The organism is Cohnella kolymensis, from assembly GCF_000829465.1.
Taxonomy (GTDB): Bacteria; Bacillota; Bacilli; order Paenibacillales; family Paenibacillaceae; genus Cohnella; species Cohnella kolymensis.
This window is the reverse complement of record NZ_JXAL01000006.1, coordinates 57672-115342: the sequence shown is the minus strand read 5'-3', so window position 1 is coordinate 115342 and position 57671 is coordinate 57672. Positions and strand designations below refer to the sequence as shown.

Below are 57671 nucleotides of genomic sequence, written 5' to 3'. Positions count from 1 at the left end.
AAGCTCCTCTTTCGTCACTTCATCCACATTGGGATCGTTAAGCCAAGATTCATAAACTTCGTTCGGAGTTTTCACCATACTCATTCATCCCTTCTCGATATCCTATGACCTCTTTCCTTGTAATCTTGAATATATCGTGTAGATGGAAAGGCGTTACTCAAATTTGCCGGCTTGCTTGCCTGAGGTGTAATGACCTATTACCCTTTGGAAGGGTCGGATAACGCAAACATAAGCTCACCTTCGGCGACAACAGTGTCCCCGACCCGGGCAACGGCGCGCCCTTTGCCGATGGGGCCTTTAAGCCGCGTAATCTCTACTTCTAGCGTGAGGGTGTCGCCCGGCTTCACTTGCCCGCGGAAACGGAACTCGTCTATCCCGGCGAAAAAGCCTAATTTACCGCGGTTTTCTTCTACCACGAGCATAGCGACGGAGCCGACCTGCGCCAGCGCCTCGACAATCAATACGCCCGGCATGACCGGATAACCCGGAAAATGCCCGACAAAAAAAGGTTCGTTCATCGTCACGTTTTTAAGCCCCACCGCGCGTTTGCCGGGTTCAACTTCCAATATCTTATCTACCAGCAGGAACGGCGGCCGATGGGGGATGATTTCCTGAATTTGCACAATGTCCAACATGATTTGGGGGATCCTCCTCTAATCAGCGCATAAGCCGCTTGGAAGCGGCCGATAATACAATTATCCCTTTGTCGAAACTGCAGTCGCAAAGGTTCGATATAAGAGCTTGCCGCATAGCCGTCACGGCTGGCTGCAGGCTCTTTGGTCAGGCATCGGGACTGTTTAATCTGCGAAATTTCGAAAGGTATATAGCCGACGCAATGAAGGATAAAGCAATGCCGCTCCAGAGCACCGCCACACCGCCCGGCTGTTCCAGAAACAAGAGCACAACCGCCAGATAGTAGACGACCGTGGTTGCTTTGCCCAACAGGTTGGCCGGTACGGTTTTGTAGCCGCGGAAATGAAAAAATGCCGAGAAGGCAATCATGCCGACCTCTCTGAACGCCATGACCGCAACAGCCGACCAAGGCAGCATATGCCCGAGCAGCAGCGCGATTACGACGGAAAGCATCATCAGCTTGTCCGCCAGCGGGTCGAGCATGATGCCGGTCATCGTGATCTGCCCGCGCCGGCGGGCGATGTAGCCGTCAAGAAAGTCCGTCAATCCCGCAAGCAATACGACCAAAAGAGCCGTGATGCGATAGTCGTTGAAGTATAATGCCAAAAAGATGGGGATTAAAATAAATCGGGACACAGTAAGCATGTTGGGCACGTTCATCCCCGGATTTTTCCCTCATTTCTCTCAACTTCTCCATCATTATACCGCTGACCTTTATAAATGAAAACTCCCCGGAACGTTCCGGGGAGTCCGATCTCTCTATTGTCACAAGCCTCTGCAGGGCTTTAGCCGCCGTCCGCGAACACCAGATCATACATATGCTTCCATGTGTTCATATCGAACACACCCGACATGGGCTGATCGCCCAGCACCACATACCCTATCGCTAAGCCTACCAGCAATGCCGCAATGCAAAGAACAGGAATAATGAGAAGCTTAAAGCTTACCCACAAAATACGACCGATTATCCGCCCGGCAGAACGCCCGCTCTTGTCCGGCGTACGAGGGGTTTCTGTCATGGCTCCGTAATCTCCTCAACCGCGTAAGTTATTGGCCATACCCATCATATCGTTGCTCGAGGAAAGGGCACGTGCACTCAATTGATAGGCGCGCTGCACCATCATTAAATCCGTCATCTCGGCCGTCATGTCTACATTCGATTGCTCGAGATAGCCTTGCCGAATGGCAAACTCCGTTTCCGGATCTCTCACCACCGGTGGTTGTGAGGTAAGCAGATCACTTGGAATCACGTAAAGATTGTCCTCAGACAATTGCAGCAGTTCCGGTCTGACCACTTCTGCCATCTTCAGTTTTCCCAAGTTAAGCGGGGTGGAACCCGCCGGGCCGGTTGCCGTGAGCGTGCCGTCTGCGGCAATGCTTAGATCGTAAACGTCCGGGACGGTGACAAAGTCCGGCGTTCCGTTGTTATCCGCCACCACAGGATGTCCCGTGTTGGTGACCAGTTCCCTGCCGCCCCCTTGAAGCGGTATTAACTGAAATGCCCCGTGACGCGTATATGCAGGCGGTCCGCCGATTTTCCCATCGGGCCTGACCTCAAACATCACATTGCCTTCAATCGCCGCATCAGTCATACTGCCTGTCTCTTGAAGTGAGCCTTGGGATAAGTCCAGCTGCATCGACGTGATCTTCGCGCCCCACCCGTTCGTAAAACCAAGAGGTGTGCGGCGTCCATCCTGTTCAAAATCCTTCAGGTGAGAATTCACGTTAGTCAGAATATCTTCAAACACCGCCGTCTTGCGCTTATAACCGACGGTGTTGGCATTGGCAATATTATCAGCGAGCAGATCCAGCTTCTGCTGGAGCGCGCCCATCGATACGGATGCGCTGATCATCGAGCTGTTCACTTAGCTGTCCCTCCTTTCGTCATCCGTTAAACGCGGCCGATTTCGTTAACGGCCTTATCCAAGCTGCGATCATAGAATTGTACCACTTTCTGATTCGCTTCATAAGCCCTAAGTGCCGACATGATATCTACCGCCGACTGGGCGGAGTCTACATTGGAGCGTTCGAGGTAGCCTTGGCGGACCTGAACTCTCTCCGTGGGATCGGCCAGGTTCAGCTGACGTATACCAGCGGGATCTCCTGTATATTCATATCGGCCGTCACCTTTGCGGATCAGGAGATTGGGATTTTCAACACTGACAATGTTTAGTTGAGGCGAATTTGCAAGCGCCTGCCCTGTTGTTGAATCCACCAGCCTGCCGTCGCCTGTGACTGTCACTTGCTCCCAAGCAATATCATCGATCTTGATGGAACCGCCGTTCTTGTCGACCACCTCAAAGCCATCCGACGTCACCAGCGTGCCATCCGGGAGCGTCTTGAAGCTGCCGTCCCTGGTATACCTTTCACCTTCAGGTGTCCGTATGGTAAAGAAAGCTTCCGGTTTATATGTCACTTCCCCGGTATCGGGATCCACATATTTGCCGGAGGCGTCGAACTGTATGCCGGCAACTGTGATATCCGACATCAGCGCCATATCCTGTCTGCGATCGGTTTGCTGCAGGTCGCCCTGGCCCATCCGCATTAAATTTTCTTCCGCGAATACGCCGAGATTCAGCTTGCCCAGCTTGCCGTCGGAAGGATCAGGGCCGCCTAATGCGGAAATCAGCATATCGGGAAAAGCGCGGTTAACCGCGTTCATCTCCTTGAAGCCGGGAGTGTTGAGGTTCGCGATGTTGTTCGTGACCGTATCGTGGCGCCGCTGCTGCGAAAGCATCCCCGAAGCTGCTGTATATAAACCTCTTAACATGGAGATTCCTCCTTAATTCTTGGCGAGATCCTCGCCCTTCGCTAACTTAATTTATGAGTGATCTTGTCGAGATGATCGAGCATGATTCCGGTCCCTTTGACTACGCAGTGAATGGGATTTTCGGCAATCAAGACGGGAACTTTAAGCTCCTCCGACAAGACCGCGTCCAAGCCGTCCAAAAGCGCGCCGCCTCCGGTAAGTATTACGCCGCGGTCGATGATATCCGCGGACAGCTCCGGGGGCGTCCGTTCCAGCACGGATTTGGCTGCCGCAATAATGGAGCTGATCGGATCCGATAACGCTTCCCGAACTTCTTCGGAAGTGATGTTTATCGTTTGAGGAAGTCCGCTCACCATGTCGCGTCCGCGAATATCCAATTGCTCGCGCCGCCCGCCGATGTATACCGTGCCGATCTTCATCTTGATATCTTCACTGGTGCGTTCGCCGATCAGAAGCTTATATTTGTTCTTTATGTATCTCATTATCGCCTCATCGAACTTGTCCCCTGCGACTTTAAGAGAAGAGGCGGTTACGACGTCGCCCATGGAAAGGACGGCTACATCCGTCGTGCCTCCGCCTATATCGATGACCATATTCCCGCTCGGCTGGAAAATATCCATGCCGGCGCCGATTGCCGCAACTTTCGGTTCCTCTTCCAGGAACACTTCTTTGGCACCGCTTCGCTCCGCCGCTTCACGGATCGCTTTCTGCTCGATCGACGTAATGTTCGTCGGTGCGCATATCAGAATGCGGGGACGCCCGTACCAGCTGCTTCCCCCGACACGTTGGATGAATGCCTTGAGCATCATCTCCGTCACTTCAAAATCTGCAATGACACCATCTCTCAGTGGTCGGATGGCCACAATGTTACCCGGAGTCCTGCCCACCATTCGACGGGCCTCTTCTCCTACCGCCAATACTTTTCTGGTTTCGCTCTCGATGGCGACAACCGACGGTTCGTCAAGGACCACTCCCTTGCCTTTAACATGTATGGATACGTTCGCCGTACCAAGATCGATGCCAATGTCTTTGTTGAACATGACGTGTATGATCCCTCACCGTTATGGAATGACTGCTGCAATGTTTAAATGTAGCTTAGATGGGTATATTATTCGCCACAAGTATAATAATTCCTTTTTTATCGACAATATTATGGATATTATGCTTTCCCTGCTGTCAAAACTTCACGTTTTTTGATGGTTGTTTTCTTATATTTGATCTTGGTCGCTTCTCCTCCCCTCAGGTGCCGGATCGATTTATGGTACTCAAGAATGTGCTTGACCTGGTCGGCCAAATCGGGGTTGATTTCCGGCAGCCGCTCAGTCAGATCTTTATGCACCGTGCTTTTGGAGACACCGAATTCTTTGGCTATCGTTCGCACCGTATGGCGCGTCTCCACAATGCAACGGCCGATCTTGATCGTGCGTTCCTTGATGTAATCGTGCACGCTCCCGCCTCCCTGCTGAAATAGATTGGTACATTATATGAGGGGCGCGGTCACTTATTCTTTGTAGCCAAGCCTGACAAGCCTAGAAAGTCCCGATTCCGACGAGAACTATGGGTACAAACGTTCATCCCATGCATCTTTAGTCCCACGCAAAAAGACAGAGAAGCTTGCGCCGTCTGCCTTTCTGCTTGCTTTCCCAGCCGATTTAATGGTGATGACCTTATCCCTAATCAAAAATAATCTCCACTACCGGCATCAATGGGGGCATTTTTATGGCCGCTTAGGCCAAGCTTCTTTCAATTAGGAGTTGTTACTTAATAGGTCTTTTATATCAAAAAGAAAGAGGGCGCTCGTCCCGCATCTTGTACGGGAAAAGCGCCCTGCTTCTTGTAGCTTGCGACAAATTACTCTTTTGTTTTGATCAAGGTAGCCGGATTAACAGACTTGCCGTTGTTGTGAACCTCGAAATGTACGTGGATCCCTTCAGCCGGTTCAAACTCGCTTTCACCTGCTGTTGCGATCAGATCGCCTTGCTCCACTTCATCGCCGACTTGAACCTTCAAGTCTTTCAAGCTTTGGTAGATCGTCACCAAACCGTTCGGATGCTCGATTTGCACCTCATAGCCGTTGACCGTATTCTGCTCGGCCACCGATACCTTCCCGCTCATTGCAGCCAGGACTTCGAATTCTTTGGCGTCCTTACGGGCCAAATCTACGGCCATATGCGGGATGAACTGCTGGTTGTACTCTACCAATGCGGCTTGGCGCTCTTCTTCCGATGCTTTTTCATCATAGAAAGCCATCTTGGTGTCCATGTCTTCCAGCTTTGCTACCGGCCACTGGAGTGTTTCTCCGTTGGCGGCAGCTTCCAGGGCGTCAGCGCTTGATTGACCGGCGGTATCGCTCTTGTCGACATCTGTGAGTCCAGGAACGGCTTGCTGTGGATCTTTCTCTACCGCTCCCGAATTCAGCCAGAGAATCGTTACGATAATTGCTGCCGCGGCCATGTAAGCTGCAGGGAATACCCAGCGCTTGGAAAGCAGCCTCTTCCATCCGGAAGGCTTGACAGCGGAAGACGATTCCGCAACCGACTTGGTAGACTCTTCGATCTTGCGTGGAGTTTTGTTACCTTCATTCATTATTATCATCACCTCAGTAAGCCATTCTTACCAGGTGACGGGGTTTTATACCTGTTTTAGTTGAAAGATTACAATTTTTGTAGCGAAAAGATATTTAGAGACGTTTTCCGGACCGATTCAGAAGCTTCGAAACTTTCTCTATGAGGGTGCCCGTATAGTAATGTTGCACGATTTGGCGGGCGGACATACCTGCTTGTGCCATGCCTTGCGCCCCCCACTGGCTCATGCCGACACCATGTCCGCTTCCGAAGACTGTCATGACCACTTTGTCCTTGCGAACAACCCACTCGAAAGATGCCGAACGCAGGCCCAGCTTATTACGCACCTGCTCGCCGGTTAAAATTGTTCCGCCGGCTGAAAGTAGTTTCACTCGATGACCTGCCGTTCGTTCGACAATGCGGATCGTTGGCTGACGGATCACACCGGCGCCGGCCGAGAGGGAGCGCACTCCGAGCTTTTGATAGAAATCGGTCAAGGGCATCTCCACCGTTTCCGCCGCTCGTGGTGAGCCCTCTTTATCCCAAGGACTTGCAACCGATCTGAGGTACGGGAGTTTAGCCGGAAATACTTCTTCCGAATTTTCCGTATATCCGTTGCTGGTAGAAAAGAAAAGCGCCTCAATCGGCTCGCCTCGATAAGAGATAACTTGTCCGGCGGTATCCTTTACCGCCTTTTGAACCTTTCGCCATCCCGCTTGGTCAATTGCTGCCAGCCGTTTCATTTCGGAAGACGATCGGTATACTTGATGAGTTTGCGTATCGGTCACATCCGCTCCCGGCACCGGCACACCTGATTTGTCATTCAGCCAAAGTTTCCGAACAATATAAGTTCTTGCGGCCAGCGCCTGAGCTTCAAGAGCTGCCGGCTCAAAATCGACCGGCATCTCGGCTGCCACCACTCCAGCGACATAGGTTTCGAGCTGCACCGATTCTACTCTTTTATCCTCCATTAAATATACTCGTATGTTGATCCTCGGCTCAGAATCAGCTTCGTCTGCACCCTTAGCGCCCAAGGTTGGTGCACCGTCTGCATCCAGGGGGCCGGCTACATTGTCGACTGTTTCGATATTCTTCGTACCTTGCGAGCCTTCGTTGTCCTCAAAAACACCCTGCGAAACTAAATCAGCCTGCGCCCCATTATCCGAATGGAGATGCAGCCACGATAATACCGCGAATGCGACACCCATGGAAAATGCCAGCCATAAATTCAAAGTCGCTTTGGAACTCGTACCGGTCAGCCATTTTTCATTTTGCTTGCGATCCATGGGAATGGCTCACCTGCCAAACATTATTTTCAGCAATCTATCGCAGACTCTCTATTTAAGATTCACAGCTTGTCTGCGTTCGCCGATGCTTTCAAAATATGCAGGCAATCCGATAGGTAGAACAACAATGCTAGACAGTGTGCTTCCTCCTGTACAGTTTGCTCGTGCACATCAGATGTCCCTGCAACTTCACTTATGGCCACTATCCCCTTCATGCAGGAGGCTTTGTGTGTTGGATCCCTTATGTCCACTATCCCGCTCGTGCAGGACGTTCTCTCAATTGACTCCTTTTGGCCTCTATCCCGCTCGTGCAGGACCATTTCAGTTTTTTTGCTTTTAACCGTTATCACTTTCTTGAAGGAACCCTGAAAAAGCAAATAAAACTTCCAGTTGCGAAAAAATTTTGATTGCTAGACGATTGATTTTTTGGTAAATTATATATAGAACACATGTTCTTATTTTGGAGGAATAATAGTGGTGGAATCTCTGGGCTTTGAGGAGTTTTGTGAGCGCTTTGAGCAGGAGGATGTTTGCAGGGCTGCTTTGTATGAAGCGAGATGGCCGGACGGATTCCGCTGCCCGCGGTGTGACGATCAGCATGCATACGTCATCCGCAGTCGTAAGCTGCCGCTGTATGAATGCAGTTCATGCAGACACCAGACATCGCATATTGCCGGTACGATTTTCGAGGGTAGCCGTACCCCGTTGAGATTGTGGTTTCAAGCTCTGTATCTCCACGCTCAGCCTGGCGGTATCAGTGCGCTGCGGTTAGCTTCCATTATCGACACAACTTACAAAACAGCCTGGCTCATCTGTCATAAAATCCGCCATGCCATGAGAGAAGCTGACAAAAGTGAATTGCTCACCGGCCTGGTTCGAATCAATTGGGGGCAATATGGCGGACCATATAACCCCACCGTCTATCTACATCCGCAAGAACACATTCTTCTTATGGCCGCCTCCATCGAGGAGACTGGGGAATTGGCTCAAGTCAAAATCAAGCAAGTGCCCCAGGATCATCTTAATGAAGGCTACATCGTCAGCTTCGGAAAACGACAATTTATTAAAGAACATGTGGCTCCTGATGCCTATGAAGTGATCGTTGAAACACGCAAATTCCGTGCTAATAAATTTCAACCTTTGTTTCAGATGTGCAAGAAGCTTAACTGTTGGCTGAACTTTACATTTCATGGGATCGGCGGAAAACATCTGCAAGCTTATTTGGATCAGTACTGCTTTGGAATGAACATGCAGCTGCGTCGACAGCCGATTCTTACTAAACTATTAGAACTTTCTGCTAGTACCCCTACTTTGACCTATCCTGTGTTGATCCGTGACAAAACAGCAAGGAGAAAGTCCAGACCCTTGTCCTTTTTCCGCGTAAGAGCAGCAGCAAGTTAAGATTTTTTCAATATTCGTTTGCGCAACATTTTGGATGAATGACGAGTCTAATATGTAAACGGTATCATTTTAATGAAGTTACAATTTTGCTGATCCGGTTCCTGAGCAATCTCTATATCGATTTGAGTATCACCTGAGTGACGGGGATAGTGCCCATAAGGACTTGAAAGGGAGTAATGCAGCGCCGGCACCAATCCGAAAAATGAAAAATCCCTCAAACCCGCGAAGGCTTGAGGGACTTGTATAAGTATGCGATGAGTGCGGTGAATTTCGGGAAAAAAGCAGCTTATGCCAGTGTGGCTTGAACGTTCAGCACACCGACATCCGCTTTTGCGGCTGGGCGCTGTGGTTGCTGCTGCTGTTGTTCCAGATGCTGAAGCAGATTCGCAGGTTGCAGTTGTGCTTGCTCGGCCTCTTCCAAAAGCTCTTCCGGAGAAGGCGCACGCAATATGTCGGCTCCGAGTACGGCCAATTTGCTGACAATATCCACATAGCCGCGTTCGATATGGTGAAGTCCGGTTACTTCCGTGCTTCCCTCAGCTGCAAGGGCTGCACAGATGAGTGCGGCGCCTGCACGCAGATCAGTTGCGCATACGCTGGCACCGGAGATCTTGGCATTACCGGTCACAATTGCTGTGCGGCCATCCACCTTGATCTCGGCACCCATTTTTATCAATTCATCGACATGCATGAAACGATTTTCAAAAACGGTCTCAGTAACAATGCTTGTTCCATCCGCGACCAAGAGCAGTGTCATCATCTGAGCCTGCATATCGGTCGGGAATCCGGGGTACGGCAATGTCTTGACGTCAACGGCACGAAGAGGATGGCTCGCTCTGACACGAATGCCGTTCTCGTCGCAGTCGATGACTGCACCCATTTCCTCGAGCTTTGCAACGACAGGACCGAGATGGTCGCGAATAGCGCCTTCAACATATACATCTCCGCCGGTAATGGCAGCTGCGATCATATAAGTGCCCGCTTCGACGCGGTCGGGAATGACATGATGCTCCACGCCATGCAAACGCTCAACACCCTCAATGCGAATGACACCTGTACCCGCACCGCGGACTATGGCGCCCATGGCATTGAGATAGTTCGCCAGGTCGACGATTTCCGGTTCTTTGGCGGCATTTTCGATGGTCGTTGTGCCGTCTGCCGTTGCAGCAGCCATCATGATATTCTCTGTGGCTCCAACGCTGGCAACGTCTAAGTAAATTCTGGCTCCGCGCAATTTCCCGTTAACAGTGGCTTCAATGGCGCCTTGGCCGAAGCCGATCTCTGCTCCCATTGCTTCGAAACCCTTCAGATGTTGATCGATGGGACGCGTTCCGATCGCACAACCCCCGGGAAGCGAAATTTTCACTTTACCCAGTCGTGCCAACAGTGGTCCCATAACCAAGAACGATGCACGCATTTTTCTTACTAACTCGTAAGGTGCTTCATGTGAAGTCAGCGATTCAGCTTGCAGACGGACACTTCCGTCACTTTGCTGTGCGTGAACCCCCAAAGCCGCCAGCACTTGCAGGATGTTCTTTACATCGTCAAGGGCGGGAACGTCATGAATGACGCTGGATCCTTCTTCTGCTAACAGTGCAGCCGCCAGGATCGGGAGGACTGAATTTTTGGCGCCGTGTACGCGAACTGTTCCCTTCAGGGTACGTCCGCCGCGGACGATGATTTTGCTCATGGGTGGTTCCCTCCGCGAATAATAGATTTTTTCCGGGCTGCAGGCGATCGCCTTACCCTGAAAAACCCAAATTTCATAATACCACCGAGCCCAACTTTGGCACAAGCGGCAACTTTTGGCGTTTTTCGATCGTTTCTCGACATTTTTCTTTCGTTATTTCCCTGTCCCATCCCGTTGCACACTTATTACCCATTGTTTTCATTCCGACACACCCTTATGCGGCCGGCCGTTATCCGGAACGGAACAGCCAATTGATCGCACGAGTCCATGTCCAATAGTCCAAGACGAACCGGGCGACCAGGTGTCCCAGGGCAATTGCCGTCAGCAATTGCAGCAATCGGGCACGTGCACTTCGGGGATTCCGGACGAGTTTATCGAAATTGAGCTCTTGAAGTATTACCCAAGAAAAGGCGATACAGCCAAGCGTCACGATTATGGCAAGTAATCCTTCCCAGCCGGCCAACGCGAGCACTGATCCATCCATCTTCAAGCATTCCTCCCGCGCAAGTTCAATGTTGTGACGGTTGATGGTGTTCGGTCATTGCCAGGAATTTGGGAAAGCCATTGTAACGCATAGGACCACATCGTAACATCTGTTGCTTTCAGGAACAATAGGGCGTTTTTACCCCCTGCCGACAAAAACGATTCATATGCCCACAATTGTGGTGATATATCTGTGTGCCGTAATTTCTGAATAGACCGCTGTTCGAGGCCGGTCCAAAGCGCGGAAAAACCGGCAAAGGCCATGTTAACCGACTCCGTACGCATTTCCAGTAAATAACTTCGATTCCCCGCAATGGGATCCGCCGTTAGTGTTAAGTAATAAGTGCCCGGCGGCAGCAGCGCTTCGGCTTGAATCGAAGTGCGGCCATGGGATTTACTCCATTTTTTTAAGGTTTGCAGCTTTCTATCCCTTAATACAAGAGATGTGCCCGCTGAGCCGGGCAAACGGGTTAGCTGCAGCTTTACTTTCTGTTTGCCATTAATGGTCAGATGGAACCAATCCTGGTCCTTCCCCGTAGGCAAAAGCCCAGTATAAACGTTATCGGACGACAATGGGGTGGCCGTTAACGGTCCCTCATTAGGTTCATTCGGATCTACGTATTGGGTAATATATTCCAAAGAGACTGTATACGTCCCGATTACAGGTTCAGGTCTTGGTGAGGAAGCGTTTCTGACCTTGATATAAAATTTGCCGGCTTTCACTTGTTGTAAAGTCAGGTGTTCGCTGTCCCCGTCTCCCCGTTCGTCTGCAACAGTCGCGGTGCCACCCGCAGGCTGGACCAGAAGCTCCGGGTCTATGCGTGTGGTGTCAGTAGTTACCGAAATTTTGACCATTCCGTCTTTCGGCAAACTGATGACCGCCCAATCCTCATCTCCAGCCTGATGAAACGATCCCGTCCATTGCTGGCTGCGAGAAGGAATGGTCATCGCCGACGCAGGAGTGTCATTCGGCTCGCTGGCGTCGGGGCGCATCTCGAAGTGCGAGGTAAAGTGATAATCCCGGGATCCATTCGAGTTGTTTCGCGGCTTCACCGCTTTAAGCCAATAAAGGCCTTTTGCAACGCGCCACTTCCCGATTACCCCAGGTGAGTCATCCTGCTCCGATTCCACCAGCGCGTTCTCGTCATACAACGACAGCTGCGCTTGATCTCCCAGAACGGAATAATATCCGTCATAAGGGATTTCAATGGAATACCAATCGTTATCGCTCTTACTTCCCCATGCAGCGGTCACTTCTTTGCCCACAGGAAATGGAGCTGCCTCAGCCTTGGAGTTATTCGGTTCACGCCAATCCTCACGCGCATCCGCCGCAACTGCTTTGTCCACAGACAAAAAACCGTAGCCGGTGTTTGAATTCCAGCCCTTCGGATTTTTCTTCAAGGCTGTCATTCTTAACGCTTCCCGCAGACGTGATGGCGCCCAGTCGGGATGTACCGCCTTCAGCATCGCCGCAGCTGCTGCGACCTGAGGCGCTCCCATAGAAGTTCCTTCCATCTGGGTGATGCCGCCGCCGACAGCCAATGTCTGCACACGCCAAGCAGCGCTCAAATCGACTTCAGGACCGGATGTGGATTTCAGCACAGGTTGTAAGCCTTCGGACCCTGACACGCCGAGTACAGTCGGATATGCGGCCGGATATTGGACGGCTGCTTTCGCACCGTGGAGAACCGCATCATTACCGCTGGCGGCGATGAGGAGCACTCCTTTGCTCTCGGCCCAGGCTACCGCTTCCCGTAAATCCGGGGCGTCACGCCTTAGTCCAAGCGAGAGCACGACAATATCGGCACCCTGTTCCACCGCATAACGAAGACCGTTCGTCAACCTCTCTTCGGTGCCGGAACCCTGATCATCGAGTGCCTTGACGGGTAACAGCTTTCCTTTCCAACGGGGCTTACCTGAGCTTTGCCCCGCCTTCGCCGCTTCAGCGATAATTCCGGCCACGGCAGTACCATGTCCGTTGTCATCCTGAGGCGGCTTGCGTTCGTCGATCAAGTTCTTCCCCTTAAGCAGGAAAGGCCTCAGTTCAGGGTGATTGAAATCGACACCTGTATCCACAATCGCAATGGTTGATGTTACATCTTCTGTTAATGCAGCCCAAGCACGCGGAATCCCGATGCTGTTCAAAAAAGCTGGGGACGACGAAATACCCGGTTGTGCAGCAACCCGAGCTTGCGACGATGCGGCAATCCTCACCTCATCCGAGGAGAGGCGGTACTCTCGCGGGGATAGGAAAGACGTCAGCAGCGGCGCCGCACAAATGAGGGAAATGGCGGCTATGGAAAGGATTATTCGCAATCGGCGAGTAACCTTTCTTCTTCTGTTAACGATATCTCTTATCCGAACCACGCCTTTATGAACTTCTTTATTCTAAAGATATCTTTTCGAGTTTCGACAGCGATTTCCTTCTTTCGTGCAAAAAATACTTCTTTGGTCGCAATCTGTCGAATGCTTCAGGTGTCTGCAGACATGCTTTAACCTTGTTTACTCAACAAAAAACCGTTCAAAACAGATGGGATCTGTTTTGAACGGCTGCGATATGTCAGTTGGACAACTCTACCCTTGCATCAGTAAATCGACCGGTACGGAGAAGATCTGATCTATCCAATCCAATATCGGCATCGGCAGGAAGCCGAGCAGCAAAGTTGCCGCCGTGCAGAGCCAAACGGTGACTGCAGCCGGTACCGGCAGCCGAAGCTCGGAGTCCGAAGAACCGCTTCTCATATACATTTGCCGGATAAACGCGAAATACACGGCATAAGAGATGACCGTTGTCACCAGCAGGATGGCCGCCAGCCAGTACTGCTTCGTCTCGATCGTACCGAAAAGGATAAACAGCTTCCCGAAAAATCCTCCGGTTACCGGAAGCCCCGCTAATGAACAAAGAAGTACGGTCATTGCGCCTGCGGTCCACGGAGCCCGGTAATACAGCCCGGCGAAGCTGCTAACGAATGGTTATCCGAGTCTCTTGTGAGCATCGTAAGCACTGAAAATGCGCCGACATTCATGAACGCATACGCGATTAAATAATAAATGAATTCAGAGAACAGCGACGTATGCACGTTAGTGATGTCGAGTGTCAACGGGATCAAAAGGATCCCCGCGTTCGCGACGCCGGATAATGCCAGGAGCCGTTTCACATTTTTTTGGCGCAATGCGCCGACTGTACCTATGATCATCGCAGCCGCCGCCAGCACGGCCAGGGCGAGGAAGATATCTTTATGCATGGTGCCGTCTTCACCGAACGTGAAAAACGCCGAATTCATAAAGACGCGGTACAACATCGCAAATGCCGCACCTTTGGCGACAACGGCTAAAAATGCAGTGACCGGCGTGGGCGCTCCTTGATACACATCGGCTGCCCAGGCGTGAAACGGAGCTAAAGCCAGCTTAACGGCAAATCCCGCGATCATCAGGAAAAAACTGATGTACAGCAGCTCGGTAAGGGGCTCCATTGCAGGCTCCACGCCTTTTACAATCTGCACCAGCTGCGTGCTGCCCGTCACTCCGTACAGGAAGGACATGCCATATAGAACAAATGCGGAGGCCACTCCTCCGGTAATGACATACTTGAAAGCCGCCTCGCTTGAAAGCCGGTCTCTTTTGCGCGCGCCAACCAAGATATATGTGGTTATGCTGAGCAGCTCCAGACCGACAAACAACGTGAGCAAATCTCCGGATGAGGCCATCACCATGGCACCCAATACTGCCGGAAGGATCAAGTAATAGAACTCGCCTTTTATCGCCATATCTTTATCGCGTATCGTTCCCAGGGAGGATAATACGATGAACGCCGACGCGGCAAGGAACACGAGCTTCAACAAATTGCCGAAGTCATCGACACGATAGCTTCCGCCTAGCAGGTTATAGACCTGAGGCGAACTGCCCGTCGGTGTAGCTCCTTGCAGCATGATAATATGCAGGACAACAAATACGCCTGCGGTCACCAAACCGGCAAGAGTGAGCCAGCCGATCAGGTCGCGGTTTGTGCGCTTGGGCAGCAAAAGGTCCAGAACGGCAAGCACAACGGTGAACACCGACACAACGAGTTCGGGGGCTAGAAGCCAAGCGTCGCTCCATTGTAATGTCAATGGTTCCATGTTATCCCCCCATCCTCGTCTGTAGTTGTTCCAGCAAGCCGTCAAATCCATGCTGCATAAGGTCCGTCAAGATCGACGGGTAAACACCGAGCAGCACAATCAGCGCCGCCAGCGTGACCATCGGCAGCGCCTCGATGAATCTCGCATCCTTCATGCCCGTAAAGCGCTCAGGCATCGGTCCGTACGTGATATTCAGTACACTGCGAAGCACATATACGGCTGCGAACAACATGCCGAGCACCCCGATCGCGGTCAGCCACTTCATCGAACCGAACAATCCGAGGAAGGACAGGAACTCTCCGACGAATCCCGACAGTCCCGGCAAACCGAGAGAAGCAAGACCCGCGAGCAGCAGAATTCCCGACATAAAAGGAACCGCCCTCGCCAACCCGCCGAGTTCATCCAGCTGCGTCGTATTTGTCCGCTCATATAAGCTTCCTACGATGAGGAAGAGTAAAGCGGAGATGAGCCCATGGGAAACGGACTGATAAATGGCTCCCTGCAGTCCCGCTTCTTCAAGCGAAGCAATACCGAGAAGCACGATGCCCATATGGCTGATGCTGGAGTAAGCGAGAACGAGCTTGAACTCTTTTTGCACACACGCCAGAATGGCTCCGTACAGAATGTTGATCACCCCGAGCACCGCCAACACCGTCGACCACGAGCTGAGCTGCTGCGGAAACAGGAACGCTCCGAATCGAATGAGACCATATACGCCCATTTTGAGCAAAATCCCTGAATGGATCATAACGATGGACGGAGGTGCTTCCGTATGTACCTTCAGCATCCACGTATGGAACGGGAATATCGGAATCTTGATGCCGAACGCCACAAGCAGCAAGATAAACGCCGTCCATTTCATTTCATCCGTAAAAAACACATGAAGACTGAACTGGCTCTCTGCAATATTGGCCGCAGCGCCCGGGTCCGTCAAATTCTGCAGCAGAACATCATAGTTACCGGTGAAAATCCAAGGACCTGCGGCACCGGGTTCAGCCACACTGAGACCTAAAGTAGCGATAAGGATCAGAAAAGCGAACAGCATGGCGGCGGACCCAAGCCCGTTGTAGATCAGAAACTTGACAGCCGCTTTTTCGCGTCCGAAATATCCCCATATGCCAATGAGGAAAAACATCGGAATGAGCGTGATTTCAAAGAAAATGAAGAATAAGACCAAATCCCGCGCCAGAAACACGCCGTACATCCCGGTCAACAGAAGCAAAAACAGGAAGTAGTAGGTCTTCCATCTTTTGCGGATGAAGACGGAAGCCAGTGCGGCCATCGTCGATACGATGCCGGTCAGCAGCAGCAGCGGCAAAGAGATGCCGTCTACGGCCAGATGGTAATCAAAAACGAGTGACAATGTAGAGGCTCTGGCCTCGTACTCATTGTTCAGCGGAATGGATAGCCAAGTATATTGTTCCGTGAAGCCGCCCGCGTTCATTGAAGTTTGATAGGATATGAACAGCCACACGGCAAGAAGCAGCGGAATCACGGTAAATACGATTCCGGTTATACGGAGCCACTGGCTTTGCTCTTTCGGGAGCAGCAGCACGATTATAGCCCCGAGCAAAGGCATTAACGTTATGAGCGACAAAAACGGTATGTTCTCAGGCATTACCAGAACCTCCTTCCCGCGATAGCCAGCAGCAGAATGACGATTCCGATCAATGCGGTAAGCGCGTAAGACTGAACTTGCCCGTTCTGAAGCCTGGTGTTCAACCGGCCGAGAGCGTTAGCGGCTCGCCCCGTCAGGCGGACGGCACCGTCTACGACGTATTCGTCAAAAGCTTCAAGCAGCTTGCCTGCCGCGTAGAGAGGCTTGACAAAGATCAGATGGTAGAGCTCGTCGATATAGTACTTGCGCTCCAATACCATGACTAAGCCCGGCATCCGGGAGGAAACGATATCGCGGCTGATTGTGCCTTTGACATATATCAACCAGCCCAGATAGACGCCCAGCAGCCCTACGGCAACCGATACGACCATGACCAGACCGCTTCCGTGATGATCCGCGGTCTCGCCTGTGAGCCATTCCCCGAACCAGCCGTTGAACGGCGTCTCCACGAATCCGGCAAATAAAGACAGCACCGCAAGCACAATGAGCGGAATCGTCATCACCGGAGGCGACTCGTGCGCATGGCCGTCTTGGCGGGGCTTGCCCGCAAATACGAGAAAGTACAGCCGCGCCATGTACAATGCTGTGAAAAACGCGGCAACAACACCGACAATGAATAAGATCGGAGACTTATTGAGTGCCTCAGTCAATACGGCATCTTTGGACCAGAACCCGGCGAACGGCGGGATCCCGGACAGCGCCAAGGCGCCGATGCCGAATGTCCATGCCGTGATTTTCATCCGGCTGCCGAGCCCGCCCATTTCGCGGATGTCCTGCGTATGTACGCTGTGAATGACGCTGCCCGCGCCAAGGAACAGCAGCGCTTTGAAAAATGCATGAGTGAACAGATGGAACATCGCGGCCGTTACGGAGCCGACGCCGAGCGCCAGCATCATGTAACCCAGTTGACTGATCGTCGAGTACGCAAGTATCCGCTTGATGTCGTTCTGCGCAATGCCGATCGTCGCTGCGAAGATGGCGGTGAAAGCGCCGACGATCGCGACCGTGGTCATCGCCGCCGGTGAAGCTTCAAAAACCGGGAACGTTCTCGCAACCAGGAAGACGCCGGCAGCAACCATCGTTGCGGCATGGATTAAAGCGCTGATCGGCGTAGGGCCTTCCATCGCATCCGGCAGCCACACATGAAGCGGGAACTGACCGGATTTACCTACCGCTCCGACGAAGATGAGCAGAGCAATCAATGTGGTGATTCCTGTCGCAATCACACCGCCCTGGGTACCGAAGACATTATGGATACTGGAGAAGTCGAGCGCATTCCCCGGCATATACCAGAACAGCAGGAGAAGAGCGATGAACAGCCCCAGATCCCCGATTCTCGTCACGATGAATGCTTTCTTCGCGGCTGCTTTGGCCTCCGGCTTCTGATACCAGAATCCGACGAGCAGGAACGAACAAACGCCTACGAGCTCCCAGAAAATATAGAAAGTCAGCAGATTGTCGGACAGCACCAGTCCAAGCATCGAACTGGTAAACAGCGCGACATAAGCAAAAAACGTCGAGATTCTGTCATCCTCGCGCATGTAACCTTGAGAATATAGATTGACGAGAAAGCTGACCAATGTGACCACGACCAGCATGAGCGAGGTCAAGTTCGTCACCTCAAAGCCCGCCGTCAAAGTCATTTCGCCGACCTGAAGCCAGTCGATCTGACGGATGTAGTCCGTTGATGTGCCGGACAGCCGCTCGACCGCGATACATATCGACAAAACCAAAGACAAGAACGTGGCAGCCGTGCCGATCCAGGCTCCGGCCCGCTTCGCGCCTCTGCCCGTCGCCGTCAGTATCGCAAACGCAATCAGAGGGAAAAGCGGGACGAGCCAAGCGTATTCCGCAAAGAAGGTGCTCATAGATGTTACCTCCTCAACTCGTCGAATTCATCCACGTTCACCGTTGCGCGGCTGCGGTACAACACAACCAATATCGCGACGCCGACCGCGGCTTCCGCAGCTGCGACCGTGATGGTGAACAGGGTGAAGATTTGCCCGGCCAGCGACGGGTTGACCCCGTATTTGGAAAAGGCGATAAGATTCAGGTTGACCGCGTTCAGCATCAGCTCAACGGACAGAAGTACGATTATGGCGTTGCGTTTGGTCAATACTCCGTACAGCCCGACACAGAACAGGACGGCCGCCAAGGTTAAGTATGAGGACAGGATCGTCATTGCGGGTCCTCCTCTCGCTTGGCCAGCGCCACTGCGCCGATGAAGGCTACGGTCAGCAGCACCGAAACGAGCTCAAACGGGATCGCGTACTGCGTGAACAGGAGCTTACCGATTTCCAGCGTGTTGTCCGCCGGTAACGAGGCTGCCTCGGCAGGAAATTCTGCGCTTCGTATTCCGTAGAATAGAATGCCGAACAGGCAAAGGCAGCCGATCGCCGCCAGTGTCTCAAGGAGCGGGCGCGCCGGCTCTTGGCCTTCGCCATCGTGTTTGGTCATCATAATGCCGAAGATCATAAGAATCGTAATGGCGCCTACATAGAGCAGCACCTGTACGAACGCTACGAACTCTGCGCCAAGCAGTACATAGAGCCCGGCGAGTGAAATGAACGTGAAAGCAAGCGATAAGGCCATATGGACCACTTTCGTGAAGTTAATGGCCAGCACGGCTCCAACGATCGCACATACGGCCAGCAGGAAAAAGGCCACAAACTCGCCGGTAAATTCGATGTTGAAATTAAACACGGCTTATTTGGCGCCTCCTTTCGGGGAACCGATGTTGTTGTTATCTTCGCGAACGTTGGTGTTGTTTCCGAACAGCCAGTCCTTATCCTTGAACAGTTCATCCCGGCTGTAGGACGCCAGTTCGAAATTATTCGTCATCACAACGGCTTCCGTGGGACAAACTTCGGTACATAGATCGCATAAAATACAAATCTCGAAGTTGATATCATAAGTATCGATCACTTTCCCTTTTTTCTCGGGATCCGGATTGGCTTTGCCGGTAAGTGTGATACATTCGGTCGGGCAAATTCGTACGCATTGGTTGCACACGATACATTTGTCCGGATCGAAATATTGAATTCCGCGAAAACGGTCGGGCATGTCAATCGGAACGTCCGGATATGCCAGCGTTACCTTTTTCGAGCCCAGTGTTTTCATTGTTACGCCCAGCCCTTTGAGCATTCCTTTCATGGCGTCAGCCCCCCGATCATCTCATCAATTCGATGCCTATTGCCGTCAAGAAAATATTGAGAATCGCCAGCGGCAGCAGCACCTTCCAAGCCAAACCCATCAATTGGTCGACCCGAAGCCGCGGGAAAGTGGCCCGAATCCAGAATAGGCTGAACACAATGAACGCAAACTTAACAAAAAACCATAGAATTCCGGGGATGAAATCCAGCTGCGGCGCAGGCGCATTCCATCCTCCCAGGAACAGCAGCGTGGTGAGCGCGGCGATGGCATAGACGTAAACGTATTCAGTCAGCATGAAGAAGGCGAACCGGAAACCGCTGTACTCGACGTGATAACCGGCGACCAGTTCGGATTCAGCTTCCGGCAAGTCGAACGGTGTGCGGTTCAACTCCGATACGGCGGCGACGAGGAATACGGCGAAGCCGATGATCTGCGGAATGAAGTTCCATTGCCAGAAATAGCCCGCCTGCGACTCGACGATCTCCCGCAAATTCAAGCTGCCCGACAGCATGACGCAGCCGACTACAGAGATAACCAGCGGAACTTCATAGCTGATCATCTGCGCGGCGGAGCGCATGCCTCCGAGCAAGGCGTATTTGTTATTGGACGCCCAACCGCCGACGACAATGGCGATTGTGGTTATGCCCGATAATGCGATGTAATACAGAAAACCGACGTTCAGGTCGGCAAACTGTAAATTCATGCTGTACGGAATCATTGCCAGTACGGCAAAAGAAGGAACAAACGCAAGTACAGGCGCCAGCACGAACAGCCCTTTGTCGGCTTTTTTCGGAATTGTATCTTCCTTCAGCAGCAGCTTGGCTACGTCGGCCACCGACTGGAGCAATCCCAACGGTCCCGTCCGGTTAGGTCCTTTGCGGTATTGCATCCATCCGATGACTTTGCGTTCGAAGTAAATGGCATAGGTCACGAAAAAGAGTACAAAAGCCAGTACGCCCACCGCCCCTGCTGCGAAGATGGCCGCCGTTCCCCAGCTCAAAGGCTGATCCCAGAAATGCTGCATCAGCAGTCGACCTCCCCGAGCACGATGTCAATGCCGCCCAAGATCGTAACCAAGTTCGTCATGCTTTCTCCGACCAGCAGCTTGGGCAGAATCTGGAGGTTAACAAAGGACGGCCGGCGGAATTTCAACCGATAGGGCTCGGCTTTTCCTTTGGACACGATGTGACAGCCGATTTCGCCGCGAGGCGACTCGATGCGCACATAGATCTCCCCTGCCGGAGGACGTATGGCGCGCGGTACCTTGCCCATCGTATCGCCTTCTCCGGGGAACTGTTCCAACGCTTGATCCAGAATCCGCAAGCTCTGCGTTATCTCTTCCATGCGGCAGAGATAACGGTCATAGCAATCGCCGTTCTTGCCCACCGGCACATCGAACTCAAAGCGGTCATACAAGCTGTACGGCTCGGTTTTGCGCAAGTCCCACTGCACGCCTGTGCTGCGCAGGTTCGCGCCGGACAACCCGTAATCAATGGCCGTCTGCGCGTCATATTGGCCTACGCCTTTGATCCGGGAGAGGAATATCTCGTTGCCGCTCACAAGATTGTGATATTCGTCGAGACGGAAGTGCATATCCTTCACGAACGTCTTCACACGGTCGATCCAACCGTCCGGCGCGTCCCATTTGACGCCTCCGACCCTCATATAGTTGTAGGTCAGCCGGGCCCCGCACAGCTCGTTAAACAGCTGCAGAATGCGTTCCCGGTCGCTGAAGGCGTACAAGAACGGGCTCATGGCGCCGATGTCGAGCAAATATGTACCCCACCAGACGAGATGGCTGGCCACCCGCTGCATCTCCATCACGATCAGACGAAGAAATTCAGCGCGTTCCGGAATCTCGAGGCCCATCATTTTCTCGACCGAATGGCAGAGAACGTAGTTGTTCGTCATGGCCGATACGTAATCCATACGATCGGTATAAGGTATGATTTGAGTAAAATTCAGGTTTTCAGCCAGCTTCTCGGTTCCCCGATGCAGGTAGCCCATGACGGGAGTCGCTTCCGTTATGATCTCTCCGTCCAATTTCACCACGATCCGGAACACGCCATGGGTACTGGGGTGTTGCGGACCGACGTTGAGCAGCAGTTCTTCTGTACGAATCACGCGTGCTTTACACCTCCGGGTCGAGCGGAACGTAGTCTTTGCGGAGCGGGTGACCGACCCAGTCGTCCGGCATCATGATGCGCCGAAGGTCGGGATGGCCGGGAAAATCTATACCTAGCAAGTCATAAATTTCGCGCTCGTTCCAGTTGGCGGTCTCCCATATGGGAGTGACGGACGCCACGGAAGCATTCTCGCGGTCGGCTTTAACCTTCACGCAGTAAACGTGCCGGCTCTCCAAGCTGAGCGGATAATACACAACTTCCATGTGGGTTTCGTAGTCCACGCCGGACACGTTGCGCAAGTAATTGCAGCCGAGCTCGGCATGATTGCGGAACAGTCCAGCCGCTTGAAGCCAGCGGTCGTTCTTCACAACCAATGTAGGAAGGTGATCGTTCGGTTCGTTAATATAAGCTTCCTCGACGGCGTCTTCCGCTACAAGTTCACGCAGCAGAGCGACAACACGATCCAGGCGAGGCTGATTAGGCGATGGCGGCTTGGGCGGGTCTTGCGGCTCGGAGCCTTCGGCGGAATCGCCGGCGGCGCCTGCAGTCTGAGCGGTTTGAGCCGCCTGCGCCGCCGCTTGAGCCGCTGCCGCTTTGGCGGCTTCACGGGCTTCTAGCGCCGCTTTGCGGCGGGCTGCCTTCTCTTCGTCCGTCTCTTTTCTTTTGGGCGGTGCCGCATCGCCTTCAGCGGCTGGGGCCGGTGCGGCCGGTGTGTCGCCGGCTGCCGGTGCGGGAGCGGCGCTATCTTCCTCGCGCTTGTTGTCGTCGCTCATGCTTCGGTCACCTGCTTCCCGGTCTTCGCCTCATACCGGATCTTCTCCTGAAGCTTGTTGATTCCATAGATAAGCGCCGCCGGATTAGGCGGGCAGCCCGGAATATAGACATCCACCGGAACGATCTGATCCACGCCTTTGATGACTGAATAGGACTTGATATAAGGTCCTCCCGCAGTTGCGCAGGAGCCCATGGCGATGACCCATTTCGGCTCGGGCATCTGGTCGTACAGCCGCTTAAGCAGCGGTCCCATCTTCTTGGTCACGGTTCCGGATACGATCATCACATCCGCTTGCCGCGGCGAAGTGCGGAACATAACGCCGAAACGGTCAAGGTCGTAATGCGCGCCGCCGGCCGCCATCATCTCGATTGCGCAGCATGCGAGACCGAAAGTGAGCGGCCATAATGAGTTGCTGCGGGCCCAGCCTTTGAGCTGATCGATTGTACCGAAGAAAACGTTCTTTTCGATTTCCTGCCGCTCTTCCGGCGACACTTTCGCTAAATCGAGTTCCATTGCAGCACCTTCTTCTTCCAGGCATAGATGAGTCCTATCAACAATAATCCCGCAAAAATGACCATCTCCATCAACGCAAACAGCCCGAGCTGCTTATACGCCACGGCCCAGGGATAGAGGAAGACGGTTTCCACATCGAAAACTACAAACATAAGCGCGTACAAATAATAGCGAACGTTAAAGCGGATCTGGCTGTCTCCCACGGGGTCGTTCCCGCTCTCGTACGTCGTCTCCTTGGCTGTCGTCGGCTTGTGCGGGCGCAGTATTCTTCCGAGGCTGAGCACCAATATCGGAAAAGCGATGCCCAGAACCAGGAAGATGGTTACAATGACGTATGAATTGATGTAGTTCTCCACATCTTCGCCTCCGCGATCTCTATGATGAAAACAGCGCTGTGCGGAAGCCCCGCAGCAGGCAAATTTCCCCCACAATTATAGCAAATGCTCCCAGCCAAGTCCACGAAAAAAGCGGTTTCAGAGTTACTTACTTGATTTCGGCCGCCGCAGCAGCTAGTACGCACTCGGAATGAAAACAATTGCGAAACTAGCGGAAACAAAACAGCAGTGCCTCAAAAGAGGCACCGCCGTTGTATCGCGCCACATCAGCGTCAGTTCAGCCCAATGTCGCTTTCAGCATCCAGATTTGTTTCTGGAGCTCTTCGACTTGTCCGGTAATCAGATCTGCTGTTGCGGCGTCTTCCGCCTCTTCCTCGGCTATTTTTGCGGTCTGCTGCAGACCTTCGACCAAAGCGCTCAAGTCCTTGATCGTTGCGGAAAGCATATCTTCTTCCGTCGGGTTCTTGCTGCCTTCTTTGATCGTGCTTAGATCAAGATATTCTTTCATCGTTGAGGCCGGGCGCCCGCCAATGGCCAGAAGCCGTTCCGCGAGTTCGTCCAGCTTTAACGCGCACATATCATACAGCTCTTCGAATTTCGCATGTAGTACAGGAAAATGCGGGCCTTTCACATACCAGTGGAAGTGATGCAGCTTCACATACATAACCGTCCAGTTCGATAGCTGCACGTTCATCGCGTCATGCAATTTTTTCATATGAGATCCCTCCTACGACTTGTCTTTCTCCGTCATACTTTACCCTGAACAGCCGCTGTTAAATCAAAAGCGATTCGTCTAGCTGCAAGCTCCCAGCTTACTGTGAGCCCGCTGAACCGCCTGAATTTATCGGCTCGGCCGGCGAGCTGTAAGGCGGAAAAACCGTCTTACAGAGAGAAATCAGCTCGACCGGCGAGCTGTAAGGCGGAAAAATCGTCTTACAGTGAGGAATCGGCTCGGCCGGCGAGTTGTAAGTCTGGCCACCGAACTTGCACGCACAAACTGAGCCCGCGAAGTATGCTCTAAGTCCGATAACCGGCCTTACACGGGCCAAACTGCTTGACGCAACGCCTGTAAGTCCGCCAACCGGCCTTACAGCGACAATCGATTGATCCAAAGCCGCGGAACAGGATGCAAAACAAAAAAAACACCCTTGCCGGATCGCATAGGATCCAACAAGGGTGTAATGACAGCTGTTATTCTCCGGCAATGTCCAAACGGTTCATCGCGCGCTGCAGCGCCAATTCAGCGCGTTCAGCGTCATAATCGGATTGTTTCTGTGCCAGACGTCGCTCTGCGCGTTCCTTCGCCAACCGTGCACGGGATACATCGATATCCGAGCCCAGCTCGGCGGCTTCCGCGAGGATGACGACTTTGTCTTTACGCACTTCCATGAAACCGCCGTGAACGGCGATAAACTCATCGTTATTGCCGATCTTGGCTTTAACCGGAGCGATCTTCAATGGAGTAACAAGTGGTATGTGATTAGGTAAAATCCCCAGTTCACCAGCTACACCTTTGACGACGACCATGTTTACGTCTTTCTCGTAAACCTTGCGCTCAGGAGTGACGATTTCCAATCGTAAGGTGCTCATTTCGATACCTCCAAACCGGCGGCTGATTAAACCGCAGCAGCGAGTTTCTTCGCTTTCTCGACGGCCTCTTCAATTGTGCCGACATTGTGGAATGCCGGTTCCGGAAGATCGTCATGTTTCCCATCAAGAATCTCTTTGAAGCTGCGTACCGTTTCTTTAACCGGCACATAGACGCCCGGAATCCCGTTGAACGCCTCTGCAACGTGAAGGGGCTGAGATAGGAACAATTGCACCCGGCGAGCGCGATGCACGATCAATTTGTCTTCCTCGGACAACTCGTCCATACCCAGGATCGCGATGATGTCCAGAAGCTCTTTGTAACGCTGAAGCAATTTCTTAACGCCTTGAGCGACTTGGTAATGCTCTTCTCCAAGCGTCTCAGGGGTCAGGATACGAGAAGAGGACGCCAGTGGATCAACCGCTGGGAAAATCCCCATTGCCGCGATGTTCCGGTCCAAGTTGGTCGTCGCGTCAAGATGCGCGAAAGCCGTGGCAGGAGCCGGGTCGGTATAGTCATCCGCAGGCACGTAGATCGCCTGGATGGAAGTTACGGAACCTTTTTTCGTTGAAGTAATACGCTCTTGAAGCTGACCCATCTCCGTTGCCAATGTCGGCTGGTAACCAACCGCAGAAGGCATACGGCCCAGCAAGGCGGAAACCTCGGAGCCCGCTTGTGTAAAGCGGAAAATGTTGTCGACGAACAGAAGCACGTCGCGGCCTTCTTCATCGCGGAAATATTCGGCCATCGTCAAGCCGGTCAAGGCAACGCGCAGACGCGCGCCCGGTGGTTCATTCATCTGTCCGAACACCATCGCCAGCTTGGCGATAACGCCGGTTTCGCTCATTTCATGATAAAGGTCGTTACCTTCGCGAGTACGTTCACCCACACCGGCAAAGACGGAGATTCCGCCGTGTTCCGAAGCGATGTTGTGGATAAGCTCTTGCATCAGAACGGTTTTGCCTACGCCGCTCCGCCGAACAGGCCGATTTTACCGCCTTTTGTATAAGGAGCGATGAGATCGACGACCTTGATGCCCGTCTCCAGCATGTCCGTGCTAGTCGCCAGATCTTCGAATAATGGGGCTGCACGGTGAATCGGATAGGCCAGCGAACGATCTGCAGGACCCTTGTTGTCGATCGGTTCACCCAGCACGTTATATACCCGTCCCAATGTCGCCGGTCCGACAGGAACCGTAATCGGCGCGCCGCTATCGATGGCATCCGCGCCTCTTACGAGGCCGTCTGTTGAAGACATAGCAACTGCGCGAACCAAGTTGTCGCCCATGTGTTGAGCAACCTCAACCGTAAGGCTGATATCGCGGCCGTTTGCGTTCTCTGCTTTGCTTACAATTGTAATCGCATTGTGAATGTCAGGCAGGTGGCCATGGTCGAATTCGATATCGACGACCGGTCCCAGTACCTGGACAACGCGTCCCTTGCTCATGGACTGTTACCTCCTATAAGTGCGGCCGACAGCGAGATCCTTCAGATCCCGCCCGCCGTCACTAAGTTTATTGCTGTGCACTTGCTCCGCCGACGATCTCTGCAATTTCCTGTGTGATGGCTGCTTGACGCGCACGGTTATAGGTAAGCGTCAGATCCGCAATCATTTTGGTAGCATTCTTCGTAGCGTTACCCATAGCGGTCATCCGTGCGCCGAACTCACTCGCTTTGCCTTCCAACAGCGCGCTGAATACAAGAGTCTCAGCGTATCTGGGCAGAAGCACGCTGAGTACGTCTTCCGGAGACGGCTCGTACTCGTAATCCGATTTTGCCCCTGACATTTGCTCCTGATTCAAAGGAAGCAGGCGCTTCAGTACAGGCACTTGCGTGATCGCATTGTGGAATTCGTTATAAGCGAGATAAAGTTCGTCGTACACGCCGTCTTCATAGCCTTTAACAGCTGCTGAGGCGATTTGTTTGACATCGGAAAACTTCGGAGAATCGGACAAACCCGTAATCTCATCAGCCAAGGCGATATTCCGTCTCTTGAAGAAGTCACGGCCTTTGCGCCCGATCACCAGCACTGCGTATTCATCTGCAGATTGATGATTCTCACGAATCGTCATTAGAACCTTACGAAGGATGTTGGCGTTATAACCGCCGGCCAAGCCGCGGTCAGATGTGATTACCAGGTAAGCCGTTCTCTTAACAGAGCGGCTCTGAAGCATAGGATGCTTGCTGTTTCCAGATCCGGAAGCGATACTGGCTACCACTTCTCTCAGCTTATCCGTATAGGGACGGGAGGCCACCGCCGCTTCCTGGGCTCTTCTAAGCTTAGAAGCTGCGACCATTTCCATCGCCTTCGTAATCTGCTTCGTATTCTGTTTACTCTTAATTGAGCGCTTGATTTCGCGCATCCCTTTAGCCAATCATTGTCACCACCTTATCGCCGGACTTCCTCTCGGAAAGCCCGGCTCAAGCTTTATGGTAAGGTTCGTTCACCACAAACCTATTTAGATTGCTTTTATTACGCGTTCGTTGTTGCAAAGCCTTTTTTGAAGGCACCCACTGCATCTACCAATGCTTTGTCGGTATCGGCAGTCAGATCCTTCGTATCGCGGATGGATGCGAAGATTTCCGGACGGTTCGCGTCCACATAGGACAGGAATTCCTGTTCAAAGCGGCGGATGTCCTGAACCGGAATATCGTCCACATGGCCTCTTGTTACGACGTACAAGGAAACAACTTGACGCTCTACAGACAGAGGCTGGTTAACGCCTTGCTTCAGAACTTCCAACGTACGCACACCGCGGTTCAGACGGGATTGCGTTACTTTATCAAGGTCGGAACCGAATTGCGCAAACGCAGCGAGCTCACGGTATTGAGCAAGGTCAAGCTTGAGCGTGCCCGCTACTTTCTTCATCGCTTTGATTTGCGCGGAGCTTCCTACACGGGATACGGAAATACCTACGTTAACCGCAGGACGCTGGCCGGAATAGAACAAGTCGGACTCCAGGAAGATCTGTCCGTCCGTGATGGAGATCACGTTCGTAGGGATATATGCGGATACGTCGCCCGCTTGCGTCTCGATGAACGGCAATGCGGTCATGGAACCGCCGCCCAGCTCCTCGTTCAGCTTCGCTGCGCGCTCCAGCAGACGGGAGTGCAGATAGAATACGTCACCCGGATACGCTTCGCGGCCCGGAGGACGGCGGAGCAGCAAGGAAAGCTCGCGGTATGCGGCAGCTTGCTTGGTGAGATCGTCATAGATTATCAGTACGTGTTTGCCGTTATACATGAACTCTTCGCCCATTGCGCAGCCGGCATAAGGCGCGATATACAGCAGCGGAGCCGGCTCGGATGCGCTGGCGCTGACGACGATGGTGTAATCCAAAGCGCCATGCTTACGCAGGGTTTCAACAACGCCTCGAACGGTCGATTGTTTTTGCCCGATCGCAACGTAGATACAAATAACGCCGTTGCCTTTTTGGTTCACGATCGCATCGATCGCGATCGCTGTTTTACCCGTTTGGCGGTCGCCGATGATCAATTCCCGCTGGCCGCGGCCGATCGGAATCATCGAGTCGATCGCTTTGATCCCGGTCTGCATCGGTTCATGAACCGATTTACGGGCCATGACGCCCGGTGCCGCAGATTCGATCGGACGGAATTTCGTCGTGTTGACCGGGCCGTTGCCGTCAACCGGCTGACCGAGCGCATTCACGACGCGGCCGAGCAATGCTTCTCCGACCGGAACTTCCATAATGCGACCGGTTCTCTTCACTTGGTCGCCTTCGCGGATTCCTGTATACGGACCCATGATAACGACACCGACGTTCGCTTCCTCTAGGTTGAGGGCCATGCCCATGACTCCGTTGGAGAACTCGAGCAGCTCGCCGGCCATACATTTCTCCAAACCGTGTACGCGGGCAATTCCGTCACCGATCTGGATAACGGTGCCTACGTCGACGACTTGAATATCGGATTGATATTGTTGAATCTGCTGCTTAAGCAGCGTACTGATTTCCTCAGGTCGGATACTCAATTCGTTTCACCCCTGTCTTATTGCTTTAACTAGATTGCCGCTGTTTGCAGCTCTTTTTCCAAACGTTCGAGTTTTCCCCGCAGCTGCCGTCATACAGCGTATCGCCGATCCGAACGGTTACGCCGCCAAGAAGCTCGGGATTCACGGTGTTGGTAACGCGCACTGTCTTGCCGAGCAAAGTGCCGAACTTGTCCGCCAATTTCGTAATCTCTTGCTCCGTTAGAGGCTTCGCAGAGGTCACGTGCGCATCCGCGCGGCGCAGTACTCCGCCGGCTACTTGCAGATAAGCTTCCAATACTGCAGGCAGCTCACCTTCGCGTCCGCGTTCCAGCAGCAGGCTGACCGTATTGAGCACGATGGCCGAAGCCTTGTCGTTAAAAGCGGTGTTCAGCACCTTGAGCTTCGTGTCCAACGTGATGTTAGGCGCGGTCAGGAATGCGCGAACTTCCGCATCCGACTCGACGATATCGGCGATCAGCTTTAATTGGTTTTCCGTTTCAGTGACAAGCCCTTGCTCCAGCGCCAATTCGAACAGCGCCTTGGCATATCGCTTAGCTGCTCCTGTGCCGCGGCTCATGACTTGTTCCCTACCTCTTGCAGGTATTCATCAACCAATTGCTTCTGTGTTTGTTCGTCGACTTGTTTCTCGATGATCTTCGAAGCGATCAGGACGGACAATCCGCTGACCTGAGCTTTCAGTGAAGCCACCGCTTTGTTCTTCTCGGTCTCGATATCGCGAACCGCATCTTCTTTCAGGCGGTTGGACTCGTTACGAGCCGCGATAACAATGTCTTCCGCTTGCTTCGAGCCGGTAGATTTCGCCTGCTCGATAATATCGTAAGCCTCTTTGCGCGCTTGCTGCAGCGCTTGCTTCTGTTCTTCGATCAGACGCTCCGCGTCCGAACGGTTATTCGATGCGCTGTCCAATTGCTCTTGGATCGCCTGGCGGCGTTTCTCCATAATGCCGAGCAGAGGTCCGAACGCTTTTCTTTGAAGAAACCAGAACAGAAGGCCGAAGGATACCAATTGAATGACAAATGTCGTCCAGTTAAAGCTCACCGATCTTCACTCCTTTCACCCTACTGCGGTAAGTGCCTTTTACCCGTTGCATAACGAAGGCGAGGAGGCTGTTCTCTCCGCGCCTGACATAATAATGTACTCTCTTAGCGATTCATAAAGATGAAGGCGAGTACGAGGGAAATGATCGGAAGCGCCTCAACGAGACCAACCCCGATGAATGCCGTCGTCGTAAGCGTACCGCGAAGTTCGGGCTGACGGGAAATACCTTCTACCGTTTTGCTGAAGATCAGACCGTTACCGATACCTGCGCCGAGTGCGCCTAAACCGAATACAATTGCTGCTGCTACAAGTCCTGTCATTTGTGAAAATCCTCCTCGAAAATTTAAGTTGATTGAGTTAATGATCTTCTTCATGAATGCTGGCCTGGCCGATATAAACCATAGTCAGCATAGTGAATACGAATGCCTGGATGGCTCCTACGAACGTGCTGAACCCTTGCCATATGACCAAAGCTGGAATACCGTAGAAACCCATGTTCAAGATGACCCCGATCATGACTTCACCGGCAAAGATATTACCGTAGAGCCGCAATCCGAGAGTCAAAGGCTTGGCCGCAGTCTCGATCAGGTTGATCGGAAGGAATACCGGCCACGGTTGGAGATAGTGTTTCAGATAGTGCTTGCGGTTCTGGCGGAATCCTTGAATATGAGAGAGCGCGATTACCGTCAAGGCGAGTGCCATTGTGACCGCGGCATCGGCTGTCGGGGATTTCCACCATGAAAAATGAGCTTCCTCATGGCCGTCCATATCCAGCGGCAAACCGAGGAAATGAACCTGGCCGTGGGCTTCCGTAATAATACCAAATGGAAGACCGAGCAAGTTCCCAATAAAAATATAGATAATGAGGGTCAATCCAAGGCCGATATAAACCTTGCCCCGCTTGAAATCCGTAGCCATACCGATAATGCTGCTGACGAATTCGACAACCCACTCCATGAAATTCTGCAATTTACCCGGCTTATCGACGGATAGATTACGAGTTGCCATCGAAGCGAGTATCATTACAATGGCAGTCGTGATAACGATCATGAGAATGGCGGCTAAATCAAACGTAATTCCACCGATGTGTACTTTTGGCGCTAAATGATCCATTTAAGTGCTTTTCACCCCTTTCTTATACGGGATGGCCGTCGTCAAGAACGGCGTCTGGCAAATAAACTCAGTAGGAGTGTTGCCAACGGGGCTACAATTAAACCTGTCACCGTAGCCGCCAGATTAAACTCCATGTAACGAACCGATACAACCACGGCAAGCAGCGCAAGGGCAGCGCGGGTCAGGAAACCGAAACCCGAACGCGCTTTCCGTCCGGTTGTAATCACATCCCCTAGCCGCGAGGTCTTCCATGCGAGATGCCATGATCCCATAAGGCTTCCGATCGCCCCAAGCATAAAGCCGCCGAAAAAAGCTTTGTAATCCGGCCAAACGGCCCAGCCCAGGCAACCCATGGACAAAAAAAAAGAACGTGAAAGCGAGAAACGCCTCGAAGCAGAGCCGGCAATTGATCCATCACTTTCGTCCTGCCCCCGTATACTTGCGGATCAGCGCGATAACCGTCCCGATGCCCGCCGCCAATCCGACAAGCAATCCCACCAGGTAACCGTATCGGGTGCCTTGATGCTGGTCATAGTAACTGCCGATCCACCAACCCAAACCGAGCGTTATGCCTAAATCTACGCCGATGGCGCTGATGAGGCCTGCGGCCCGCCACGGATTGTCATCCGGCGGAAGCGGTGGGCGGTCTGGGGACTCTGACATGGATTTGACGCTCCTTCGACACGCGAATGGGATTTTCGAAGCCTCCTTATGAAAAGTAAGCCCTTTCTTTCCCCATTGTCACGTTTAATTGTATCGTTCAGTAACAACGTTTGTCAATTGATTGAAAATCAAACTTTGTGTGAACACGAAAGTGAAAAATCCTTGTCAGATCAACAATTCCGAGACTTTCCAACCATACAGTTAAACTGTATGCTGTATGTTCCGTCTGCCTGTCTGACAATGTCCGTTCCAACATAAAGCAGCTCGGTCTTGCCGTGCTAAAAATGACGGATTTCGGCGCATCGAAAAAATGCGGCAAATCCTTCCACTCTCTAAATATAAAACCGCTCGGCTAACGCCGAAACGGTTCCATTCGTTCCGCCTTACCGAAATGATGCAGAATCGCTCCGACAATCCTCTCCGAAGCTTTCCCGTCACCGTAAGGATTCGCGGACTGACTCATTTTGTCGTACAGCTGGGAATCCGTCAGCAGGGCGCGGGTACGGCTGTAGACCTGTTCCTCATCGGTTCCGACGAGCTCCAGCGTTCCCGCCTCGATTCCTTCCGGCCGTTCCGTCGTATCCCGAAGAACGAGTACCGGCACGCCGAACGAAGGCGCTTCTTCCTGCAGCCCGCCTGAATCCGTCAGAATCAGATGTGTGTGCGGATAGAAGTTGTGCAGCTCCACGACGTCAAGCGGGTCGATCAGCTTGATGCGCGGATGATCCCCAAGAATCGCTTGCGCAGGCTCCCTCACCGCAGGGCTCGGATGCACGGGATAGACGATCGCAATATCTTCGAATTCGTCGGCAATGCGCTTGACCGCTTGGAAGATCCGCCGATGCGGCTCGCCCTGCGCTTCGCGGCGGTGAGCCGTCATCAGAATGAGCCGTTTGCCGGCCGCCCATTCCAATACGGGATGGCGGAAGTCCTGCTTCACCGTGTATTGAAACACATCCGTTACCGTATTGCCGGTGATATAGATGTGATCCTCATTCTTGTTTTCTTTGCGGAGATTATTGGCGGACATATCGGTCGGGGCAAAATGCAAATCCGCCAGCACCCCGGTAAGCTGCCGGTTCATCTCCTCCGGGTACGGAGAAAGCTTGTTCCAGGTACGCAGCCCCGCTTCTACGTGGCCGACCTGAATTTGCTGCATGAATGAGGCGTAGCTTGCGAGGAAAGTCGTCAGCGTATCGCCATGCACGAGCACCAGGTCCGGCTTGGCCTCTTTAAGAACGGGTTCCAAACCTTGCAAGACGCGGATCGATATATCATTCAAAGTCTGCTGCTGCTGCATGATATCCAGATCGTAATCGGGCTTGATCCCGAACACTTCCAGCACCTGATCCAACATTTGGCGGTGCTGGGCCGTGACGCAGACAATCGGTTCGATCTGATCCGGATATTTCTGAAGCTCGAGAATGAGCGGAGCCATCTTGATGGCTTCCGGCCGCACTCCGAAAACGGTCATTACTTTAATCTTGCTCACGTAATTCGTCTCCTTATCATCCCGCTACTTCGTGCCGTACAGACGGTCGCCCGCGTCACCCAGACCCGGTACGATGTAGCCGTGTTCGTTCAGCTTCTCATCCAGCGCGGCCAAATAGATTTCGACGTCGGGATGCTTTTCCTGAACGGCCTTCACGCCTTCCGGAGCTGCAATAAGACACATCAGCTTCGTAGGGCGGCAGCCTTTCTTCTTGAGCAAATCCAAAGCTGCGTTCGCCGAGCCTCCGGTAGCCAGCATAGGGTCGATCACGATTAACTCGCGCTCCGTCACATCGGAAGGAAGACTGCAATAATATTCAACGGGCTGCAGCGTCTCATGGTCGCGATATAAACCGATATGGCCTACTTTTGCCGAAGGCATTATTTTTAATACACCGTCCACCATGCCGAGCCCTGCCCGAAGAATCGGGATCAAGCCCACCATTCTGCCGGCTATGATCTTCCCTTCCGCCGTGTCGACCGGTGTCTGTACCCGGACCGTGGACAGCGGCATGTCCCTCGTAATTTCGTAAGCCATCAGCATGGCCACTTCATCCACTAACTCGCGGAATTGCTTCGTATCTGTCATTTTGTCACGTATAAAAGTTACTTTGTGCTGGATCAGCGGATGATCGCAAATCACGAGTTTCCCCATGATTTTCCTCCCTTTCGTGCGACCGGCAAAAGCGCTGAGGCCAGCGGCCCGGTCGTCAACCTGTTTTCTTGCCCGATTCATTATATCATTGTCTCCGAGCACCTGCACAATCCCTGCTGCAACAACATGCTTTATGTCGAAAACAGGCCGAGTGCACCGGGGAACGGAACACGGACAAATGCATACTATACAGCAAGAAAAGAGGGAGGAATGCCTATGCTGACCGATGCTGCGCGGGACCCGAACGCGATCTACAAGGCGGATTCCCACTGGTGCGAGCAGGTGCGAAAAACCCGTCAGAAGCTTGCCGGAGCGTGCTCACACTGCTTACACCGCCGGGTACGGGTAGAAACGATAGACGGCAAATCCTACGAGGGAGTTATCGTCGGCCATGACAATACCTATCTGCATCTTGCGACCGGCCAGAACAGATTCTACGGGTACGGACCTTACTCTGCCGGATTCATCCTGCCTTTGGTGTTGTTCGATCTTCTAGCCATTACACTTCTTATTTAATTGCATGCGCAAAAAAAGACTGTCAGGGCTCCATTCACGGTGCCCCGACAGTCTTCTTTCCGTTACTTCGTGACTATAAGCGTAGAGGCGCTTGTCGCGGTTGCGCCGGCATTCGGCGTATGATCCGACATCGGCGTCACTTCGAATTTCAAGAATTTGCCTAAATCTTTCTCCGTTGGTGTGTAAGTGCGGGAGGAAGCATCCTTGATCTGTTTAAACTTACCGTGCTTCTCATCCGCTCTGTACCAGCGATAAATGCTGCCTTGCTCCTGATCGCCGTTGGCGTCGTAGAAATCATAGCTGCCATATACCGGCGAACCGACCACAGGCGGCTGTTCCTTCGTCAGGTCAATCTGCGACATTTTCAACACCTTGAAATTATCGATGTAAACCGTACCGGTCAGGTGCTTGTAAGCCGGTTCGATAAACAGCAGAATGCGCTGCACATCTCCAAGTTCATTTTTCAATGCGGAAATGTCCCAGGTGAGCGTCTCCCATTTGCCGTTCGTATCGCCCTGGAAGGAGTGTTCATGCTGGCCGCTGACCTCTTCAAACTTCAGAATAAAGTTGTATTTTCCGTTAACGTCAAAGGACAAAGTGTCTCCTGCAAAATAAGGCTGGGCGGGATCTACGGTACCTTTCAGGAATGCCCAGTCGTATAGGTCTTTATTATAATCGATCTTAAGAGCGTTGCTGCCGTCCGTTGTCACCGTGTTATCCAACGACAGTGTATATACCGAGTCGCCGGAATCCTTCCAGTCGGGATTGATTCCTTGGCCGTCGAAATTATCGATGATCGTTGCTGTTGTGCCTGGAACTGTAGTAATCGTTACGTTCCTGGCCGTCGGTTCCGCAACCTCCACCGCTTTGGTCGGATCGCTCGACAAGGCCTTTCCTGTTAATGACTCACCCGTATTCGGATCCGGTACCGACACCGGAGTGACTTCGAATTTCAGGTAGCTGCCGACATCCGAGCTCTGTACCGTGTACGTCTTGGATACGGCTCCGGCAATCGGCTCGAACGCGCCGTTCGGCTCTTGAGATTTCAGCCAGCGGTATCGGGAATCGCCTTCATTCAAGCCCTCAGGAGAAAAGTAATTGTAACTCGCCGTTAACGTTTCTCCGACGACCGGTTTCCCTTCAATCAGCAGATTGGATGCGGCAGGGCCTTTACCATTCACCTGCAGATCGTCCAAGTAAAAAGTGCCGCTCGCTTGATCGGTGCCCGGCGCCGCGAAAATGAGCAGCCTTTTGGCAGCTTGCAGCTTTTCTTTCTCCGCCGCGGTGAATATCCATTCGATCTCGTTCCAATGATCTCCGGTGACGGTAAACGTTTTTTCAATCGGCTGCGACGAGGTTTCGAATTTCAGCAGCAGAGTTGCGTTACCGTACACGGAAGCTTTGAATGAATCCGCCGAAGAGAAATTGTGGTCGCCGTCGAATGCTGCTGAGAAAGCAGCCCACGGATTACCGTTTTTATTGTAATCGATCTTTAGCGCGCCTGTTCCGGTGTGAGAGAGGCTGCTGTCCGGAGTAAGCGCATATACCCCGTCCCCGTTATCTTTCCAGCCGGTATGAATATGGTTTCCTTCGAAATCATCGATCACCGTGGAGCCCAGATTCACAAGACCCACCTTCTTCATGCCTGCTTGTACATACTTGTTCTTGTTCATCAGGTTCCACAGCAAGCCGGTCCGATAGTTCTCGATCATGACAAGCGTAATGCCTTTGTCGATGCCGATCACATCTTCTCCGTACCAACCTTCCGCGCTGACGTCCAGATTGTAGGCGTCCTTCAATCCATATTCGCCGATCAGGTTCGGATACGAATAGTAGTGGCGAAGAGCCGATATCACTTCATTAGGCGTGAAGACTATGGAACCCAGTGTGCCCGCAGGAGCCATGGTGCCGTCGATCCGGTGCTGGTCGTTGCCGAAACCGGATGGAGCGGAGCCGTATCTTCCCTCGTATCCGTACGGTCCATCCGAGGCGGTCAGTCCCCAGGAATCCGGACCGAACGTCTTGTACTTAGCGCTGTTGTCTATCGCAAATTGTCTGCTTGATTTGGTTGCGACAACGGAGTTGTTCCACCAGTTAACCCCTTCACGATCCACCATGTTCCTCATATCGAACCACGCGAATGAGAACTGGTGGGTGAAGATGGAGCCGAACCAGGAATGGATAAATTCCGGATAGCCGCCGTAAGAAGCCGGGCGCCTCATAAAGTCATAGAACATATCCGAGTTGACCGGATGCGTAGGAGACGCCGCACCTAGGAAATAGAGCATGAACTGCTCGGCGTAGAAATCCCAGTGTCCGGAAAAGCCGTGTTCAGGAGAGTAGCCCATATAGAATTGATTGAATCTCTCTCCCGGATTCGGATCACGGTACCATTCCCAATCCACGTTCTTATAGAGTTGGTCCGCCAACTCCTTAACCTCGCCGCCGAAATATTCTCCTGCGGACAATGCGCCGTTGATGGCAATACCCGTATCGATAATGGAAAGCTCGGTAGAGCCATACCGCTCCGCCGTCTGCATATTCAGAAAATGATAGAAGAAGCCGTTCTTTTGAGCCGCGTGGTGCAGCAGCGTATTCAGCGTGCCTCGAGCCCTTTCGAAGCCCTCTTCGCGAGTGATCCAGCCTCTGTCCGCCCCGATCACGATGGCGCTCAAACCGAACCCGACGGATGCGACGCTGCTCATATTCTGCGCGTTAAGTGCCGTGCCCGGCGCCCGGTCGCGGACCAAACCGTAACCCGCACTTGCAGTCGGTGTTCGCTTCCTTCCAGAAAAAATCGAAAGACTTATGGCTTTCATAATCCAGAAGTTCATCGTCCGTCATGGAAGTAAAATCGGTTGCGGCATGTGCCTGTCCCTGTCGTAAAAACGCTGATGTAAATACCATTCCGGCCGCTAAAACCATCACAAGAGCCAGCTTGGAAACGTGAAGAAGCCTGCGGTTTACAGAACGCATAATTGCATTCTCCTCTCAAATATGTAACCTTGTAAGCGTAACCAATCGAAATTAGGTGAAACGTTTCGATTTTTGTCCAAAAAAAAGGTGTATGGTACTTTTAGCTAATAACAATTAAACAAATACCCTATAAATGAAACATTTACCGGCGCATTTGCTTTTTGCATGGCGCCTGCCGCCCATCACCCCTTTCAAGAAACCGCTCAGCTAGGTTCAAGTTTTGTGCATGCAGGAGTTCCGCTGTACCAATTCGGTACTCAGCTTGTACTGCTTATTTACAAATTCACCGCCGACGATCTGGAACAACAAGTGTGCCGCTAATGTGCCGACTTCATATTTGGGCTGTCGAACGGTACTGAGCTTCGGCGTAACATATTCACTCAGCGCTATATCGTCAAATCCGATGATGGAAACGTCCTGCGGAACGCGTACACGCTGTTCGTCGAACGCTTTCAATCCGCCGATCGCCATCTCGTCGTTCGCATAAAATATTGCGCTGGGCAGCTCGCCCTGCAAAAGCAGCATTTTTGTCGCAAGGTATCCGCTGTCCCGGGTAAAATTACCGGTTACATTCCACTTCGCATACTCCGCCAGGTTATTGGCAGCCAATGCCTTCTTGAATCCCACATAACGCATTTGACTGTCAAAAGAGTTCGCAGGGCCGCCGACAAATCCGATCTCGGTATGCCCCTGTTCGATAAGATGCTGTGTGGCAATGAACCCGCCATGTTCGTTATCGACGGTCACATTAACCAAATATTCCCCCACCAAGCCCCGCTCCAGCACGATAATCGGGAACCCTTCCCGGGCGGATTCCAGGATAACGTGATCGTCAATGTTATGAGCAAAAATAATGGCCCCGTCCACTCTTTTCTCTTTGAGGAAACGGATCGCGGTCGAATCGTTGCCGCCAACGGAGCTGCACGCAATGAGATCATAGCCTTTGGAGAGAGAAACATCCTGAACGCCTTTGATCAACTCGGAGTAAAAGGGGCCCGACAAATCGCTCAAGAAAAGCGCGATGGTGTTGGTGCGGGTTCTTTTTAAATCCATGGCGAAGCCGTTTTTCTGGTAATTAAGCTGTTTGGCAGCTTCCAGGACCTTGGCTTTCGTTTTGCTGCTTACCTTGGTGTCGCCGCTAAGAGCATAGGAGGCCGTTGAGACGGCAACGCCGGCAAGATGCGCCACATCTTTAATAGTTGCCATTCGCCTGACCTCCCGAGATTCTTGAAGTGAATTGCATGGAAACGTTTACCCGATGGTTGTATTCAGTATAAAAACCAAACTTCAAAACGTCAACATAATAAGCATCATCCTTAGAGTACTAGCGCAAATTAGCATTGTTAAGGGTGTTGTTTTAAAATAGGAAATGTATGTTATTTCATTTATTTTCCGAGGAGGACCTGTCAGCATGAGCCATTTGGGGCAACCGTACACTTTAAAAGGATTAACGCTGCGCAATCGGATCGTCATGAGCCCGATGTGTCAATATTCCGTGGATGCGCATGACGGAAAGCCGAATGACTGGCATTTCGTTCATTATACCTCTCGAGCGATCGGGGGAGCGGGACTGATCATTATGGAAATGACGGACGTCGAGCCGGACGGCCGAATCACCGACGGAGACCTTGGGATCTGGTCGGACGAGCATATACCGGCGTTCCGCCGGATCATTGATGAAGCTCACAAATACGGGGCGAAGATCGGCATCCAGATCGCCCACGCGGGACGTAAAGCCCAAGACGCCGAGACTCCGGTCGGTCCATCTGATGAAAAATGGGACGACAAGTACAAAAAGCCCCGCGCCCTGACGACGGAGGAAGCTTGGGAAATGATCGACAAGTATGGCCAGGCTGCGCGCCGCGCGGTAGAAGCCGGCGTGGACACGTTGGAGATTCACGGAGCGCACGGTTACCTGATCCATCAGTTCCAATCTCCAGGGATCAACAAACGCACGGATGAGTTCGGCCAAGATTATGCGAAATTCGGAGTCGAGGTCATAAAAGCGGTGAAAAAGGCGATCCCTGCCGATATGCCGCTGCTGTTCCGGATTTCTGCGGTCGAATATATGGATGGCGGGTACGGTCTAGATCACGCGGTGGAGCTGTGCCGCAAATATCGGGAAGCGGGCGTCGATCTGTTCGACGTATCGAGCGGCGGAGAAGGCCCTATCGGGAAGCGGAGACCGGGCAACTATCCCGGGTATCAAGTACCTTTCGCCCGGCGGATCAAGCAAGAGGTGGACGTGCCCGTCATGGCCCTGGGCATGCTGCATGATGCCAAGCTGGCGGAAAGCGTACTCGGCAACGGAGACGCCGATCTTATCGCAGTCGCCCGCGGAATGCTCGGCAATCCATACTGGGCGAATGATGCGCTGCGCGCTTTGGGCGATAAAGTCGAAGTCGTCAAACAGTACGAGCGCGGATTTTAAGGGTAGGCACTCTGCAGAGGGCTCTGCGCGTAGTAGCAGGAGGTCCGTCAACCATGCAGTGACGTAACTGCACATACTGATTAGAGATGGCTTGTCAGCCACGTAGTAACGTAATTGCACATACTGAATAATTAGCAATAGCCGGCCTATGGCCGGCTATTTTCTTAAAACTAACCAATTTGTTAATAAGGCTGCTGATCGGCGTTACAGAGTCGGAACTCCATACTTTATGCACTGTAGGGCGGCTAACCCGCCTTACACGGCAGCTACTTCCACAGAACACACGCTGTAGAGCGGCTAACCCGCCTTACACGGTGAAATTTGAGTCCGTCATTCGCTGTAAGACGGAAAAACCGTCTTAAAGCGTACAAGCGCGCCTCTTAATATTCCAATCCGGGATACAGCGGGTATTGCTTGGAGAGGTCGCTGACCATGGCGCGTGCTTTGTCCAGGGATGCGTCGTCTTTCGGATTTTTGAGCGTAAGCGCGATGCTTTCGCCATTGTTCTCATCGCTTCCGTGTCCATGCCGCGGGAGGTGACGGCCGGTGTTCCGATGCGAATGCCGCTGGTTACGAACGGGCTCGTAGGGTCGAATGGAATGGCGTTCTTATTGACGGTGATGCCTACGGAATCAAGCACGTGCTCGGCATCCTTACCGGAAATGTTCAGATTGCGTGTGTCGACCAGCATCAGGTGATTGTCCGTTCCGCCGGAAACGAGAGTCAACCCTTCCGCCATGAGACCTTCCGCCAGAGCTTTCGCGTTAACAACGATTTTCTTGCCGTATTCTTTGAAAGAAGGCTGCAAAGCTTCGCCCAGCGCGACTGCCTTAGCCGCGATAATGTGCATGAGCGGGCCGCCTTGGGAGCCTGGGAACACCGCTTTGTCGATGGCTTGCGCCCATGGTTGGCTGCATAGAATGAGTCCGCCGCGTGGACCGCGGAGCGTTTTGTGCGTTGTCGTCGTCACGAATTGGGCGTGCGGTACCGGGCTTGGATGTTCGCCTGCAGCGACAAGACCGGCGATGTGCGCCATATCCACCATGAACAGCGCACCTACGTCCCGCGCGATTTGGCCCATAGCAGCGAAATCGATGATCCGAGGATAAGCGCTGGCGCCTGCAACGATGAGACGCGGGCGATGCTTGAAGGCTGCTTTGCGGACTTCATCATAATCGATCGTGAAAGTCTGCTCATCGACCCCATACGCGACGAAGTTGTAGAGCAAGCCGGATGCGTTAACCGGGCTGCCATGCGTCAAATGCCCGCCGTGTGCCAGGTTCATGCCGAGAACGGTGTCGCCCGGTTTAATGGCGGCGAGGTAGACTGCCATATTGGCTTGCGCGCCGGAGTGCGGCTGTACGTTCGCATGATCTGCGCCGAACAGTTCTTTGGCGCGGCTGCGGGCGATCTCTTCCGGAATGTCCACGTACTCACAGCCGCCGTAGTAACGTTTGCCCGGATAACCTTCCGCATACTTATTCGTCAATACCGTACCCATCGCTTCAAGAACAGCGGGGCTAACGATATTTTCCGATGCGATTAACTCCAGATTGTCACGCTGACGCTTGAGCTCCTGGTTCAAAGCTTTTACAATTTCCGGGTCTTGATTGCGCAAATGTTCTAACATAATAGGCAGCCTCCTAAGTAATCTTCATGGAATCTATCATTAATCACAGTTATTCGTTAACGCTTCCGGGCCGCCCGGCGCAGGTTGATCTGCAGAATAAACCGCCCGCGAACCGCCGATCAGCTTCGGCCGGGTGACGGCCATCGTGACTCTCGCTTCGCCGATATATCGAATGGTGGGTCTGACGGGGACAGCAACCGGACGAAGATGCATACCGATCATCGTCTCCCCGATATCCGCTCCGGCATGCGCTTGCACATGTTCCACAAGACAGGGATCCTTCATGCGCCGGTATGCGTAAGCAGCCATAGAACCGCCCGCCTTAGGTACCGGAACGGCCGATACCTCCGTCCAGCCTTGTGCTTCCATAACCGCACGCTCCGTCACCAAAGACCGGTTCAGATGCTCGCAGCACTGCCATATCGCATGAAATCCGATCCGTTGTCGAACCCGCTCCACACCTTCGTGAATTTCCGAAGCGACCGACTCCGTGCCTGAAGTGCCGATCCGTTGTCCCACAACTTCACTCGTACTCACTCCGAACACCACAAGCTGGCCCGCACGCACGCTGCCGGCTGTCACCAATTCATTAACTATGATTTCGACTTGATCGGCGATCGACCGTGTATCCCGCACCATGGCAGGACCTCCTTTTATGGGTGAAGCGACTGGCTGGACTCCAAAGCCATCACTTTGTCGATACGCCTCTGATGACGCTCGCCATGGGAGAAAGGCGTTTCGATCCATATACGGGTAATTTCCTCTGCGAGGCCTGGGCCGATCACACGCTCACCCATAGCTAATACGTTCGTGTCGTTGTGCTCTCTCGTCGCTTTGGCGGAGAACATATCGTGTACAAGCGCGCAGCGTATGCCGGGTATCTTGTTCGCGGCGATCGACATCCCGATCCCCGTACCGCAAATGAGAATTCCCCGCTCCGCTTCTCCGCTCACAACTTGGTCACACACGGGAATGGAATAATCGGAATAATCGACGGAATCCGCGCAGTCGCAGCCCACATCGATTACTTCATGGCCTAACGACTTAAGCATAGGAACAATTTGATCCTTCAGCCGGTAACCGGCATGATCTGCACCAATCGCAATTTTCATGGAAAACCCTCCTGTACGAACGGAAAAACAAGTCGGCATATCTTAAGCTATTATACCTGATTTCCCTTGAACCAAACAGTTTGACAGGAAGGTGGGGTCGTCTAAACGCCTCTACCGCCTCCATTCTGCATTTATTCAAGTTTATAAAGACAAAAAAGAGCAAACGTGCATATGCACGCTGCTCTTCGCCCAGGCGACCGGCCGTCATTCCGATGCTCCACCGTGGTTTCTCCACTTCGCGTCGCCAGTTACATCGGAACCTTGAAATTGTAGCTTTATCATACCTAAGGAGACGGGAAAAATCAATCTTTCTTCTCCGTTTCCCCGTCAATCTTCTCCACAACGGTCAGCAGCGCATCCTCGATTTCATCCGCGCACTGCTCATAGAAGGCCAGCGGACCGCCGAACGGATCCGCGATATCGAAATCGGGTATTCTGCGCTGCAATTCAAACAAACGGGCGCGCTCGGCTTCCGTGAGGTCTTGCCCCAATGCCTGGCGCATCTGCCACTCGGAGTACAACCGCTCCGCCTCGGCCACATCGTCCATCGCCGCTTCGCCGCGCATGGCATATTCCTTCAGCGTAAAGGTCTTGGACACAGCTTGCGGGTGTCGCTCGAGTATGGCGCGTTTGTGGCCTGTCGTTAACGTTAAAATCAAATCCGCCCATTCGATGTCCTCGGCGGATAACATGGTGGATGGTCCGGGTACGGACAGATTGCGCTTTTTGAGCGCTTGCATGGCATGGGGAGAAACCGGAAGTCCGCTTACGGCTGCAACTCCTGCGGAACGCACTTCCAGCGTTTTCCCGTTACGCGCAGCTAAATCCTTGAGCATCGATTCGGCCATCGGACTGCGGCAGGTGTTCCCCGTGCATACGATCAGAATGCGTCGCATTTTCTCCCCTCCTCTATTGTCAATGATTCACCTACACTAAAAATAATAGACCAAATGAAAACAAAATAACACCGCCAAGCGCCTCTCCGTAACCGCCTAAGGAACGGCTCACCCTCCTGCCAAGCATTAAGCCGAGAACGCTCATGACACCGCCGAAAAATCCGAACATCAGTACCGTAAGCAGCAGATGTGCCGAGAACATCCCGAGCGATACACCCACGGAAAAAGAATCGATGCTCACGCTAAAAGAAAATACAAGCATGCCCCAGGCCGTCCGGTGATCGATGGAATCCACCGCATCCCCGCGCAGGGAGCTGTACACCATATGCCCGCCGAGCAGCAGCAGCAGCGCCCCCGCGGCAGAGGTGGCGATCCCGCCCAGCAGCCCGCTTACATATTGCCCCGTTATCATGCCGGCAAGCGGCATAATTACATGAAATAAAGCGATGATCGTGCTGAGCTTCACTATGTCCCGCAGCCGAACGCCCTTCAGGCCGATTCCGATTCCCAGTGAGAACGCGTCCATGCCCAAAGCGAGCGCCATCACGAGAATAGTAAGCAGCTGCCCGGTAGACGCGGACACATCGAACATAGATTTCCCCCCTTGTCCGGCGCAATCCTCTTCCCAACATATGCGGACAAGGGGGGGAACATGCTCCCGCGCTTGGACAAGGCTTTATCGTATCCCGGCATGAACGAATTAAACCGTCAATTCATTGCCTCCGGCCGCTTTACGCAAGCGATTCATAAGCGCGGTGCCGATGCCCGTCTCAGGGTATCCTTCGGCGACAATATAGTCTATATCGAGTTCATCGCATTCTCGCAGCAAAGAATAAAGAGAGTGTGCGGCGTCCTCCGGAGAATGCCGGGATCCATATTCCAGCACAGCATCGGCGTCGTACAAAGCGGCGTGTTCCGTACAGCACAGAACCGCAACTCGGCGATGTCGCTGTTTGGCCTCTGCCAGTTTGCCTTGCACAGCGGCTGCTATACCGCTGAAATCGCCGGTGACGAGCAGCATGTCGCCTTTGGGCGCGTAATGCGCATATTTCATCCCGGGTGCACGGGGAGTTTCCTGTTCAGGCGCTACCGCGTCTGAATTTGGCAGGTTAACCGTGATCACGATTTCCGCCGTGCCGCCTGCAGCCTCTCTCAATTGCTCCGAAGTCACGCCGCCCGGCCTGAGAATATGGATTCTGCCCTCCATTACCCGCACGACCGTCGACTCAAGCCCGACTCCTGTAGGCCCTCCATCCAGAACCCCGTCAATTCGGCCGTTCAAATCTTCCATCACGTGATCCGCAAGCGTCGGACTCGGACGGCCCGAACGATTGGCGCTCGGCGCGGCCAAAGGGCACCCGCATGCGTCAATAAGTTCGCGTGCCAGATCGTGCGCCGGAACTCTCACCGCTACCGTATCCAAGCCTGCCGTCACGAGAGGCGATACGGCGCCTTCGCGAACCGGAAGCACTAACGTTAACGGTCCCGGCCAAAACGCCGCCATCAATATAGATTCGATCTCGTTAACCGAGCCGACGATCCGGTGTACATGTTCCGCATGTGCCAAGTGTACGATGAGAGGATTGTCAGATGGCCTGCCCTTGGCGATAAATATACGCCGGACAGCCGATGTATTCCGCGCATCCGCGCCCAGACCGTAAACCGTCTCGGTCGGGAATGCAACAACGCCGCCTTCGGCCAATGCCGCGGCGGCTTCTTTCAACCCGGTACACCTCTCAGCCGCGGGCCAATATTTCGTTTCAGTCATTGCACAGTTCCATCCTCGACAAAATTAGCGGAGCCTGCTCCGAAATACAACATGATTTTGTCCTTATTATATCACAAAACCCCGGCACCGCCATGTGAGCGGAGCGCCCGCTCAGAACAGCGATTTTACAAAATCAAACAGCTTATCAAACATCTCCAGCACGAAAAATTTCGCTTCCGGCTTGGAATTCTGCGGTGCTTGCAGCCGGCTGACTTTATCCGCTTGCGCATCGTCATCCGGAGCAGCGGCTGCGGTAAGGCATAACGGCGGGAACAATACACACCACCAATTGCTGCCTTTCGCTTCGCCTAACGTAATTCTCAATGCTTCGTAATCACCGGCCGCATAATTTTGTCCGTCGAATATTTTCGCAGGAAAGGGAACGTTGGCAAGCACTGCTTCCGCGCTGTAATTGACGTTAAATTCCGATAGCGTGTCATTTGCCAGCTATGTATATCTTCTAAATGGGCTTCAATGAGTGTACGCGCCTCATCATGGGTTGTCGGCATAGCGCCCCACGAAGTGATCAGCTTAGCTGCGCGGTCGCGAATGAGTTGTTTAATCTCTTGATCATACTTGGAATCCGAATTTGCGATAATGCGGATACGTATGGCATCCTCCGGGATCTGTGCTGCCGTTCCGGCCGTGGCGGTTTTACCGGCGAGCGGCAAACCGGCAAGCAATAGAACGATACCGATCAAGACGATTCTAACAACCGCAGGGACTAACAAATGAAAGGAAAAAAGGGCATGAGGCCGAACATACTGAATCTGGCATTGACTACGCATAGTTAAACTCCTTCAGGCACCCGTCGGTGCTCCGCTATGCGTTCCGGAACGTCTTAGCCATCAGTATGTCCGATTGTGGAATCTATAAACCTATCAAATGGGTTTTATCGAATTGCTAACACATGCCTCTCGATCCCCGCGTAATCCGTTACAAAGCGAATTTCATCCCAGTCGGCCGCCGAACGCAGCAAATCCGCCGCTTGACGGGCTTGTCCCGCCCCATTTCCCAAGCGACAAGCCGAGGCAGCCGGGGAAGCAGACGGAGCTGAGATGCCATCTGGCGGTAGGGATTCAATCCGTCCTCTCCTCCGTCAAGCGCCAGCCGGGGTTCGTAATCCTTGACCTCACGCTGGAGTCCGGGGATGTCCGATGAAGGAATGTAAGGGGGATTCGAAACCAGAATATCGATTGGCGTCCCGCTCTCGGCAGCCGTAAACGGAGTCAGCAGATCTCCCCGCACGAAGCTGATCCGGTCACCCGTGTCATGGCTGCTTGCGTTGCGCTGCGCCATTAGCAGGGCATCCGTCGAGAGATCGGATGCGATTACTTTCCAGGAGGGCCGCTCCGCCGCGAAGGTGACGGCAAGAATTCCGCTGCCCGTTCCGACATCCAGAACGACAGGGTGTGCCCCGGCCTCCGGCCAAAGGCGATCCCCGATCTCCAGCACGGCCTCGGCAAGCAGCTCCGTTTCCGGCCGGGGAATCAGAACGGCGGGAGACACTTCAAACGCCCTGCCGTAAAAATACTGCCTGCCTGTAATATACTGTACCGGCTCTCCCGCTTGTTTGCGCGCCAGCAGTTGAAGCCATGCTTCCTGCTTACTCGCGGGAAAAGGTTCGCGCCAATCGCGCAGCAGTTCCGTTTTGCTTATTCCAAGCAAATAAAGAAGAAGAAGCTCCGCATCCGCGTCCGCTTCTTCTATTCCGGCCTGCCGCAAAAGCTGCGCTCCTTCACGCCAAACACTTCCAAGCGTCTCATGCCTATTCCCGCTAGTCTCGTGTTTTCCGTTCAAGTCAAGCGCCTCCCGGCTCAGCCCATATTCTCGCGTTCCAATATTTCCGCTTGCTCAGCAACCGTTAACGCGTTGACGATCTCGTCCATGTCGCCGTTCAGCACATACTCTAAGCGATGAAGCGTCAAACCGATGCGGTGATCCGTTACCCGGCTTTGCGGGAAATTATAGGTGCGGATCCGCTCGCTGCGGTCGCCCGTACCGATTTTCTCCCGGCGTTCGCCGGAGATCTTCGCTTCCTCTTCTTGACGTCTAACGTCCATGATACGAGTCCTCAGCACCTGCAGCGCCTTATCCTTGTTATCGTTCTGCGATTTGCCGTCTTGGCAGGTGGCGACAATACCTGTCGGAACATGCGTCACCCGAACCGCGGACTTGGTCGTATTGACCGATTGACCGCCGGCTCCGCTCGAGCAGAAGGTGTCGACACGGATATCTTTGTCGTGAATGGCAATGTCCAATTCTTCGGCTTCCGGCATGACGACTACCGTAGACGTCGAAGTATGAATACGGCCGCCGGACTCCGTTTCCGGAACCCGCTGCACGCGGTGGGCTCCGCTTTCATATTTCATCTTGCGATAAGCATCCTGCCCGCTGATTGTAAAAATAACTTCCTTGAAGCCGCCCAAATCGCTTACGTTCGCTTCCAGCAGCTCGGTACGCCAGCCTTGGCTGTCCGCATACTTCGCATACATCCGGTACAGCTCGGCCGCGAACAGGTTCGCTTCCGCGCCGCCGGCGGCGCCGCGGATCTCCACAACCACATTCTTGCCGTCGTTCGGATCTTTAGGCAGCAGGAGCAGACGAACTTTCTCTTCCAGCTCGATTCGGCGGGCTTCGAGTTCATCGATCTCCAGCTTCACCATATCGCGAAGCTCATCGTCCAGCTTGTCGGCCAGCATGACCTTGGCGTCCTGCAGCTGGGTTAATACGACTTTATATTCTTCATACGCGCGATAAGCGTCCTCGAGCCCGGATTGCTCCTTGGCGTAAGTACGCAGACGCGCGGAATCACTGACCACATCAGGATCGCTAAGCAGCTCGTTAAGCTTCTCATATCGATCCGCCAAAGCTTGCAGACGGTCCAGCACTTCTCCTCAACCTCCGTTGCCATAATCGGCTTACTTGCATAAGACATACTGAAAATATTATATCACATGACGCAGATTTCGTGTGTGTACAGACCGTTACAACGCTTTCGGGGATAGCAAAAAAACAGCGAAAAGCGCACTCCATCGAAATGAAGTGCGCTCGCCGGTGAACTCAGGTCAATCAATCAGTATCTAGCAAAATAGCCGACTACTTTCATAGTCGCGGGGTCGATGACGACCGTCAGAGGTCCGAGCAGCGCATCTTGATCCGTATTGTAAGTTACGGTGACCAGTTGCACGCTGCGATCCTTGATGCCGGCCAGGAATTGCTTCTGTTCATCGGTAAGCCCGACAATCATTGCACCCTGAGAGTCGATCAAAGAAACGTTTGCCTGCTCTTTTGATGTCTTCAAATGTGATTTTTCAGTCTCAGGCACGTTGCTCCAAGCGAGATCCAGAAACTTAAGCGTGACTTGCTCTCTCAGCAGCTCCGGCATGACTACAATGAGTTCCGCGGTACTTTGTGCAGGAATACTCTTGGTGACTGCTGGACCATAGTAAGCACGAACTCTGGTGCCCGGTGCCAGCTTCGTTACCTCGACCGGTTCTCCTTGGGCGGTTTGGACAGTCGCGTCTTTGCCGACGTTCAAGATCGTTGTGACAGGTGTGGTGCTGAGCTTGCCCGGTCCGATGTGCACCTGCCAGCCGTCGTCAGTTGGACGGACCTCTTGGACGAATTGTTCTGAAATCAGCCGCTGTTCCCCGACCACAATATTGGCGGCATGTGAAGTACTTGGGAAGCTCATCTGCACCATCGGCCCATAATCTGCGGTAATGTGCATGCCGGCCTTAAGATCCGCGACCGCAAAAGCTCGGCCGTTCTCATCTGTCAGAACCGTTTCTTTGTCGGCATACAGGATCAACCAAGAATACGCGGCTGTCGGACCTTTGCCCATCAGTTCGATCCTGTGCCTGCCATTGTCCTCACGAACATCCACGATCACGCCGGCAGCCTTCATGTATTGCACAGGCTCTTCCGCTTGCGGGGGATTTTTCTGCTGCAATTCGATCTCCCTGCCCTTTGAATTCCAATTCAAGTCATATCCGAGAGCCGACGCGGCATCGCGTGCAGGCAGGTAAGCCTTGCCGTTAATGTAAACGGGCTTCATCGACGTATCCGTGCCGTTAACGGAGATGACGACGTCTTTACGTAACAGTCCGCTTACCTTGTCCACCATGCCGGCAGCGCCTGCCGCAGCCGTTGTTCCGAGCAATCCTGCAGCCGTTACAAGTACGATCCACTTTTGCTTGTTCATAATAATGCCCCTTTCCTTGTTGGGTATTGTTTCCACTCTCACAGACGCAATCCGGTTGAAAAAGGTTACAGCAAAATTTAGTGAGTATCCGTCAAAAATCGTTCCCTGCAGCTGCAGCCGCAAAATAAAATGGCGAGCCCCAGGGCTCGCCATCTGCGTTGATAAGCTATTGTTACACGTTGAAACGGAAATGCATGACATCGCCGTCGGCCACGACATACTCTTTGCCTTCGAGGCGCAGCTGCCCTTTTTCTTTGGCGGCGTTCATCGACCCCGCGGCAACCAGATCCGCATAGGAAACGACTTCGGCCCGTATGAAGCCGCGCTCGAAATCCGTGTGGATGACAGCGGCCGCTTGAGGCGCTTTCGTGCCTTTGCGGATCGTCCATGCTCTCACTTCCTGCACGCCTGCGGTGAAGTACGTATACAATCCGAGCAGCTTGTAGGCGGCACTGATGAGCCGGTCGAGTCCGGACTCGGTCAAACCGAGCTCTTCCAGGAACAGATCCTTGTCCTCGCCTTCCAATTCGGCGATTTCGGACTCCACTTTGGCGCTGATCGGCACCACTTCGGAACCTTCGGCATCAGCAAATTCGCGCACCTGCTGTACAAAAGGGTTGCCGTCCGCGTTGGCCGCTTCGCTTTCGCTCACGTTCGCAGCGTACAGCACCGGCTTCATCGTCAGCAAATGAAGATCGCGCACAAGCAGCTTCTCTTCGTCGCTGAGCTCGACGCTTCTGGCCGGCTTTTCTTCCAGCAATGCCGCATGAATGCGTTCCAGCGCCGCGAGCTCTTGAGCCGGCTTCTTGTCGCCGCCCTTCAGGCTTTTGCGTGTGCGATCCATCCGTTTCTCGACCGAATCGATGTCCGCCAGAATGAGCTCAAGATTGATGATCTCGATATCGTGAATCGGGTTCACTTTACCGGAGACGTGCGTGATATTCTCGTCTTCAAAGCAGCGTACGACATGGACGATCGCGTCGACTTCGCGAATATTGGCAAGGAATTTGTTGCCCAGGCCTTCACCGCGGCTCGCGCCTTTCACCAAGCCGGCAATATCGACAAACTCGAACGCTGTCGGGACGATCCGGTTCGGATTCACGATGTCGGCCAGCTTTTGCAGGCGCTCATCCGGAACTTCCACAACACCCACATTCGGATCAATCGTGCAAAAAGGATAGTTAGCGGACTCCGCGCCCGCTTGCGTGATTGCGTTAAATAACGTCGACTTCCCTACGTTGGGCAGTCCGACAATTCCACATGACAGTGCCATTGATCGAACACTCCTGACCTTAAATTCTCACGCAATTATAACGGAAGTGGAAGGGAACGTCCACAGCGCCGTTACAGCGGGCCGGAACCGTCTTCTTCCGGCATTTGATCCGGGTCGATCGCTTCTTTGGCTTCTTTAGGCACGGTGACGGCGGCAGAGGCGTTATGTTTGCTGTAGGTGCCTGCTATCGTCTGATGGATGGAAGACTTTTTTCCAGGTTCAAATTCAAGCGTCATCGTCGACTCTATTCGATAGGAAAGAGGCCAATGCTTAACCGCATCCAGCGTCACGGACACGTTCAGTTGTTGAATGTCAAGAGTGTCCCGGACACTCTTGTCGAAGCTCGACAGTCCCATCGCGCTTTCCAGCACACCTTCCAGATAGGCTTTGCCTTCGGGGCCGGCGCCGTCATATTTAACGGTCACAGCTTGTCCGGTCTTTTCATCCTTCAACGAATTGCCGAGCGATTGAATGTCTTTCAGCGCTTTTTCGGGATTCACCTGGAAATCGGACAGCGTCTTTATATTGTCCTCCGCATCGGTTTTCGAAAGCTTGCTCCATTCCTCGAAGTCCTGCATGTACATGTAGTAGGCTCCAGGAACAATCAACGATCGCAAGGTCGAGACTTCTCCGTTATCATCGTTTTTTATCGTCTGATCCAGTTTAAGAGGATCCCGTTCCACGCGGCCGACCATGTCGACTTTGAAATAAGCGTTGTCGGCTTCGGTGGCACCGGTAACTTTCTGAGTCATTTGCAGCTGAAACCCATACTTCTTCATCGTTCGTGTGGCGGCTTGCGCTTCCGTCAGAAGCGCTGCTGCCGGATTGTCAGCCGGTTTAACTTGGGATGGCGCGCCGGCTTCCGGAGTTTCGGATGAACACCCGGAAATGCCGATGGCTGCGGACAATAAGAAAGCCAGTAAAACGATTCTGCGATCATAAAACATTTTTGACGAAAACATAATGAACCCCCTTGCGGATAAAGTTACGAACAATAGTCAGGCTTTGATCCAAGCGTCGTTATCGTAACCCCGCACCTCCCAATACCCGATATGTTCCTCTTCGACGAGTTCGATGCGCTCCAACCATTTTACCGATTTATAAGCGTACATGGCAGGCACAATTAACCGGACCGGACCGCCGTAATCGCGATGGATCGGATTCCCGTCATGCAGAACAGCCACCATCACGTCCTTCATGCCGGCTTGTTCCAAAGATATCGCATCGGTATAAACGCCGTCCCCGGAGTAAAATTTCACAAACCTCGCGTTCGGCTTCACACCGGCTTGCTGCAGCAATGCGGACAGCGGGATTCCTTCCCACGTATTTTTATACACCGACCATCCCGTTACGCAGTGAAAATCACTTACCTGTACGGCGCGGGACAGGGCGAGGAACTGCTCCCAATTCCACTTGCCGGGGTTGTCGACCAGCCCATTCACCGTGAAACTCCAACTGTTCGAATCAAATTTAGGAAAACGAGTAACGGTATACGGACGAAAATAACCTTGGGCGCCCCCGCCGATTACGTTGACGGAGTCCGGGAGCGGCACAGGATCAGGCAGCATCATGTTCGGATTCGCATCGGTTCCCATCACATCGCGTGTTGAAGTGAACCCGCTGCCGGCTTTCGCCAGCCACCGGAAAAACGGCGGAGCTGCGGTTACCGCGATAACGGCACCGATCGACCATTTCAAGAACTGCCTGCGGTTTATCCATGGAGCAGGCTCCTCATAAGGCCGGCGGCGGTCCGGGTCTGATGATTCCGGGGAAGCGGCCGGTGCTGTCTTGATTGCGCGGCGTTCGGGCTGCTTCATCCACCGGATACGGGTGACCGAATGAAAGACGAGATAAGGTACCGCAACCCAAGTGAGCAAATCATGCACCAGAAGCGCGGCATTCGCCCATACAGGCGGGAATAACCTAAGCTGCCAAAGGACGATTCCAGATAGAAACCAGCCGACAAGCAGCACGAGCACAAAAGCCAGATTACCTTTCTGACGCGGGCGCTGCCTGATTTGTTTCAAATGGCGCCGCATCAGCGGAGTATAGAGCACAATGAGAACCGCGGAAAGAACGCCCAGCGCGATGTGAAGCTGTTTGATCGGATTTCTGGCTTCACCGTTCAACCATCCGCGCACGACATCCCATGCCAATAGTAACCCTGTCACTGCAAGAATGACTGTAATCCAAGCGTTCCATCGATGCAAATCGCCCAGCTGCTTCCCGAACCCCGGCTTCTTACCGCCCATTTTACGCCCTCCCGTTGAAAAAACTTGATTCCTTGCATTTTCCAGCGGAACATCTCGGCTTGTTTTGCGTCTAAATGAGTACTTACAAGCAAGGAGGTATGATAATGCGCAGAGTCTACCCGCTTTTGTCTGCGGCCCTTCTCGCGCTCTTGCTGGCCGGCTGCGGATCGAATGCGAGCGACAGCGGAACAACCGATGTTCCGATGGCAACTCCGGAATCACCCAGCGCTACGGTGATTACGCCGACAGACGTGCCGAGCAACGAACCGTCACCCATATCCAGCGGAGTCGGATCGTCGGACGGCGGCTCTAAGGAACCGTCTGAGAATGCCGAAACCCAATTAATGAACGCGGCTCAAGAAGTCGTCGAATACCTGCGTGAGAGGGACTTGAAATCACTTTCCGAAACGATTGACCCCGAATTAGGCCTGCGGTTCTCGCCCTATTACCATATCAATCCCGAGTCTGACTTGGTGTTCAAGCCGGATGAGCTTCCTGCCTTCAAAGATTCGATGAAGCTTAAGTGGGGGGTTTTTGACGGCAGCGGCGATCCGATCGAGTTGTCTTTCCGGGATTACTTCGAAAAGTTCGTCTACAGCCAGGATTTCGCAGAAGCGCCTGAAGTGAACGCGGGCAAAATCAAAGCAACCGGGAACGTGAAGTTTAACGGCACAGACGTGTATCCGAAAGCATCGTATGTTGAATTCTATTTTCCTGGCTTTGATAAAAAGTATAAAGGACAGGACTGGCAAAGTCTTGTGCTAATGTTCGTGAAATCCGGATCGGAGTGGAAGCTGTGTGCTGTCGTGCACGGCCAATGGACGATCTGAAAATGAAGATAGAGCGCCTTGAGCCGCGTCATCGGCTTGGCGCTTTTTATTTTGGCCGGTGCCCGGGTAGTTCTGATGTATGTATATGTGTGTTTGTTAGCTTATGAGCGATATCCCGTTCGGTCAGGCGAGGCGGCGCCAGCCTCCATGAACCGGAATTTCACCAGAAACCCTGACGGAAAGGGATAGTGTGCAAAAGGCACGGCGCGCGTGGGCACAAAAAAAGCACGACACCTCACAGGTATCGTGCTCTTACAAGTTACATTTGGTTTTGAATTTTGTTTTTGAGCGATTCTTTGCTTTGCAGGCCGACGAGTTTGTCAACCGGCTGTCCGTCTTTGAAGAGGATCAATGTAGGGATACTCATTACACCGAATTGGCTGGCCAGTTCAGGCTGCTCGTCAACGTTGACTTTGGCGATGGTCGCTTTGCCTTTCAACTCTTCAGACAGCTCTTCCACGATCGGAAGCTGCATTTTGCAAGGTCCGCACCAAGGTGCCCAGAAGTCCAGCAAGGAAACGCCCTGTGAGACGGTTTCGTTGAAATTGTCTTTGGTAACTGCAACTGCCATGGAACATCTCTCCTTATCCGCATTAAAAAATGTATTAAAAAACCTATGATGATCGGGTACTCGTAATATACCCGCTCCATCCGTCCGCTAAGCTCTGGCTTTCGCGTTAATCCGTGACAGCATCTGTCCGATGGTGATCGTCTCGAAATACATTTCGAGCTGACGATCGGCTCCGCAAAAAACAGAGTTCATCACGTCCGCCATGTTGGATGCCACCACACAGTCCATTTCCGGATCGCCGCTGCACCAGGTGGGAGCAAGCGAACCGGCGGCCAAAGCCCGGTAAACATCGGCCAACGTCACATCATCGGGTTCCCGTGACAGCTTATAGCCTCCGCCGGAACCTTCTCTCGTGTCAACGAAACCATTTTTGCGAAGACAGCTCATGACCTTGCGGACACGAACCGGATTCGTGCAAACATTGGACGCGATTTCTTCGCTCGACGCCATTCCGTCGGGACGATGCGCCAGGAGAACAAGGCTGTGGACAGCTATAACGAATTCACTGTTCATGTAAGGCGCCTCCCCGGTGGTTACTGTAATAATATCAGTTACAGTTGGCGCTGTCAAGGGTCCCCATCGTCCTGTATTATTTGGTGCCTACATATCTTTTATCCTTAAGGAACAACCGCCAAAACAGGACAAAGCCGGGAAACAGTACAGCGGCCATGATAGCATACCCGGTCAAAAGCCACCAGAACATTGAAGGGTTTGTCGCTCCCTCGTACACGGTCATCAAAGGATAAACGATGTAAGGCATGTGCGCCGTTCCATAGGCTAAGCTGGCGATGGCATACTGCAGCACGACTCCGATAACAGCCGCCCTTATATAACCGTTACGCCCTCCAGGGCGAGGCCAAGACAGCAGCAAATACGAAACGATGAACACGATCAGCGACAGCAGGAAATACGGCCATCTCTCCTGGATCCGATTCACAATCCACTGCGCCTCCGGTTCCATTGTGATGACCGCCATCGCGCCGAACGCAAAAGCAATGGGCCCAAATGTCATGGCCTGCCGCCTAAACACTCGGGAAGTCGGCTCGTCCCCTCCTTCCCGCGCATAATCCGCAAGAAAGATCGAGGAGAGGAAAAGCTCGCTGGAAAGACCAAAACCCAAATGCGCATATTCCGTCGGACGGGTGAACAGCCTGGCGAACTCCAGCTGCGGATAGCCGTTCTCCATGCTGATAAAGCCGCCAAGAGTAACCGGCAGCACGCTTAACAACAAACCTGGAATCAGAACTCCGGTCACGCCGGACACAATCCGCAGCACTCGAATGAATCTTTGCGCAGAGCTCGAGTAGGCGAACACCATCATGGCGCTTCTTATCGTGAGCAGAAGCAGCACCAGCCCGACAGGCAGCAGCAGAACCGATCCCAATAAAGCGGCCGCATGCGGGAACAAGCCGATGGTCGCCACAACCAAAAGAACGAGAAAAGTATTCGTCAGCTCCCAAGTCGGCGAAAGGTAGCGGTTAGCCGTTTGCGCCGGACGGTTCTCCCGCTCTCCGCCGTAAATCATGGACCAGTAACCCGCCCCCAGATCGATAGACCCCAATATCGCATATCCGAACAAAAACACCCAAACGACGGCGATTCCGATTTCCGGTTCATTCATGACTGCAGCTCACACCCCTTTGGATTCCGTCCGCGGGACATTTCTCTTGTTTAAATCCTCAATAACCGGGTGCTTGCGGAAATAATAACGAAGCACCAAACCCGTAGCTACGAGAAGAAACACATATAAAGCGGTGAACATCACAAACAGTAAATCCACATTTGCCGTACGGGTAGCGGCTTCGGCAGTCCTCATCACGTGGTAAATCGTCCACGGCTGCCTTCCGCTGCAGCTGAAAATCCAGCCGAATTCAATCGCCAGTAACGCCAATGGCCCGGTGAAAACGAGAATGGTCAACAGCCAGCGCGGATACTTACGAGGGCCAAATTTCCTGAGCAGCAGGGATAGTGCCGATATGGCCAGCAGAAAGCTTCCGATCATCACCATCAGGTCAAAAAGATAGTGCGTGAAAAGCGGCGGCCAGTCCTCCCGCGGAAAGTCGTTCAGCCCTCTAACCACACCGGTGAAAGTATTCGTGGCCAGAAAGCTGAGCGCCCAAGGAATCTCAATACCTCCGACGACACGCTGCTGCTCCGCATCCGGTATACCGCCCACCACCAGCGGGGCGTGGCTTGTCGTTTCGAACAAGCCTTCCGCTGCGGCCAACTTTTCAGGCAAATATTCGTGCAGCATTTGAGCAGTCTCGTGACCGTTGAGAGCTGTGGCCAATGAGACGACCAGTCCGACGATCAAGCCGAGGGTGAGCCCTTTCAGGTAGTATCTGCGCACCTGTTCTTCCAGGTTTCGGCGAAGCAGCTTTACAGCGGCAATGGTAACGACGACGAATGCACCCGCGGTAAATGCGGACAAAGAGACATGAATAGCGGTAACTTTAATGCTGGGGTTGAACACCGCAGCCCAAGGATCGACATTCATAATTTTTCCGTCGATCCTGTCGAACCCTCTCGGCGTATTCATCCATGCATGCGCATCGGTAATGAGCACGGCAGACGCCGTACCGCCCAACCAGACAAACGCGACACTGAGCAAGCGCATGTTAGGGCTGAGCCTGTCGGCTCCATATACGTAAATGGACAGGAACAACGCTTCAAGGAAAAACGCCCACATTTCGACTTGAAAAGGTACTGCGATCACTTGACCGACGATCTCCATGAATCCCGGCCACAACAACGCAAGCATCGTCCCTACGATCGTCCCGGAAGGGATGGCCACTCCGAGATTGATGGCGAAGCCTTTGGTCATTCTTCTGGCCATGAGGGCGAAATCCGCGTCGGGCTTGAATCGATTGATCAGCTCCGCGCACAGGATCATGAACGGGATGCCTACCCCCATCGTCGCGAAAATAATGTGGAACGCCATGGAAACTCCGAATAAAGACCGCGCCATGTTGACGGTATGCATGATTACGGTCAGCCCCTTTCCATAATGTGCAAAAGTTTCCTGTTAGTATGTCTGTTCCACCGGGGCGCTATGCGGTAGCTGTGAAGACGCAAAAAACCGGACCCCGTCAGGAGTCCGGCCGCTTACACCATTATTTTAGAAATCGAAGTTGTCCGGATCCGCACCGAAGCGGTGGTCCCGGTTCAGCGCATCGATACGATTC

At 53.0% G+C, this 57671-nt stretch carries 60 protein-coding genes, 3 pseudogenes and 1 riboswitch (2 of these 64 cut by a window edge); of the genes and pseudogenes, 4 read left to right on the top strand and 59 right to left on the bottom strand.

What is annotated here, in order from left to right; all coding sequences use genetic code 11:
• The 10 genes from SD71_RS06600 to spoIID all read right to left on the bottom strand — a co-directional run.
• A protein-coding gene (locus SD71_RS06600) for a phospho-sugar mutase (RefSeq protein WP_041061227.1) crosses the window boundary here: on the bottom strand, positions 1–84 show its 5' end (the start). It extends 1626 nt beyond the left edge of the window; 84 of the gene's 1710 nt are visible here — the first part of the coding sequence; it begins with the start codon at positions 82–84; its stop codon lies off the left edge, out of view.
• Between the two features lie 113 nt (positions 85–197).
• Complete coding sequence (gene fabZ, locus SD71_RS06595; protein WP_200889567.1) at positions 198–635, bottom strand: 3-hydroxyacyl-ACP dehydratase FabZ; 438 nt, start codon at positions 633–635, stop codon at positions 198–200.
• A gap of 145 nt (positions 636–780) precedes the next feature.
• Positions 781–1293, bottom strand: coding sequence for a CDP-alcohol phosphatidyltransferase family protein (locus SD71_RS06590; RefSeq protein ID WP_041061222.1), 513 nt, complete (start codon positions 1291–1293; stop codon positions 781–783).
• 125 nt (positions 1294–1418) lie between these two features.
• The gene (locus tag SD71_RS06585) at positions 1419–1652 is read right to left on the bottom strand and encodes a DNA-directed RNA polymerase subunit beta (RefSeq protein WP_041061219.1); all 234 of its coding nucleotides are present in this window, start codon (positions 1650–1652) and stop codon (positions 1419–1421) included.
• A 15-nt stretch (positions 1653–1667) separates the two neighbouring features.
• On the bottom strand, positions 1668–2498 hold the full coding sequence (locus SD71_RS06580) for a flagellar hook-basal body protein (RefSeq protein WP_041061216.1): 831 nt from the start codon (positions 2496–2498) through the stop codon (positions 1668–1670).
• Positions 2499–2524: 26 nt separating this feature from the next.
• Positions 2525–3403, bottom strand: a complete 879-nt coding sequence (locus SD71_RS06575) for a flagellar hook-basal body protein (RefSeq protein WP_041061213.1) — start codon at positions 3401–3403, stop codon at positions 2525–2527.
• 41 nt (positions 3404–3444) lie between these two features.
• A complete protein-coding gene (gene mreB / locus SD71_RS06570) occupies positions 3445–4443 on the bottom strand; it encodes a rod shape-determining protein (protein WP_041061210.1) in 999 nt (332 codons plus the stop codon).
• Between the two features lie 119 nt (positions 4444–4562).
• Positions 4563–4850 carry a sporulation transcriptional regulator SpoIIID gene (gene spoIIID, locus SD71_RS06565; protein ID WP_041061207.1) on the bottom strand — a complete coding sequence of 96 codons (288 nt, stop codon included), beginning with the start codon at positions 4848–4850 and terminating at the stop codon, positions 4563–4565.
• Positions 4851–5254: 404 nt separating this feature from the next.
• The gene (locus SD71_RS06560; protein ID WP_041061204.1) at positions 5255–5989 is read right to left on the bottom strand and encodes a M23 family metallopeptidase; all 735 of its coding nucleotides are present in this window, start codon (positions 5987–5989) and stop codon (positions 5255–5257) included.
• Between the two features lie 94 nt (positions 5990–6083).
• Complete coding sequence (gene spoIID / locus SD71_RS06555) at positions 6084–7253, bottom strand: stage II sporulation protein D (RefSeq protein ID WP_052476035.1); 1170 nt, start codon at positions 7251–7253, stop codon at positions 6084–6086.
• A gap of 474 nt (positions 7254–7727) precedes the next feature.
• Between spoIID and SD71_RS06545 the strand changes: the two genes are divergently transcribed.
• Positions 7728–8654 (top strand): transposase, encoded by a 927-nt coding sequence (locus tag SD71_RS06545; protein ID WP_052476034.1) that lies wholly within the window; start codon positions 7728–7730, stop codon positions 8652–8654.
• A gap of 286 nt (positions 8655–8940) precedes the next feature.
• Here the strand turns inward: SD71_RS06545 and murA are convergent, their stop codons facing one another.
• The 28 genes and pseudogenes from murA to upp all read right to left on the bottom strand — a co-directional run bounded on the left by murA (position 8941) and on the right by upp (position 34024).
• Positions 8941–10344 carry a UDP-N-acetylglucosamine 1-carboxyvinyltransferase gene (gene murA / locus SD71_RS06540; protein WP_041061199.1) on the bottom strand — a complete coding sequence of 468 codons (1404 nt, stop codon included), beginning with the start codon at positions 10342–10344 and terminating at the stop codon, positions 8941–8943.
• Positions 10345–10573: 229 nt separating this feature from the next.
• Positions 10574–10828 (bottom strand): DUF1146 family protein, encoded by a 255-nt coding sequence (locus tag SD71_RS06535; RefSeq protein WP_041061196.1) that lies wholly within the window; start codon positions 10826–10828, stop codon positions 10574–10576.
• Positions 10829–10830: 2 nt separating this feature from the next.
• Positions 10831–13194, bottom strand: a complete 2364-nt coding sequence (locus tag SD71_RS06530) for a S8 family serine peptidase (protein WP_082034092.1) — start codon at positions 13192–13194, stop codon at positions 10831–10833.
• Between the two features lie 207 nt (positions 13195–13401).
• A complete protein-coding gene (locus SD71_RS25840; protein WP_326998712.1) occupies positions 13402–13743 on the bottom strand; it encodes a proton-conducting transporter transmembrane domain-containing protein in 342 nt (113 codons plus the stop codon).
• On the bottom strand, positions 13740–14945 hold the full coding sequence (locus tag SD71_RS06525; protein ID WP_326998711.1) for an NADH-quinone oxidoreductase subunit N: 1206 nt from the start codon (positions 14943–14945) through the stop codon (positions 13740–13742). Before SD71_RS06525 ends, SD71_RS25840 begins: the two co-directional genes overlap by 4 nt.
• Before the next feature lies 1 nt (position 14946).
• Positions 14947–16563, bottom strand: a complete 1617-nt coding sequence (locus SD71_RS06520) for a complex I subunit 4 family protein (RefSeq protein ID WP_041061194.1) — start codon at positions 16561–16563, stop codon at positions 14947–14949.
• Complete coding sequence (gene nuoL, locus SD71_RS06515; protein ID WP_041061192.1) at positions 16563–18431, bottom strand: NADH-quinone oxidoreductase subunit L; 1869 nt, start codon at positions 18429–18431, stop codon at positions 16563–16565. Before nuoL ends, SD71_RS06520 begins: the two co-directional genes overlap by 1 nt.
• A gap of 5 nt (positions 18432–18436) precedes the next feature.
• A complete protein-coding gene (gene nuoK, locus SD71_RS06510; protein ID WP_041061190.1) occupies positions 18437–18745 on the bottom strand; it encodes an NADH-quinone oxidoreductase subunit NuoK in 309 nt (102 codons plus the stop codon).
• Positions 18742–19266 carry an NADH-quinone oxidoreductase subunit J gene (locus SD71_RS06505; protein ID WP_041061188.1) on the bottom strand — a complete coding sequence of 175 codons (525 nt, stop codon included), beginning with the start codon at positions 19264–19266 and terminating at the stop codon, positions 18742–18744. The genes nuoK and SD71_RS06505 overlap by 4 nt, the downstream gene beginning before the upstream one ends.
• Positions 19267–19269: 3 nt before the next feature.
• Positions 19270–19716, bottom strand: coding sequence for an NADH-quinone oxidoreductase subunit NuoI (gene nuoI, locus SD71_RS06500; RefSeq protein ID WP_041061186.1), 447 nt, complete (start codon positions 19714–19716; stop codon positions 19270–19272).
• A 16-nt stretch (positions 19717–19732) separates the two neighbouring features.
• On the bottom strand, positions 19733–20740 hold the full coding sequence (gene nuoH, locus SD71_RS06495) for an NADH-quinone oxidoreductase subunit NuoH (protein ID WP_041061183.1): 1008 nt from the start codon (positions 20738–20740) through the stop codon (positions 19733–19735).
• Positions 20740–21840 carry an NADH-quinone oxidoreductase subunit D gene (locus SD71_RS06490; protein WP_041061181.1) on the bottom strand — a complete coding sequence of 367 codons (1101 nt, stop codon included), beginning with the start codon at positions 21838–21840 and terminating at the stop codon, positions 20740–20742. The genes nuoH and SD71_RS06490 overlap by 1 nt, the downstream gene beginning before the upstream one ends.
• A gap of 7 nt (positions 21841–21847) precedes the next feature.
• Positions 21848–22615 carry an NADH-quinone oxidoreductase subunit C gene (locus tag SD71_RS06485; RefSeq protein ID WP_082034091.1) on the bottom strand — a complete coding sequence of 256 codons (768 nt, stop codon included), beginning with the start codon at positions 22613–22615 and terminating at the stop codon, positions 21848–21850.
• Complete coding sequence (locus SD71_RS06480) at positions 22612–23130, bottom strand: NuoB/complex I 20 kDa subunit family protein (RefSeq protein WP_041061179.1); 519 nt, start codon at positions 23128–23130, stop codon at positions 22612–22614. The genes SD71_RS06485 and SD71_RS06480 overlap by 4 nt, the downstream gene beginning before the upstream one ends.
• A complete protein-coding gene (locus tag SD71_RS06475; RefSeq protein ID WP_041061177.1) occupies positions 23115–23486 on the bottom strand; it encodes an NADH-quinone oxidoreductase subunit A in 372 nt (123 codons plus the stop codon). Before SD71_RS06475 ends, SD71_RS06480 begins: the two co-directional genes overlap by 16 nt.
• Positions 23487–23742: 256 nt before the next feature.
• Entirely contained in the window at positions 23743–24180 is a 438-nt protein-coding gene (locus SD71_RS06470) for a Dps family protein (protein ID WP_041061174.1), read from the bottom strand.
• Between the two features lie 476 nt (positions 24181–24656).
• Positions 24657–25055 (bottom strand): F0F1 ATP synthase subunit epsilon, encoded by a 399-nt coding sequence (locus SD71_RS06465; protein WP_041061170.1) that lies wholly within the window; start codon positions 25053–25055, stop codon positions 24657–24659.
• A 26-nt stretch (positions 25056–25081) separates the two neighbouring features.
• A pseudogene (atpD, locus tag SD71_RS06460) lies at positions 25082–26499 on the bottom strand (F0F1 ATP synthase subunit beta).
• A gap of 67 nt (positions 26500–26566) precedes the next feature.
• Positions 26567–27427, bottom strand: a complete 861-nt coding sequence (gene atpG, locus SD71_RS06455) for an ATP synthase F1 subunit gamma (RefSeq protein WP_041061167.1) — start codon at positions 27425–27427, stop codon at positions 26567–26569.
• Positions 27428–27525: 98 nt separating this feature from the next.
• Complete coding sequence (gene atpA, locus SD71_RS06450; RefSeq protein ID WP_041061165.1) at positions 27526–29043, bottom strand: F0F1 ATP synthase subunit alpha; 1518 nt, start codon at positions 29041–29043, stop codon at positions 27526–27528.
• A 25-nt stretch (positions 29044–29068) separates the two neighbouring features.
• Complete coding sequence (gene atpH / locus SD71_RS06445) at positions 29069–29620, bottom strand: ATP synthase F1 subunit delta (RefSeq protein ID WP_041061163.1); 552 nt, start codon at positions 29618–29620, stop codon at positions 29069–29071.
• Positions 29617–30102, bottom strand: a complete 486-nt coding sequence (gene atpF / locus SD71_RS06440; RefSeq protein WP_041061161.1) for a F0F1 ATP synthase subunit B — start codon at positions 30100–30102, stop codon at positions 29617–29619. Before atpF ends, atpH begins: the two co-directional genes overlap by 4 nt.
• Positions 30103–30206: 104 nt before the next feature.
• On the bottom strand, positions 30207–30422 hold the full coding sequence (atpE, locus tag SD71_RS06435) for a F0F1 ATP synthase subunit C (protein WP_041061158.1): 216 nt from the start codon (positions 30420–30422) through the stop codon (positions 30207–30209).
• A gap of 37 nt (positions 30423–30459) precedes the next feature.
• Positions 30460–31215, bottom strand: coding sequence for a F0F1 ATP synthase subunit A (gene atpB / locus SD71_RS06430; protein WP_041061154.1), 756 nt, complete (start codon positions 31213–31215; stop codon positions 30460–30462).
• 41 nt (positions 31216–31256) lie between these two features.
• The gene (locus SD71_RS06425) at positions 31257–31568 is read right to left on the bottom strand and encodes an ATP synthase subunit I (RefSeq protein ID WP_052476032.1); all 312 of its coding nucleotides are present in this window, start codon (positions 31566–31568) and stop codon (positions 31257–31259) included.
• 61 nt (positions 31569–31629) lie between these two features.
• Positions 31630–31878, bottom strand: coding sequence for an AtpZ/AtpI family protein (locus SD71_RS06420; protein WP_041061151.1), 249 nt, complete (start codon positions 31876–31878; stop codon positions 31630–31632).
• A gap of 352 nt (positions 31879–32230) precedes the next feature.
• Positions 32231–33370 (bottom strand): non-hydrolyzing UDP-N-acetylglucosamine 2-epimerase, encoded by a 1140-nt coding sequence (wecB, locus tag SD71_RS06415; protein ID WP_041061149.1) that lies wholly within the window; start codon positions 33368–33370, stop codon positions 32231–32233.
• A 24-nt stretch (positions 33371–33394) separates the two neighbouring features.
• Entirely contained in the window at positions 33395–34024 is a 630-nt protein-coding gene (gene upp / locus SD71_RS06410) for a uracil phosphoribosyltransferase (RefSeq protein ID WP_041061146.1), read from the bottom strand.
• 216 nt (positions 34025–34240) lie between these two features.
• Here upp and SD71_RS06405 point away from each other — a divergent pair, with 216 nt between their 5' ends.
• Positions 34241–34540 carry an LSm family protein gene (locus tag SD71_RS06405; protein WP_041061428.1) on the top strand — a complete coding sequence of 100 codons (300 nt, stop codon included), beginning with the start codon at positions 34241–34243 and terminating at the stop codon, positions 34538–34540.
• A 62-nt stretch (positions 34541–34602) separates the two neighbouring features.
• On the opposite strand, the gene SD71_RS22920 is transcribed toward SD71_RS06405, so the two are convergent.
• The 3 genes from SD71_RS22920 to SD71_RS06395 form a co-directional block, all read right to left on the bottom strand.
• Positions 34603–37290 carry a glucoamylase family protein gene (locus tag SD71_RS22920; protein ID WP_161793348.1) on the bottom strand — a complete coding sequence of 896 codons (2688 nt, stop codon included), beginning with the start codon at positions 37288–37290 and terminating at the stop codon, positions 34603–34605.
• On the bottom strand, positions 37256–37516 hold the full coding sequence (locus tag SD71_RS23885; RefSeq protein WP_161793347.1) for a hypothetical protein: 261 nt from the start codon (positions 37514–37516) through the stop codon (positions 37256–37258). The genes SD71_RS22920 and SD71_RS23885 overlap by 35 nt, the downstream gene beginning before the upstream one ends.
• Positions 37517–37729: 213 nt before the next feature.
• Positions 37730–38722: a LacI family DNA-binding transcriptional regulator gene (locus tag SD71_RS06395; protein WP_041061144.1), complete on the bottom strand. Its 993-nt coding sequence runs from the start codon at positions 38720–38722 to the stop codon at positions 37730–37732.
• Between the two features lie 205 nt (positions 38723–38927).
• Between SD71_RS06395 and SD71_RS06390 the strand changes: the two genes are divergently transcribed.
• Positions 38928–39947, top strand: coding sequence for an NADH:flavin oxidoreductase/NADH oxidase (locus SD71_RS06390; protein WP_041061142.1), 1020 nt, complete (start codon positions 38928–38930; stop codon positions 39945–39947).
• A gap of 380 nt (positions 39948–40327) precedes the next feature.
• On the opposite strand, the pseudogene SD71_RS06385 reads toward SD71_RS06390, so the two are convergent.
• The 13 genes and pseudogenes from SD71_RS06385 to SD71_RS06325 form a co-directional block, all read right to left on the bottom strand.
• Positions 40328–41577 (bottom strand): annotated as a pseudogene (locus SD71_RS06385) (serine hydroxymethyltransferase).
• Positions 41578–41616: 39 nt separating this feature from the next.
• On the bottom strand, positions 41617–42216 hold the full coding sequence (locus tag SD71_RS06380; protein ID WP_052476031.1) for a TIGR01440 family protein: 600 nt from the start codon (positions 42214–42216) through the stop codon (positions 41617–41619).
• Between the two features lie 14 nt (positions 42217–42230).
• Positions 42231–42689, bottom strand: coding sequence for a ribose 5-phosphate isomerase B (gene rpiB / locus SD71_RS06375; protein ID WP_041061140.1), 459 nt, complete (start codon positions 42687–42689; stop codon positions 42231–42233).
• 180 nt (positions 42690–42869) lie between these two features.
• A riboswitch (ZMP/ZTP riboswitch) is annotated at positions 42870–42951 on the bottom strand.
• 40 nt (positions 42952–42991) lie between these two features.
• Positions 42992–43585 carry a low molecular weight protein arginine phosphatase gene (locus SD71_RS06370; protein ID WP_041061138.1) on the bottom strand — a complete coding sequence of 198 codons (594 nt, stop codon included), beginning with the start codon at positions 43583–43585 and terminating at the stop codon, positions 42992–42994.
• A gap of 31 nt (positions 43586–43616) precedes the next feature.
• The gene (locus tag SD71_RS06365; RefSeq protein ID WP_041061136.1) at positions 43617–44177 is read right to left on the bottom strand and encodes a manganese efflux pump MntP; all 561 of its coding nucleotides are present in this window, start codon (positions 44175–44177) and stop codon (positions 43617–43619) included.
• 108 nt (positions 44178–44285) lie between these two features.
• Entirely contained in the window at positions 44286–45353 is a 1068-nt protein-coding gene (locus SD71_RS06360; protein ID WP_041061134.1) for an L-threonylcarbamoyladenylate synthase, read from the bottom strand.
• Positions 45354–45464: 111 nt separating this feature from the next.
• A pseudogene (locus tag SD71_RS06355) lies at positions 45465–46141 on the bottom strand (stage II sporulation protein R).
• Positions 46142–46289: 148 nt separating this feature from the next.
• Positions 46290–47153 carry a peptide chain release factor N(5)-glutamine methyltransferase gene (gene prmC, locus SD71_RS06350; protein ID WP_235427018.1) on the bottom strand — a complete coding sequence of 288 codons (864 nt, stop codon included), beginning with the start codon at positions 47151–47153 and terminating at the stop codon, positions 46290–46292.
• A 17-nt stretch (positions 47154–47170) separates the two neighbouring features.
• Positions 47171–48244, bottom strand: coding sequence for a peptide chain release factor 1 (gene prfA / locus SD71_RS06345; protein ID WP_041061132.1), 1074 nt, complete (start codon positions 48242–48244; stop codon positions 47171–47173).
• Positions 48245–48429: 185 nt separating this feature from the next.
• Positions 48430–49560, bottom strand: coding sequence for a stalk domain-containing protein (locus SD71_RS06340; RefSeq protein WP_161793346.1), 1131 nt, complete (start codon positions 49558–49560; stop codon positions 48430–48432).
• A gap of 172 nt (positions 49561–49732) precedes the next feature.
• Positions 49733–50833, bottom strand: a complete 1101-nt coding sequence (gene ychF / locus SD71_RS06335) for a redox-regulated ATPase YchF (RefSeq protein ID WP_041061126.1) — start codon at positions 50831–50833, stop codon at positions 49733–49735.
• A 71-nt stretch (positions 50834–50904) separates the two neighbouring features.
• On the bottom strand, positions 50905–51795 hold the full coding sequence (locus SD71_RS06330) for a DUF6612 family protein (RefSeq protein WP_041061123.1): 891 nt from the start codon (positions 51793–51795) through the stop codon (positions 50905–50907).
• Between the two features lie 36 nt (positions 51796–51831).
• Complete coding sequence (locus SD71_RS06325; RefSeq protein ID WP_041061119.1) at positions 51832–53085, bottom strand: molybdopterin-dependent oxidoreductase; 1254 nt, start codon at positions 53083–53085, stop codon at positions 51832–51834.
• A gap of 104 nt (positions 53086–53189) precedes the next feature.
• Here SD71_RS06325 and SD71_RS06320 point away from each other — a divergent pair, with 104 nt between their 5' ends.
• Positions 53190–53915: a hypothetical protein gene (locus SD71_RS06320; protein ID WP_052476028.1), complete on the top strand. Its 726-nt coding sequence runs from the start codon at positions 53190–53192 to the stop codon at positions 53913–53915.
• A gap of 259 nt (positions 53916–54174) precedes the next feature.
• Here the strand turns inward: SD71_RS06320 and trxA are convergent, their stop codons facing one another.
• The 5 genes from trxA to SD71_RS06295 all read right to left on the bottom strand — a co-directional run.
• Positions 54175–54486: a thioredoxin gene (gene trxA, locus SD71_RS06315; RefSeq protein WP_041061117.1), complete on the bottom strand. Its 312-nt coding sequence runs from the start codon at positions 54484–54486 to the stop codon at positions 54175–54177.
• 87 nt (positions 54487–54573) lie between these two features.
• Entirely contained in the window at positions 54574–54999 is a 426-nt protein-coding gene (locus SD71_RS06310) for an RrF2 family transcriptional regulator (protein ID WP_041061114.1), read from the bottom strand.
• A gap of 76 nt (positions 55000–55075) precedes the next feature.
• Entirely contained in the window at positions 55076–56107 is a 1032-nt protein-coding gene (locus SD71_RS06305; RefSeq protein ID WP_041061111.1) for a cytochrome d ubiquinol oxidase subunit II, read from the bottom strand.
• 9 nt (positions 56108–56116) lie between these two features.
• Entirely contained in the window at positions 56117–57469 is a 1353-nt protein-coding gene (locus tag SD71_RS06300; RefSeq protein WP_041061108.1) for a cytochrome ubiquinol oxidase subunit I, read from the bottom strand.
• Between the two features lie 135 nt (positions 57470–57604).
• Positions 57605–57671 carry the 3' end of an aldo/keto reductase gene (locus SD71_RS06295; protein WP_041061105.1) on the bottom strand. The gene runs 761 nt beyond the window's last position, so the window shows 67 of its 828 coding nt (coding positions 762–828); its start codon lies off the right edge, out of view; it ends in the stop codon at positions 57605–57607.

Excerpts from the sequence above, each read along its gene's own strand:
- trxA (WP_041061117.1), bottom strand. The coding sequence starts at position 54,486 with ATGGCAGTTGCAGTTACCAAAGACAATTTCAACGAAACCGTCTCACAG.
- SD71_RS06480 (WP_041061179.1), bottom strand. The coding sequence starts at position 23,130 with ATGGAACTCGATTTAGCGAAAGTGTCGCCGGAAGAGCGGCAGGAAATC.
- nuoI (WP_041061186.1), bottom strand. The coding sequence starts at position 19,716 with ATGAAAGGAATGCTCAAAGGGCTGGGCGTAACAATGAAAACACTGGGC.
- atpE (WP_041061158.1), bottom strand. The coding sequence starts at position 30,422 with ATGACAGGACTTGTAGCAGCAGCAATTGTATTCGGTTTAGGCGCACTC.
- SD71_RS06370 (WP_041061138.1), bottom strand. The coding sequence starts at position 43,585 with ATGCGACGCATTCTGATCGTATGCACGGGGAACACCTGCCGCAGTCCG.
- SD71_RS25840 (WP_326998712.1), bottom strand. The coding sequence starts at position 13,743 with ATGACCGTACTTCTTTGTTCATTAGCGGGGCTTCCGGTAACCGGAGGA.
- SD71_RS06300 (WP_041061108.1), bottom strand. The coding sequence starts at position 57,469 with ATGCATACCGTCAACATGGCGCGGTCTTTATTCGGAGTTTCCATGGCG.
- SD71_RS06340 (WP_161793346.1), bottom strand. The coding sequence starts at position 49,560 with ATGAACAAGCAAAAGTGGATCGTACTTGTAACGGCTGCAGGATTGCTC.
- SD71_RS06305 (WP_041061111.1), bottom strand. The coding sequence starts at position 56,107 with ATGAATGAACCGGAAATCGGAATCGCCGTCGTTTGGGTGTTTTTGTTC.
- fabZ (WP_200889567.1), bottom strand. The coding sequence starts at position 635 with ATGTTGGACATTGTGCAAATTCAGGAAATCATCCCCCATCGGCCGCCG.
- murA (WP_041061199.1), bottom strand. The coding sequence starts at position 10,344 with ATGAGCAAAATCATCGTCCGCGGCGGACGTACCCTGAAGGGAACAGTT.
- SD71_RS06425 (WP_052476032.1), bottom strand. The coding sequence starts at position 31,568 with ATGGGTTGCCTGGGCTGGGCCGTTTGGCCGGATTACAAAGCTTTTTTC.
- rpiB (WP_041061140.1), bottom strand. The coding sequence starts at position 42,689 with ATGAAAATTGCGATTGGTGCAGATCATGCCGGTTACCGGCTGAAGGAT.
- SD71_RS06310 (WP_041061114.1), bottom strand. The coding sequence starts at position 54,999 with ATGAACAGTGAATTCGTTATAGCTGTCCACAGCCTTGTTCTCCTGGCG.
- SD71_RS06360 (WP_041061134.1), bottom strand. The coding sequence starts at position 45,353 with ATGACTGAAACGAAATATTGGCCCGCGGCTGAGAGGTGTACCGGGTTG.
- SD71_RS06520 (WP_041061194.1), bottom strand. The coding sequence starts at position 16,563 with ATGCCTGAGAACATACCGTTTTTGTCGCTCATAACGTTAATGCCTTTG.
- SD71_RS06395 (WP_041061144.1), bottom strand. The coding sequence starts at position 38,722 with ATGGCAACTATTAAAGATGTGGCGCATCTTGCCGGCGTTGCCGTCTCA.
- nuoL (WP_041061192.1), bottom strand. The coding sequence starts at position 18,431 with ATGAGCACCTTCTTTGCGGAATACGCTTGGCTCGTCCCGCTTTTCCCT.
- nuoK (WP_041061190.1), bottom strand. The coding sequence starts at position 18,745 with ATGACGATCCTGTCCTCATACTTAACCTTGGCGGCCGTCCTGTTCTGT.
- SD71_RS06405 (WP_041061428.1), top strand. The coding sequence starts at position 34,241 with ATGCTGACCGATGCTGCGCGGGACCCGAACGCGATCTACAAGGCGGAT.
- nuoH (WP_041061183.1), bottom strand. The coding sequence starts at position 20,740 with ATGCAGCATTTCTGGGATCAGCCTTTGAGCTGGGGAACGGCGGCCATC.
- SD71_RS06390 (WP_041061142.1), top strand. The coding sequence starts at position 38,928 with ATGAGCCATTTGGGGCAACCGTACACTTTAAAAGGATTAACGCTGCGC.
- SD71_RS06325 (WP_041061119.1), bottom strand. The coding sequence starts at position 53,085 with ATGGGCGGTAAGAAGCCGGGGTTCGGGAAGCAGCTGGGCGATTTGCAT.
- SD71_RS06465 (WP_041061170.1), bottom strand. The coding sequence starts at position 25,055 with ATGAGCACCTTACGATTGGAAATCGTCACTCCTGAGCGCAAGGTTTAC.
- SD71_RS06575 (WP_041061213.1), bottom strand. The coding sequence starts at position 3,403 with ATGTTAAGAGGTTTATATACAGCAGCTTCGGGGATGCTTTCGCAGCAG.
- SD71_RS06470 (WP_041061174.1), bottom strand. The coding sequence starts at position 24,180 with ATGAAAAAATTGCATGACGCGATGAACGTGCAGCTATCGAACTGGACG.
- SD71_RS06560 (WP_041061204.1), bottom strand. The coding sequence starts at position 5,989 with ATGAATGAAGGTAACAAAACTCCACGCAAGATCGAAGAGTCTACCAAG.
- SD71_RS06330 (WP_041061123.1), bottom strand. The coding sequence starts at position 51,795 with ATGTTTTCGTCAAAAATGTTTTATGATCGCAGAATCGTTTTACTGGCT.
- atpB (WP_041061154.1), bottom strand. The coding sequence starts at position 31,215 with ATGGATCATTTAGCGCCAAAAGTACACATCGGTGGAATTACGTTTGAT.
- SD71_RS06365 (WP_041061136.1), bottom strand. The coding sequence starts at position 44,177 with ATGTTCGATGTGTCCGCGTCTACCGGGCAGCTGCTTACTATTCTCGTG.
- atpH (WP_041061163.1), bottom strand. The coding sequence starts at position 29,620 with ATGAGCCGCGGCACAGGAGCAGCTAAGCGATATGCCAAGGCGCTGTTC.
- SD71_RS06320 (WP_052476028.1), top strand. The coding sequence starts at position 53,190 with ATGCGCAGAGTCTACCCGCTTTTGTCTGCGGCCCTTCTCGCGCTCTTG.
- upp (WP_041061146.1), bottom strand. The coding sequence starts at position 34,024 with ATGGGGAAACTCGTGATTTGCGATCATCCGCTGATCCAGCACAAAGTA.
- SD71_RS06485 (WP_082034091.1), bottom strand. The coding sequence starts at position 22,615 with ATGAGCGACGACAACAAGCGCGAGGAAGATAGCGCCGCTCCCGCACCG.
- SD71_RS06420 (WP_041061151.1), bottom strand. The coding sequence starts at position 31,878 with ATGTCAGAGTCCCCAGACCGCCCACCGCTTCCGCCGGATGACAATCCG.
- ychF (WP_041061126.1), bottom strand. The coding sequence starts at position 50,833 with ATGGCACTGTCATGTGGAATTGTCGGACTGCCCAACGTAGGGAAGTCG.
- mreB (WP_041061210.1), bottom strand. The coding sequence starts at position 4,443 with ATGTTCAACAAAGACATTGGCATCGATCTTGGTACGGCGAACGTATCC.
- spoIID (WP_052476035.1), bottom strand. The coding sequence starts at position 7,253 with ATGGATCGCAAGCAAAATGAAAAATGGCTGACCGGTACGAGTTCCAAA.
- SD71_RS06525 (WP_326998711.1), bottom strand. The coding sequence starts at position 14,945 with ATGGAACCATTGACATTACAATGGAGCGACGCTTGGCTTCTAGCCCCC.
- SD71_RS06585 (WP_041061219.1), bottom strand. The coding sequence starts at position 1,652 with ATGACAGAAACCCCTCGTACGCCGGACAAGAGCGGGCGTTCTGCCGGG.
- SD71_RS06380 (WP_052476031.1), bottom strand. The coding sequence starts at position 42,216 with ATGGTGCGGGATACACGGTCGATCGCCGATCAAGTCGAAATCATAGTT.
- SD71_RS06535 (WP_041061196.1), bottom strand. The coding sequence starts at position 10,828 with ATGGATGGATCAGTGCTCGCGTTGGCCGGCTGGGAAGGATTACTTGCC.
- SD71_RS23885 (WP_161793347.1), bottom strand. The coding sequence starts at position 37,516 with ATGCGTTCTGTAAACCGCAGGCTTCTTCACGTTTCCAAGCTGGCTCTT.
- SD71_RS06590 (WP_041061222.1), bottom strand. The coding sequence starts at position 1,293 with ATGAACGTGCCCAACATGCTTACTGTGTCCCGATTTATTTTAATCCCC.